This is a genomic window from Bianquea renquensis, from assembly GCF_014384895.1.
Taxonomy (GTDB): Bacteria; Bacillota; Clostridia; order Lachnospirales; family Bianqueaceae; genus Bianquea; species Bianquea renquensis.
Window position 1 is genome coordinate 1 of the sequence record NZ_JACRSQ010000011.1, and the last position, 57,671, is coordinate 57,671.

At 49.3% G+C, this 57,671-nt stretch carries 47 protein-coding genes and 1 riboswitch (1 of these 48 running past the window's edge); of the genes, 39 read left to right on the forward strand and 8 right to left on the reverse strand.

Features of this window, described 5'->3' with window-relative positions; genetic code table 11:
- Positions 1-330 precede the first annotated feature (330 nt).
- The 13 genes from H8730_RS08615 to H8730_RS08670 all read left to right on the forward strand — a co-directional run bounded on the left by H8730_RS08615 (position 331) and on the right by H8730_RS08670 (position 12,672).
- Positions 331-1,335 carry a cysteine peptidase family C39 domain-containing protein gene (locus tag H8730_RS08615; protein WP_177715483.1) on the forward strand — a complete coding sequence of 335 codons (1,005 nt, stop codon included), beginning with the start codon at positions 331-333 and terminating at the stop codon, positions 1,333-1,335.
- A complete protein-coding gene (locus tag H8730_RS17625) occupies positions 1,328-1,453 on the forward strand; it encodes a hypothetical protein (RefSeq protein ID WP_283243920.1) in 126 nt (41 codons plus the stop codon). The genes H8730_RS08615 and H8730_RS17625 overlap by 8 nt, the downstream gene beginning before the upstream one ends.
- Positions 1,454-1,538: 85 nt before the next feature.
- A complete protein-coding gene (locus tag H8730_RS08620; protein ID WP_249289712.1) occupies positions 1,539-1,772 on the forward strand; it encodes a hypothetical protein in 234 nt (77 codons plus the stop codon).
- A gap of 544 nt (positions 1,773-2,316) precedes the next feature.
- Positions 2,317-2,526: riboswitch (cobalamin riboswitch) on the forward strand.
- 174 nt (positions 2,527-2,700) lie between these two features.
- The gene (locus tag H8730_RS08625; protein WP_177715479.1) at positions 2,701-4,353 is read left to right on the forward strand and encodes an ABC transporter substrate-binding protein; all 1,653 of its coding nucleotides are present in this window, start codon (positions 2,701-2,703) and stop codon (positions 4,351-4,353) included.
- An 87-nt stretch (positions 4,354-4,440) separates the two neighbouring features.
- Positions 4,441-5,391, forward strand: a complete 951-nt coding sequence (locus tag H8730_RS08630) for an ABC transporter permease (protein WP_177715477.1) — start codon at positions 4,441-4,443, stop codon at positions 5,389-5,391.
- On the forward strand, positions 5,388-6,215 hold the full coding sequence (locus H8730_RS08635) for an ABC transporter permease (RefSeq protein ID WP_249289713.1): 828 nt from the start codon (positions 5,388-5,390) through the stop codon (positions 6,213-6,215). Before H8730_RS08630 ends, H8730_RS08635 begins: the two co-directional genes overlap by 4 nt.
- Positions 6,216-6,229: 14 nt before the next feature.
- Entirely contained in the window at positions 6,230-7,180 is a 951-nt protein-coding gene (locus H8730_RS08640) for an ABC transporter ATP-binding protein (RefSeq protein ID WP_249289714.1), read from the forward strand.
- Positions 7,167-7,931, forward strand: a complete 765-nt coding sequence (locus H8730_RS08645; RefSeq protein ID WP_177715473.1) for an ATP-binding cassette domain-containing protein — start codon at positions 7,167-7,169, stop codon at positions 7,929-7,931. The genes H8730_RS08640 and H8730_RS08645 overlap by 14 nt, the downstream gene beginning before the upstream one ends.
- Positions 7,932-7,955: 24 nt before the next feature.
- A complete protein-coding gene (locus tag H8730_RS08650) occupies positions 7,956-8,387 on the forward strand; it encodes a hypothetical protein (RefSeq protein WP_177715471.1) in 432 nt (143 codons plus the stop codon).
- Positions 8,377-9,876, forward strand: a complete 1,500-nt coding sequence (locus H8730_RS08655) for a nitrogenase component 1 (protein WP_249289715.1) — start codon at positions 8,377-8,379, stop codon at positions 9,874-9,876. The genes H8730_RS08650 and H8730_RS08655 overlap by 11 nt, the downstream gene beginning before the upstream one ends.
- Positions 9,873-11,057, forward strand: a complete 1,185-nt coding sequence (locus H8730_RS08660; protein WP_249289716.1) for a nitrogenase component 1 — start codon at positions 9,873-9,875, stop codon at positions 11,055-11,057. Before H8730_RS08655 ends, H8730_RS08660 begins: the two co-directional genes overlap by 4 nt.
- Positions 11,054-11,836, forward strand: a complete 783-nt coding sequence (locus tag H8730_RS08665) for a nucleotide-binding protein (RefSeq protein ID WP_249289717.1) — start codon at positions 11,054-11,056, stop codon at positions 11,834-11,836. Before H8730_RS08660 ends, H8730_RS08665 begins: the two co-directional genes overlap by 4 nt.
- The gene (locus tag H8730_RS08670) at positions 11,827-12,672 is read left to right on the forward strand and encodes a radical SAM protein (RefSeq protein WP_249289718.1); all 846 of its coding nucleotides are present in this window, start codon (positions 11,827-11,829) and stop codon (positions 12,670-12,672) included. Before H8730_RS08665 ends, H8730_RS08670 begins: the two co-directional genes overlap by 10 nt.
- Before the next feature lie 1,363 nt (positions 12,673-14,035).
- On the opposite strand, the gene H8730_RS08675 is transcribed toward H8730_RS08670, so the two are convergent.
- A complete protein-coding gene (locus tag H8730_RS08675) occupies positions 14,036-14,626 on the reverse strand; it encodes a TetR/AcrR family transcriptional regulator (protein WP_249289719.1) in 591 nt (196 codons plus the stop codon).
- A 369-nt stretch (positions 14,627-14,995) separates the two neighbouring features.
- On the opposite strand from H8730_RS08675, the gene H8730_RS08680 reads away from it, so the two are divergent.
- Positions 14,996-16,000 (forward strand): NAD-dependent epimerase/dehydratase family protein, encoded by a 1,005-nt coding sequence (locus tag H8730_RS08680; RefSeq protein WP_249289720.1) that lies wholly within the window; start codon positions 14,996-14,998, stop codon positions 15,998-16,000.
- On the opposite strand, the gene H8730_RS08685 is transcribed toward H8730_RS08680, so the two are convergent.
- Positions 15,997-16,863, reverse strand: coding sequence for an EamA family transporter (locus H8730_RS08685; protein WP_249289721.1), 867 nt, complete (start codon positions 16,861-16,863; stop codon positions 15,997-15,999). The two genes, H8730_RS08680 and H8730_RS08685, sit on opposite strands and share 4 nt — an antisense overlap.
- Positions 16,864-17,018: 155 nt before the next feature.
- On the opposite strand from H8730_RS08685, the gene H8730_RS08690 reads away from it, so the two are divergent.
- The 10 genes from H8730_RS08690 (at position 17,019) to H8730_RS08735 (ending at position 27,112) form a co-directional block, all read left to right on the forward strand.
- Entirely contained in the window at positions 17,019-17,333 is a 315-nt protein-coding gene (locus tag H8730_RS08690; RefSeq protein ID WP_249289722.1) for an MGMT family protein, read from the forward strand.
- A gap of 655 nt (positions 17,334-17,988) precedes the next feature.
- A complete protein-coding gene (locus H8730_RS08695) occupies positions 17,989-18,804 on the forward strand; it encodes a hypothetical protein (protein WP_177719789.1) in 816 nt (271 codons plus the stop codon).
- Positions 18,797-19,255, forward strand: coding sequence for a S24/S26 family peptidase (locus H8730_RS08700; RefSeq protein ID WP_177719788.1), 459 nt, complete (start codon positions 18,797-18,799; stop codon positions 19,253-19,255). Before H8730_RS08695 ends, H8730_RS08700 begins: the two co-directional genes overlap by 8 nt.
- A complete protein-coding gene (locus tag H8730_RS08705; RefSeq protein ID WP_249289723.1) occupies positions 19,252-19,515 on the forward strand; it encodes an HPr-rel-A system PqqD family peptide chaperone in 264 nt (87 codons plus the stop codon). Before H8730_RS08700 ends, H8730_RS08705 begins: the two co-directional genes overlap by 4 nt.
- Positions 19,512-20,534, forward strand: a complete 1,023-nt coding sequence (locus tag H8730_RS08710; protein ID WP_177719786.1) for a radical SAM/SPASM domain-containing protein — start codon at positions 19,512-19,514, stop codon at positions 20,532-20,534. Before H8730_RS08705 ends, H8730_RS08710 begins: the two co-directional genes overlap by 4 nt.
- 11 nt (positions 20,535-20,545) lie before the next feature.
- Positions 20,546-21,760, forward strand: a complete 1,215-nt coding sequence (locus H8730_RS08715) for an HAD-IIIC family phosphatase (protein ID WP_177719785.1) — start codon at positions 20,546-20,548, stop codon at positions 21,758-21,760.
- Between the two features lie 195 nt (positions 21,761-21,955).
- Positions 21,956-22,492 (forward strand): RNA polymerase sigma factor, encoded by a 537-nt coding sequence (locus H8730_RS08720; protein ID WP_177719784.1) that lies wholly within the window; start codon positions 21,956-21,958, stop codon positions 22,490-22,492.
- Between the two features lie 100 nt (positions 22,493-22,592).
- Entirely contained in the window at positions 22,593-23,813 is a 1,221-nt protein-coding gene (locus tag H8730_RS08725; RefSeq protein WP_177719783.1) for a radical SAM protein, read from the forward strand.
- 175 nt (positions 23,814-23,988) lie between these two features.
- Entirely contained in the window at positions 23,989-25,245 is a 1,257-nt protein-coding gene (locus tag H8730_RS08730; protein ID WP_177719782.1) for an MFS transporter, read from the forward strand.
- Entirely contained in the window at positions 25,238-27,112 is a 1,875-nt protein-coding gene (locus H8730_RS08735) for a sensor histidine kinase (RefSeq protein ID WP_177719781.1), read from the forward strand. Before H8730_RS08730 ends, H8730_RS08735 begins: the two co-directional genes overlap by 8 nt.
- Positions 27,113-27,266: 154 nt before the next feature.
- Here H8730_RS08735 and H8730_RS08740 read toward each other — a convergent pair whose 3' ends face one another.
- Positions 27,267-28,811 (reverse strand): response regulator transcription factor, encoded by a 1,545-nt coding sequence (locus tag H8730_RS08740; RefSeq protein ID WP_177719672.1) that lies wholly within the window; start codon positions 28,809-28,811, stop codon positions 27,267-27,269.
- A 380-nt stretch (positions 28,812-29,191) separates the two neighbouring features.
- On the opposite strand from H8730_RS08740, the gene H8730_RS08745 reads away from it, so the two are divergent.
- The 5 genes from H8730_RS08745 (at position 29,192) to H8730_RS08765 (ending at position 37,071) form a co-directional block, all read left to right on the forward strand.
- On the forward strand, positions 29,192-30,115 hold the full coding sequence (locus H8730_RS08745; protein ID WP_249289724.1) for an ABC transporter permease: 924 nt from the start codon (positions 29,192-29,194) through the stop codon (positions 30,113-30,115).
- Between the two features lie 27 nt (positions 30,116-30,142).
- Positions 30,143-31,042, forward strand: coding sequence for a carbohydrate ABC transporter permease (locus H8730_RS08750; RefSeq protein ID WP_177719674.1), 900 nt, complete (start codon positions 30,143-30,145; stop codon positions 31,040-31,042).
- A 20-nt stretch (positions 31,043-31,062) separates the two neighbouring features.
- Positions 31,063-33,435 carry a right-handed parallel beta-helix repeat-containing protein gene (locus tag H8730_RS08755; RefSeq protein WP_249289725.1) on the forward strand — a complete coding sequence of 791 codons (2,373 nt, stop codon included), beginning with the start codon at positions 31,063-31,065 and terminating at the stop codon, positions 33,433-33,435.
- A 332-nt stretch (positions 33,436-33,767) separates the two neighbouring features.
- On the forward strand, positions 33,768-35,567 hold the full coding sequence (locus tag H8730_RS08760; RefSeq protein WP_249289726.1) for a type 2 periplasmic-binding domain-containing protein: 1,800 nt from the start codon (positions 33,768-33,770) through the stop codon (positions 35,565-35,567).
- Positions 35,568-35,757: 190 nt separating this feature from the next.
- Positions 35,758-37,071: an aspartate kinase gene (locus H8730_RS08765; protein ID WP_177719677.1), complete on the forward strand. Its 1,314-nt coding sequence runs from the start codon at positions 35,758-35,760 to the stop codon at positions 37,069-37,071.
- A gap of 1,203 nt (positions 37,072-38,274) precedes the next feature.
- On the opposite strand, the gene H8730_RS08770 is transcribed toward H8730_RS08765, so the two are convergent.
- From H8730_RS08770 to H8730_RS08780, 3 genes are all read right to left on the reverse strand, one after another.
- A complete protein-coding gene (locus tag H8730_RS08770; protein ID WP_177717422.1) occupies positions 38,275-40,335 on the reverse strand; it encodes a right-handed parallel beta-helix repeat-containing protein in 2,061 nt (686 codons plus the stop codon).
- Between the two features lie 86 nt (positions 40,336-40,421).
- Positions 40,422-40,934, reverse strand: coding sequence for an RNA polymerase sigma factor (locus H8730_RS08775; RefSeq protein ID WP_177717424.1), 513 nt, complete (start codon positions 40,932-40,934; stop codon positions 40,422-40,424).
- Between the two features lie 267 nt (positions 40,935-41,201).
- Positions 41,202-43,550, reverse strand: a complete 2,349-nt coding sequence (locus H8730_RS08780; RefSeq protein WP_177717854.1) for a glycoside hydrolase family 38 N-terminal domain-containing protein — start codon at positions 43,548-43,550, stop codon at positions 41,202-41,204.
- A gap of 246 nt (positions 43,551-43,796) precedes the next feature.
- Here H8730_RS08780 and H8730_RS08785 point away from each other — a divergent pair, with 246 nt between their 5' ends.
- The 4 genes from H8730_RS08785 (at position 43,797) to H8730_RS08800 (ending at position 48,509) form a co-directional block, all read left to right on the forward strand.
- A complete protein-coding gene (locus H8730_RS08785) occupies positions 43,797-44,450 on the forward strand; it encodes an HAD-IA family hydrolase (protein ID WP_177717856.1) in 654 nt (217 codons plus the stop codon).
- Between the two features lie 2 nt (positions 44,451-44,452).
- On the forward strand, positions 44,453-45,001 hold the full coding sequence (locus H8730_RS08790; RefSeq protein WP_177717858.1) for a prolyl-tRNA synthetase associated domain-containing protein: 549 nt from the start codon (positions 44,453-44,455) through the stop codon (positions 44,999-45,001).
- 135 nt (positions 45,002-45,136) lie between these two features.
- Positions 45,137-47,074, forward strand: coding sequence for an LTA synthase family protein (locus tag H8730_RS08795; RefSeq protein ID WP_177717860.1), 1,938 nt, complete (start codon positions 45,137-45,139; stop codon positions 47,072-47,074).
- Between the two features lie 358 nt (positions 47,075-47,432).
- Positions 47,433-48,509 (forward strand): winged helix-turn-helix domain-containing protein, encoded by a 1,077-nt coding sequence (locus H8730_RS08800; RefSeq protein ID WP_249289727.1) that lies wholly within the window; start codon positions 47,433-47,435, stop codon positions 48,507-48,509.
- Positions 48,510-48,723: 214 nt separating this feature from the next.
- On the opposite strand, the gene H8730_RS08805 is transcribed toward H8730_RS08800, so the two are convergent.
- Positions 48,724-49,809, reverse strand: coding sequence for a uroporphyrinogen decarboxylase/cobalamine-independent methonine synthase family protein (locus H8730_RS08805; RefSeq protein ID WP_177716044.1), 1,086 nt, complete (start codon positions 49,807-49,809; stop codon positions 48,724-48,726).
- A 152-nt stretch (positions 49,810-49,961) separates the two neighbouring features.
- Complete coding sequence (locus tag H8730_RS08810) at positions 49,962-50,870, reverse strand: helix-turn-helix domain-containing protein (RefSeq protein ID WP_177716042.1); 909 nt, start codon at positions 50,868-50,870, stop codon at positions 49,962-49,964.
- 235 nt (positions 50,871-51,105) lie between these two features.
- On the opposite strand from H8730_RS08810, the gene nagA reads away from it, so the two are divergent.
- The 6 genes from nagA to H8730_RS08840 all read left to right on the forward strand — a co-directional run.
- Entirely contained in the window at positions 51,106-52,257 is a 1,152-nt protein-coding gene (gene nagA, locus H8730_RS08815) for an N-acetylglucosamine-6-phosphate deacetylase (RefSeq protein WP_249289728.1), read from the forward strand.
- A gap of 34 nt (positions 52,258-52,291) precedes the next feature.
- Positions 52,292-53,041, forward strand: coding sequence for a glucosamine-6-phosphate deaminase (nagB, locus tag H8730_RS08820; protein ID WP_249289745.1), 750 nt, complete (start codon positions 52,292-52,294; stop codon positions 53,039-53,041).
- 160 nt (positions 53,042-53,201) lie between these two features.
- Complete coding sequence (locus tag H8730_RS08825; RefSeq protein WP_177717456.1) at positions 53,202-54,149, forward strand: YesL family protein; 948 nt, start codon at positions 53,202-53,204, stop codon at positions 54,147-54,149.
- 296 nt (positions 54,150-54,445) lie between these two features.
- Positions 54,446-55,168: a YgjP-like metallopeptidase domain-containing protein gene (locus H8730_RS08830; protein WP_249289729.1), complete on the forward strand. Its 723-nt coding sequence runs from the start codon at positions 54,446-54,448 to the stop codon at positions 55,166-55,168.
- 383 nt (positions 55,169-55,551) lie between these two features.
- Positions 55,552-56,955, forward strand: coding sequence for a C40 family peptidase (locus H8730_RS08835; RefSeq protein ID WP_249289730.1), 1,404 nt, complete (start codon positions 55,552-55,554; stop codon positions 56,953-56,955).
- A 211-nt stretch (positions 56,956-57,166) separates the two neighbouring features.
- Positions 57,167-57,671, forward strand: partial view of a helix-turn-helix transcriptional regulator gene (locus H8730_RS08840; protein ID WP_249289731.1) — the 5' portion only. Its footprint extends 389 nt past the window's final position; only the first 505 of its 894 coding nucleotides appear in the window; it begins with the start codon at positions 57,167-57,169; its stop codon lies off the right edge, out of view.

Sequence of the window (57,671 nt, forward strand, 5' to 3'; positions counted from 1 at the left end):
TTCTCAGGGCAGCGCCCTGAGCCCTCGGAGAGCTTTTCGGAATCAATATCTGCAATTTTCAAGGTTCATTTGAGCCTGTTTTTTTCGGCTCAGTTTTTCATAGATTACTTGACACTACCACTTAATATTACCCTCTTATTGTATCAGGTAAACAAACTGATTGTTTTTTGTTTCTGCCATTTTGGGGGATTCCCTAAACGGTTATCCCGAAGTCAGAATTTTAGGAGTCAAGCGGTGTTAAAATTCCCATTATTTAGGTTCCATATTCCTAGTTTGATCCTTACTTCCATGATATTATGATAGAAAAAAGATATGGAGAGAAGCGTTACAATGAGACGCCAAGTCGAAAATGTTGAGGTATATACTTCACCCAGAATGGACTGTTACCGGTATGCTTTGCTACCCATCATGAAACATTATAATAGAAAAATTGATCCCCTGTATCTGCAAACCTATACGACATTGGACTATGATCATCATACGAACCACCTTATAGCGTCTACCGAAAATGTTTTTGATCTTTCCATGTATATGCAGGACATCGGGTTAACGATTACCTATGCCGCACCTGCTGGGCGTGACAATATTCTTTCCTTGATTCGAAGAACAATCGATAACCAGGATTTAGTGGTGTGTATGATCGATGTCTTTTACTATAGCGGATTTCCAGGAACGTACCATAAGAACCATACAGGTCACGCATTTCCGGTCTTCGGATATGATGATACAAAAGAACAATTTGAGATTATTGATAACAATTATATTGAGAGCTTTGCTCGCTGTAAAAGACAGATATCCTATGAAGACCTCGTGAATGGCGTCACTTCAGTGCTTGATAAACTCCCTGACGCGTCTCCGGTTCATATAATTTCAGAAACACACGACTCCACATGCAGTGTTAAAAAATACGTCTCTTTATACAGTGCTTTTATACACGATTCTCGTTTTCTTCTTTGCTTACAGAATTTTAAGTCTTTTTGCAATTATTTCCGCTTATCTATAAATTCGCCAGACAAGATGCTGCAGGAGTCTGACCGCTATTACATACAGCTTAATCAATTTATTAATTCAAGAATCCTGGAATACTATAGCTTTTCCTCCCTCTTTCAGTCGGTGTCAGCCCTTCAATCCGCTGATGAACAGATCATTGAGTTAGCGAATTTAGTCCGTGCCATTTTTTATAAAACGGCGTATGCAAAGGAGTATAGGCTGCATTCTTGTGAAAAGTGCGCATCTTATCTTGAGCAATTGTACATTCTGGAACAGCAGCACCTGCAAGCGCTGATGGATTGTGTGACGGTACAGAATATAAAACAGGAGGACGACTATGAATAAGTATCTGGATTTAACTCCCTTTTATAATCATATTATTTTTCAGCACGACGACATGGAAACTGCAAGGTTATCCAATAGTAAATGCCAATATGGCGTCAAGGTCGTTTGTGGCAGATAGAATTTGTTTTCTGGGCTTCTGTGAACTTGGCACTGTGTCAGAACGAGTTGTCGTCTATTCGGAGAAAGCCAGGGAGGAGGTCTCGATGCTGTTTAAAACCTTTCATACAGACTCTTTTCAAGGACTTGATACCATCGGAAAAAATGTAGACTGTATTGTGGCGAGTCAGGCAATGGGCGACGATGGACAAAAGCACAATCTCTATTATTGGGAATGCCCCATTACACTGACACATCCCATCGTAAGAATCGAATTGCCAGTCAATTTGTCAATGCATGTGATGTCCATTCTGTTAAAATCCCCTTTGCCCCCCTCCTGAGTATACATCCAGTTGCTAATGTCCGCTTACATCATTTGGCAAGAATCTATAAATCTGTTACAATCCAGGCACTGGTTTCAAGCTCGAATGCAATTCGCCAAAAAAGAGGCAAAACGACTGCTAGTGGAGTCATATTTGACTGATGGATTTGTCAATGAGTATTGCTTTTCTGCCATTTTCAATCAGATGCTTGGCAGGACGCAGATACGGAATTTATGCTAGCCAAAAGGGGGGTGGATCTATAGATAAGGCCTATTTGGGTTGACATAATTTTATAAAGAATGGCAGAATGCTCAATCGATTAACATTTGGCTGCCGTTCACAATATTAGTATTCTGCCAAATCTCATATGGAGGAGGGGGATGGAAACAGTACAGATTGTGGGGGGATCGGAGGGGGAGCATCGTACTCACGGGCCCATAGGACGGCGAACGCCAAGGGACTTCAATTGAGAACTGTGACTTTTTTAGGAATTTTAGGAATTTCTATCACTTTTGGCCGAAATCGGTTGACAAAGGTCAGGGGGGTTTTTATAATAGAGAAAACTGAATAAAACATTTATGGTTGCACCCACTGTAGCATCAGCGCAGCGGACGCATTAAAAGGGAATCCGGTGAGAGTCCGGAACAGCGCACCCTACTGTAAAAGCTACGAAATGCCAGATTATGTCACTGAAGGAAAGATCCTTTGGGAAGATTGGCAGACTAGGTTTGAAGCTTTAAGTCAGGAGACCTGCCATAAAGGATGGAATCGTGTGTTGGTGGGAATATTACGATTATATCTCTGGTTGGGTGAGATAGGCGGGATATTCTACTTTGTCTGGATATCCCGCCTATTTTTATGCAATTGAATGAGCTAGAAGGGTATCCCGCTGGTTTCATAACTGTTTTATTCATACTATACTATACAATTTGGAGGAATATGTAGCATGAAGAAAGTGTCAATTCGGGTATGGAGCCTATTGGTCACAATGTGTGTGCTGGTAACCGCCTTTGTGGGATGCGGAAATGGCGATACCCAGTCCAACAACAGTCAGGAATCGAAACAAGAATCCAGCCAGGAATCGGAAGCCTCCTCGGAGAACAGCGAGGAATCTTCCGGGACAACAAGCAATTTAAATGAAACGCAGGAACTGGTGCTCGGCAGCGTTCGCGATATCATCCCAGGGGATGGCGACGCCTACTATGTCAGTATGAGCGCCGATGTGTGGGAACCATTGACCCGTGACGTGGAAGGCGCGATTGAACCTGGCCTTGCAAAATCTTGGGAGCACAATGAGGAGTGTACCGAGTGGATTTTCCACCTGCGGGATGATGTCTATTTCCACAATGGGGAAAAGTTCAACGCAGATATTGTGATTGCCAATATTGAGCGGTATAAAAAAGGCCCCATGACCTCCACATATGTTTCCATCGACATCGACAAGACCTTTCCGGGCCTGTTGACAACGGAAGCGATGGATGAGTATACAGTGAAGTTCACGTTTTCCGACCCTGTCCCCACTTTGGAGTATATGATGAGCAACTATGGCACCCCCATGTATCATCCCGACTGCTTTGATGCGGAAACCGGTGCGGTCACCTCTTTCGTCATTGGGACAGGCCGGTATATGATTAAAGAGCATGTGCAGGATCAGTACGCAATTTTTGAGAGAAATGATAACTATTATGGCGAGTATATGCCGTATATTAAGACCGTGCGCGTCAAGTGTATTCCGGATGCCGATGCCCGATATGCGGCCATAAAGTCTGGGGAAGTCATGGCGTTGATTGACAACGGCGCGATTTTGACAGCACAGGTGGAGGAGCTCCTCTCGTCGGACGACCGGTTTGATGTCGTCATGACCAAGAGCCATATGACCCATTACCTTAAGGTAAACGGCGAAAAGTTCCCCTTCAATGATGTCCGCATGCGCCAGGCTGTCAGCTACGCGATTGACCGTGAAACGATCAATGAGCAGCTGTGGGGCGGCCTCTGCACACCTGCCTACGGGATTCTGAGCTACCGCACCCCCTTCTACAAGGATATCCAGGGCGAATACAACATGGAAAAGGCAAAGGAACTTGCAGATGAAGTGCTTCAGGGCCAGCGAGTAGCGGTGGATATGATTGTTTCCGAGAGCCGCGCGGCCAGCTATCCCTATAAGGCGGAAGCGGAATACCTACAGTCCGAGCTTGCCAAAATCGGTCTCGATGTCAATATTAAGATTCTGGATGGCACGCTCTACAATGAGGCGAGGAACAACGGCGAGTATAACTGCACTTTGGACGCCCATGGCTTCAACAATGCGGACCCATACTCCAATCTCTTTGGCTATATCGGAACCGAGGGAGGATCCAATGTCAAGTACCATTTTGGGTACAGCAACGCTGAAGTTGACGCCCTGCTTGCGGAGGTCAAGGTCACCGCGGATGAACAGAAGCGCAAAGAGATTTACGACCAGATTCAGGTGATTGCGGCGGAAGAGCTGCCCATGATCCCCATCCTGTACGATGTCAACGTCAATGTACACAACAAAGCCATTACAGGATACAAAACCGTTCCCGGTGTTGAATGGGCCACAATTCAGTGGGCTGAATAAAATAGGAAATAAATCGCATTTTATCTCGATGCAGGGGAGATTTGCTTAAGGCACGCTCCCCTGCATCATGATTTGGAGACATAGCAGATGGGAATTGTAAAATACATCGGAAAACGGGTATTGACGCTGATTCCTGTTCTATTGGGTATTACAATCCTCGCGTTTATTTTAAACTGCATGACGCCAGGAGATCCGGTGGAAATGATTCTCACACGGGACGGGGATGTGATGCCAACGCAGGAACAGATTGATATTGTGACGGAACGGCTAGGACTCAACGACCCCTATCCAATTCAGTACTTAAAATGGCTAAAGAATAGTCTGACCGGAGAATTCGGTCAGTCCTTTGTTACAAATAAAAGCATCTCGTCGGAGATGGTGCGCCGCCTGCCATATACGCTAAAAATTGCGGTGCTAGCTATGGGATTTACAGTGGTGATGGGACTTGGGCTGGGGATCTTGATGGCCGCCTTTCGAGACAGCTGGGTGGATCGGATCCTTCGAAGCTTGACGACCATCATGCTGTCCATACCTGGCTTTTGGCTGGCTATCCTCTTAATTTTTTTGTTCTGTGAAAAGTGGCAGCTGCTGCCTAGCAGCGGGTACAGTGGATTTGCGTCTCTGCTACTCCCCTCCTTTAGCGTTGCCTGTTCAACCATAGGTGTATCCGCGCGTTTGACAAGAACCAGTATACTGGATGAATTGGGCCGGCAGTATATTACCGTGGCCAAGGCCAAGGGCTTAAAAAATAAGGCAGTTGTGATCCGTCACGCGCTGCCGGGAGCACTGATCCCCATTATGACATTCCTGGGTACATATTTTGCTGGGATCCTGGGCGGATCCACAATTTCCGAGATGATTTTTGGTATACCGGGGATCGGAAGTTATGCGCTGGACGCCGTGAAGGCCAAGGATTTTCCGGTTATTCAGGCATATGTTCTATACACAGGATTGGTCTATGTGGCGGCCAACCTTCTCATTGATATCCTGTATATCGTTGTCAATCCCAAAATCAGGGTGGGTGAAAAAGCAGAATGAAAATAAAAGAAATGAAAGTGGGGACCATGATCGCGGTCATTGTTCTGGCGGGAATCATTCTCATGAGCGTGTTTGCTCCACTGATTGCGCCCTATGACCCCCTGGAAGTCAATATCAAAAATTCCCTTCAGCAGCCCTCTGCCCAGCATTGGCTCGGCACGGATGCAATTGGCCGTGACCTCTTGAGCCGTGTGATTTATGGCGGCCGGCAGTCCATCATCCTTGCCGTGGTGGCGACGGCTCTCTCCATGCTGGTTGGGCTGATTATAGGCGTCATCGCCGGATATTTTGGCGGTGTCGTGGATATGGTGATCACATCCTTTTCCAGTATTTTTCAGGGATTGCCAGGAACCAGTATGATGATCGTCGTCGCCGGCATGGTGCCGGGGATCCCCGGCATGATTGTGGCAATTGTGATCACATCCTGGGTGGGATTTTCCCGGATTGTCCGGGGAGAAGTGATGAAAATCAAGCAGGAGAAATTTGTGGAGGGCCTGCGGGGTTTAGGGGCAGGGAACTTGCGGATTGTCCTCCGGCATATTACACCCAATTTGATCAGCAATATCATCATTATTTTTACCACTCGAATTGCAAGGGTGATCCTGTCGGTGGCCTCGTTAAGCTTCCTAGGACTGGGGCTTCAACCACCGACGCCGGACTGGGGTGTTATGATCAACGAAGCCCGGGTTCATTTCCGTTCCAATCCTCTGCTGATCATTGCCCCGGGCGCCTTTATTATCGCGATTTCATTGAGCGTCAACGTTATCGGGGATGCCCTGCGGGATAAGTTGGATGTTCACAAAGACTCCTTGCGAGATTATTGAGGATGGTTTTGACTATGGATTCCAATATTACAATCAACGGATTGACGGTGAAGTTCCGCACAGGGCACGGGATGGTCACAGCGGTGGAAAACGTCAACACGGTCTTTGAAGCGGGCAAGATTACAGGATTGATTGGAGAAAGCGGGAGCGGCAAATCGGTTTTGGGAATGTCCATCCTTCAGCTATTGCCAAACAGCGCCATCATTGAAGGGGAATGCCTATATAAGGGAGATAATCTGCTGCGGGTAAGGCCAGAGACAATTCGCTCCATCCGCGGCAGGGAGATCGCATTAATCCCGCAAAACCCCTCAGAATCTCTCAACTCTGTGCGCCGCATTAAAAGGCAGCTGACGGAGGCGGTCACGACCCATGACAAGAAGAAGAAAGACGAGGCACAGCAGAGAGCGCAGGAACTTTTACAGCGCTTTGGCTTTGCCGATCCAGATGAAATCATGAGACGGTATTCCTTCCAGATGAGCGGAGGAATGAATCAGCGAATTATCTCGGTCCTGGGATTGATGGACAGTCCCAGCTGGATCATTGCAGATGAACCGACAAAAGGTCTCGATTCCATTCTGCGAAAGCAGGTGTACCAGACGCTGAAGGATATTGCACAGCACGACACCGCCAGTATGATCCTCATTACACACGACATTACACTAGCGGAGCGGCTCTGCGACAATATTTTAGTTTTGTATGCAGGGCGAGTATTGGAGCAGGGGCCGACGGCGGAGGTGCTGAGCAACCCTCAGCACCCTTATACCAAGGGGCTAGTTGCCTCCCAGCCGTCTAAGGGGATGCACCCCATCGGCGGGGTAATGCCTGAGCGCGAAGGTCAGATGGCCGGCTGCAATTTCTATCCCCGCTGCCGATGCGCGCTGGACCAATGTGCGGCGGCATGTCCGGCAGAATATCCCTGCAAAAATGGTTCTTTGGCGAGGTGCTTTTTATATGATAGAAGTTAGAGGACTGACCAAGACGTTTACGTCCGGCGTATTTCGAAAGCGGACGGTACGCGCCGTAACAGATGTCTCCTTCTCTATACCCAGAGGAAAAACACTGGGACTTGCGGGGGATAGCGGATGCGGCAAATCCACCATAGCGCGGATGCTTTTAAAACTGACAGAACCGGATTCCGGCGAAATTCTACTGGATGGGGATACCATTACCCACCTGACAGATAAGCAGTTCAAGCCATACCGGCGGAAAATTCAGATTGTCTTTCAGCACCCGGAGAGTTCCCTGGACCCAAGCAAACAGATTTTATACAGCTTAAGGGAGCCGATGATCATTCATGGCCTGTATACGAAAGAGGAGCGTCTAACCAAAATTCAGGAACTGCTTCACCTTGTGGGGGTTAGCGAAAAACTCCTCACCCGATATCCGCATCAGATCAGCGGCGGGGAGGCACAGCGCATTATGATCGCCCGGGCGCTGACGCTGACGCCGGAGATTCTCATTCTGGATGAGCCCACGTCCATGCTGGACGTTTCCATTCAAGCCCACATCATGACGCTTTTGCGCGACCTCCAGGGACGCCTGGGGTTGACCTACCTGTTTATTTCCCACGATGTGGATGTTTTAACCTGGTTTTGCGATGAAATCGCGGTGATGAGCCAAGGCAAGATTGTAGAATCCGGCCCGGCCAGCGAGATTGTCCAGCATCCCCAGGACGCTTACACTAAGCGGTTGATCGATAGTTTTCAGAATTGGTAATGGGAAGTAGAAAGGACGGACAGGATGCGGGAACGAGTTCAGTTTGAAGATTTTAATGAAAAGTGGAAAGCCCATGTGCGGCAGTCGGAGAGCCTGCGGATGCATAACGGAATTGCGCCCCCCTGGTTCCATGAGCTGGAGCAGAGCGGCGCCTCGGTAAGCTGGGAGTGGAAGGATTGTATCTATTTTGTCAACATTCTGTATCAGATGGGGATCGATGCCGACGTAAAAATCTTCCCCTTTACAAAGCAACTGCGCTATGCCAGCAAGGAAGAGCTGCTTGCGCGAGAGTGTGGGAAGCTAAAGGCGGGCCACTATGATCCGAAAGCGGCGGAGGAAATCCTGTTAAAACATTTTCAGCAGAATGATCAGGGGGAATTCACGGCGCAGGCTCATTACAGGAGTGCGCTGGTGATGTGGCAAGCTTGCGGGGAGGAGATAGGCTATGAAGGATAATTTCTATGAAGAACTTTCCATTGCCATGTATCCTTCTTCTCTGCTACATACCTTTGGAGTCAATGGCAAAATCTCGGGAAGTATCGGCGCGGTGGGCGAGATGCAGGACGTCCTGCCCATCATCCATGGCCCCCGGGGTTGCGGATTCCACTACCGGCACTCCGCCAGACGCCGTCACCAACCCTTGTACCGCGTTCTGACAACGAATCTGGAAGAGAGGGATATTATCGGTGGAGGAGAGGAAAAACTGCGCCGGACCGTTGAGGAGGCCTGGCGGCAGTACCATCCCAAGTTGATTATGGTCATCCCCTCCCCCATCAGCGATATTCTAAACGATGACATTCTGACCATTGTACAGGAGATGCGAGGTCAGGGAATCCCAGTGGTGGGAATTCAGTCGGAGCTGTTCTCCCACCGGGATAAAAATTATACCCGAAACCGTCTCAAAAAAATTGCAGAGCAAAAGATTACCGGGGAGAATCGCCTGGAGATGGAAATCAAGGGCTGCGGCTTTGTGGAGGCGCTGTACGCCCTTGTGGGGCAGGTTATGGAAGCGGTTCCTGTGATCCCCCACAGCGTAAATATTGAGACGGTAGGGTGGGGAAGCAATGGCAACCTGGTTCTGCGGGAAATCGAGGCATTTTTAAACCGCTGCGGGATCACGGTGAACACATGGTTTCCAAGCGCCTCCTATGAGGCGATCCGGCGAGCTCCAGCGGCTCAGCTGAACCTGGCAAGGAGGGTGCGCTGGGCCAGGTTGATGAAGGAGCGATTCGGCACAGACTATCTGCACCTAGGCTCAGAAGGGCGTTATTCCGGGTTGGAGGGGATTTGTACCTTTTACCGGGACATAGGCGCTGCCATGGGCCTGGAAGCTAGCATGGAGCCGCTGATTGAAGCGGCGAGGCAAAAGGCCTTAGAGGAAACGGCACAGGCGCGGAAGGAGTTGGCCGGACACCGCTGTCTCCTTGTCAGCCGGAGCATTCAGCAGGCCCCTTTTTTGTTAAAACGGTATGCACAGGACTACGGATTTTCGATCCCCTGTCTCTGCATTATTCTCACGCCGGAGGCTCGCCGCAACCTTTCCATGACTGCGGAAATGGAAGGGAAGCTTTTGGAACGGGTGCAGGAGGCGGTTTCTCTCTATAGCCCGGAGACGGAGATTGTTTTGAATCCATCAGAGGCGGAGTGGAAAGCCCGATTTTCCAAGTTTGACGCCATCCTGGGGACCGGCGATTTTACATTGGAAAACCAAGGCGTGCCGTTGATTTCCGTGCGGAATGAGACCGTATCGCTCTCCTTTGAATCCTACGTGCGGACGGTACTCCGGCTTCGGGAAAGACTTGCCAACTGCCAGGTCAGGGAGGAATTACTTTTGCAGAAAATGCCCTTTGACAGCCGATACTATCCGCTGTACGTAAACGAAACTGGGTTGGCGGCCAAAGAAATGTGGGCGCGGATGTGGCTGCGCCGGAAGGAGGAGTCATGAGAACGCCCAGAGGATGCAAATTATTTGGAGCCCAGCAGGCGCTGGGAGGCATACGGGACGGAATTATCCTGTTTCACTCGGTGATCGGCTGTAATTTCGGGTCCATGTCCTTCCATGTCCCGGCGGATATGCGGGATATCCGCCAGACATGCACGGTTATCAATGACAGCGACATAATCTTCAGCGGAGAAGATTCCCTGCGCAAGGCAATTCACAACGCGCTGGACCTCTTTCATCCATCGGTTTTGTTTGTGGTGAGCGGTTGTGTCAGCGAGATCATCGGGGATGATATTGCCACAGTGGTTTCAGAATTTTCCGGCTCAGTGCCGGTTATCTATGTGGAGGCGGCTGGATTCCGAGGCGACAGCAAGTCGGGATATGAGGCGGCCTGTTGGGCACTGCTCCCTTATTTACAGGGAAACCCTGTGGAAGGAGGGAATGCCGTTAACCTGCTGGGGCTCGGCGGAGATGACTATCGTATCCAAGAGGACGTTGCGGCCTTTCAGCGTCTGCTGGGCGAACAAGTTGCGCTGCACACAGTTCTGTCCCACTGTTCCTGGGAGGAAATGAGGACCGCGCCTCAAGCAAACCTGAATCTTGTGCTGAACGAGCAGGCCCTGCCTCTAGCCAAGGCAATGCAGGAGCGATTCGGGATTCCCTATGAGCCGATCTCGTACCCCTATGGCGTTACGGGGGTAAAAGAGGTGTACTCTGCCCTGGGACGGCATTTGGAAGTGGAGTATCAGACGGAGTGCCAGGAGATTGAGCGGTCAGCTGCGGAAGGGGCTTCCAAGGTGTATCCTTACTTACAAGCGCTGTATGGGATGCCCGCGGCTGTCATCGGGAGCGGCGGTCGTGCAGACGGGATGCGCCGGTTTCTGGAACAGGAATTGGGGATGGAAGTCGTCTGTTTTTGCCGGAGAGAGGAACTTCGCGATCTGGAGGACTTTTTTATGCTGGCCCGGCAATCCGAGGCCGCCTTGCTGTTCGGCTCCTCCTTTGAGTTGGAACTGGCGGAGGAGCTAGGAATTCCTCTAATCCGATATGATTACCCAGTTTTTGATGAAATTTCGCTGACGGGAAACCCCTTTGTGGGTGCGGTGGGGATTTTATCCCTGTTGGAAAGTATCCTCAATTCGGTGATGCAGACACCGAGCTTGAAGGGAGCGCTCTATCAATGAAGAAAATTTGTGTCTATGGAAAAGGCGGTATCGGAAAATCCACCACGGTTTCAAACCTTGCCGCGGCTATGGCAGAGAGCGGACTCAAAGTGGCGGTGGTAGGCTGCGACCCGAAATCTGATTCCACCAGGAATCTCGCAGGCCGCCGGATCCCAACGGTTTTGGATATTCTGAGGGAGGATTCCGGCGGGCAAGTGGCATTCCTGGGATACAGGGATATCCTCTGTATTGAGGCGGGTGGCCCGGAACCGGGCACTGGCTGTGCTGGCCGTGGAATTATTGCTGCCATGCAGGAGATACGCAGCCGCCAGCTTTTGGACCATCGAGATGTTGTGTTGTATGACGTTTTGGGCGATGTGGTCTGTGGGGGATTCAGCATGCCTCTGCGGGAAGGGATTGCCGACGATGTATATCTGGTGACAACCTCGGATTTTATGGCAATCTATGCGGCAAATAATATCTGCCGGGGAATCCGCAAGTATGCCCAGAGCGGAAGTGTGCGGCTGGCGGGTATCATCCACAACGGGCGGAGCAGTGTGGACAATCCTCTAACAGTTGCCGCCTTTGCATCCTGCGTCGGGTCGAATGTAATCGGGTATATCCCCATGACATCGGCTATCGGCCAGGCAGAGTTGAGCCGTAAAACTCTGCTGGAAGCGGAACCTGAGCATCCCGTCAGCGGTCATTTCCGTACACTTGCCAAGGCGATTTTGGAGAATTCGCACAGCTGTATTCCGACCCCTCTGTCAGATGAGGAGGTAGAGTCGCTGTGTCGCTGAGCAAAGAGGATCGGGGGAGTGTTGGGGAACACCCCTGTTTTTCCAGGAAAGCACATTTTCAATATGGGCGGCTCCATCTTCCCGTGGCTCCAGCTTGTAATATCCAGTGTGCCTACTGTGATAGGCGTTCTGACTGCCCTAATGAATCCCGTCCAGGGGTTTCCTCCGCGATTCTCACGCCGGAGCAAGCACTTGAGCGGGTAGAGCAAGCGCTTTCGCAGGAGTCGCAGTTACGAGTGGTCGGCATTGCCGGGCCAGGTGATCCACTGTGCAACCCTGCTGCGATGGAAACGCTGGCGTTGGTCCACAGATCGTTTCCCCATTTGATCCTTTGTTTGAGCACAAATGGGCTGCTCTTGCCAGACAAAATGGAGGAACTGCGGGAATACGGTGTTAAAACGCTGACTGTGACGGTCAATGCCCTGCGCATGGAAACAGCCCGCAAATTGTACAGCAATATCCAATATCATGGCAAAGTTCTGCCCTTCGAGGAGGGAATTCCGCTGCTGTTGGATTCGCAGCGGATGGGAGTCCAAAGGGCGGCGGCAGCTGGAATCGCTGTTAAGATTAACACCGTCTTAGTCCCGGGGATCAACGATCAGGAGACGGAGCCAATCGCACAGGCCGCTCGGAGATGGGGAGCTGTCCTTATGAATCTCATGCCTTTGATACCGCAGGCGGCACTCTCCGATTCCCCAGCGCCCACCCCTAACATGATGCACGAGTATAGAAGCGCTGCGGCAAAAAGCCTGCCGCAGTTCACCCACTGTAAACAATGCCGCGCGGATGCGTGTGGGATACCGGGTCAAGAGCCGGGGCCGCTGCAAAATAGATGATTTGTCTATGAAGCAGCGGCCTTTTTGGTTGGGGCGGAGGAAGGAGGAGCACGCCGCCGTAAAAAAATAGGGGTCATGGAGGTGGAAAGGGGGAAAGCGGCAGAACCGCCGCCAAAAAAGAGAGAGGCAGCGGAGAGGTGTTGGAGTAGAAAAGCAAAAGTATCCGATAAAAAATAGGTGTCGTGGAGGCAGAAAGGAAGAAAACGGCAGAACCGCCGCCAAAAGAGAGAGGCAGCGGAGAGGTGTTGGAGTAGAAAAGCAAAAGTATCCGATAAAAATAGGGGGTCGTGGAGGCAGAAAGGGAGAAAGAGGTAGAACCGCCGCTAAAAAGAGAGAGGCAGCGGAGAGATGTTGGAGTAGAAAACTAAAAGTATCTGCTAAAAATAGGGGATCATTGGGGCAGAAAGGGAGAAAGCGACCGAACCGCCGCCAAAAAAGAGAGAGGCAAGGGAAGAAGCGGAGGGATGTTGGAGTAGAAAAGCAAAAGTATCCGCTAAAAATAGGGGTTGTGGAGGCAGAAAGGGAGAAAGCGACCGAACCGCCGCCAAAAAAGAGAGAGGCAAGGGAAGAAGCGGAGAGGTGTTGGAGTAGAAAACTAAAAGTATCCGCTAAAAATAGGGGATCATTGGGGCAGAAAGAGAGAAAGCGATCGAACCGCCGCTAAAAAAGAGAGAGGCAAGGGAAGAGGGGGAGAGATGTTGGAGTAGAAAAGCAAAAGTATCCGCTAAAAAATAGGGGTCGTGGAGGCGGAAAGGAAGAAAGCGATCGAACCACCGCTAAAAGAGAGAGGCAGCGGAGAGGTGTTGGAGTAGAAAACTAAAAGTATCCGCTAAAAAATAGGGATCATTGGGGCAGAAAGAGAGAAAGCGATCGAACCGCCGCTAAAAAGAGAGAGGCAGCGGAGAGGTGTTGGAGTAGAAAACTAAAAGTATCCGCTAAAAATAGGGGTCGTGGAGGCGGAAAGGAAGAAAGCGATTGAACCGCCGCTAAAAAAGAGAGAGGCAGCGGAGAGATGTTGGAGTAGAAAAGCAAAAGTATCCGCTAAAAAATAGGGGTCGTGGAGGCAGAAAGGAAGAAAGCGATCAAACCACCGCTAAAAGAGAGAGGCGAGGGAGGAAGCGGAGTGACATTGGAGTAAAACAGCAAAAGTAGCCGCTAAAAAAGGGGGGGCATGGAGGTAAAAAAAAGCGACTACTCTTCCATAAGTAGACGCGTAAAAACCGATTCTCTCCGGCAGTCATATAAGGGCATAAGTACATTTTATGGCGACCGGCTATGGGCTTGTTATGATTTGCGGCCTCAACGGCAAGGCTCATGATCTACTAATATTTAAGCAAGCGCAAAGGCAACGAAAACCGTCGCCTCACGGCTTCTTGGACTCCAAAAAGCCCATGCCGTGGAGCATGATATTTTCTGCCATGGCGGCGATCTCCTCCGCGCTGGTGACCATACCCTCCGCCAGCCATTTCTGCAAAAGGCCAATGCACCCAGCGCTGACGAAGGCATAGAAGAATTCAATTTCCTTTGGCGTGGCATCGGTGAAAAATTTGGAGTAGGCCTCCATGCATTTTTCGCGGCCGAGGTTGATAAGTTGAAGGGCGAACGACTTGTCGCCATAGTCCCCGAGCGTTACGGTGCAGAGATCGGCATTGTCCTTCAAGCATCGGAAGATCGCCGCCGTGATTTTAACCGGAGTTAAGTCAGAGCGATTTGGAGCCAGCAATGGTTTGAGCGCTTCTTGAAAATCTTGCAGCATGTCCGATTCTATTTTTTGCAGCAAATCATACATATCGGTATAGTGAGCGTAAAAAGTCCCTCGGTTGATCCCAGCACTTTCGCACAACTCTTTAATTGAAATGGCCTGTATCGGCTTTTGCCGCAGCAGCTCCATCAGAGCCTTTCGGATAAGCATGAGGGTTATCCTAGATCGATGGTCCTGTTCCTTTGATTTCACCGAAATCGTCTCCTTGTATCAAATATGAAAAGCGGGCATGAATTTTTTGTAACATCCCAGTCTTACTGAACAAACTCTGTTGATTCTGTACAGCAATATACGAAATAGCAAGAATTTGTTGATTGAATTCGTTCTCAGTATCCATTATACTATACGTAGGAAGCAAAAACCACAATGGCTTCCATGGTAAGAGAAAATTTAGGACTCCTCGAAGGCAAGATTGAAAGATCATCTGTGTGGCAAGGGCATCAATTGGCTTGTAAAGAAAAGGCGGAAGCGACACAAGGCAGGGCATTCAAGTAAGCAGACACGATCCGATGACAAGTTTTTCAACCAGGCATTTGTGGCGCTCTGGAATGGAGGATTGGAATGAAAGGACTTTATATTGTGACGGGCGCCAATGGGCATCTTGGCGGAACAATCATTCGCATGCTCCGGAAAGAATCTGCGTCGATTCGGGGGCTGATTCTGCCTTCGGAGAAGGCGAAGGGGGATGCCAATATACAATATTTCAAGGGAGATATTCGCAGAATTGACAGCCTGCGGCCTCTGTTTGAGGGAATCCGGGGCCAGGACGTCACAGTTCTTCACACCGCAGGAGTGATCGATATTTCGGAGGACTTGTCTCCTAGAATGTACGATGTCAATGTGAATGGAACGAAAAACATGATTGCTCTCTGCAAAGAATACGGGGTGAAACGGATGCTCTATGTGAGCTCCGTCCATGCGATTCCGGAAGGAGATCGCCTAAAAGTATTGCGGGAAGTCAAACGATTTTCGCCGGACTGGGTCGTCGGCGGCTATGCGAAGACGAAAGCAGAAGCAACACAAGCGGTGTTGGATGCGGTCGGGGAAGGACTGGACGCGGTGGTAGTACATCCGTCTGGCATCCTAGGCCCCTACGACTCTTCGGGCAATTATCTGGTCCAAATGGTGGAGGACTATATTGCGGGTAGATTGCCGGCCTGCGTAAGGGGCGGGTACGATTTCGTCGACGTTCGGGATGTAGCCTACGGATGTATCATGGCAGCAGAGAAGGGCAAAAGCGGTGAATGTTACATCCTGTCCAACCGGCATTATGAGGTTAAGGAGCTTCTCCGGATCGCTCGCGCAGTCGGCGGCGGCCGACGTCTCCCGGTGCTACCCATGTGGATGGCGAAAGGGGCGGCGCCCCTTTTGGGATGGATTTCCCGGTGTAGACAGGAGCGTCCTCTCTATACAAAATATTCCCTGTACACGCTTTCCAGCAATGATCGCTTTTGCCATGATAAAGCGACAATGGATTTAGCGTATCAGCCGCGGGATCTGTATCAGACCATTCGGGATACGATCGCTTGGATTCGAAATCCAAAAGCCGCCATGGCGTTCGCTTAAAAGTTGACGAGCAAAAGCATGGTTCCACCCACCAGGAGGAGAAATCCGATCAAAGCCCTGGTGGGCAATTTTTCTTTCAACACCACGCGGGAGAACACAATTGTGATCACGATGCTGAGCTTATCGATAGGCGCGACGATGCTGGCCTGACCCTTCTGCAGTGCCTGATAGTAAAAAAGCCAGGACAATCCGGTTGCAAAACCGGATAGAACGATGAAGAGGGCGCTTTTGCGGTCAATCTTTTTGATGTCCCGCTGCTTTCCCTGGGCAAAGACAATGGCCCAGGCCAGAATCAAAACAACAACGGTGCGGATGGCAGTTCCAAGGTTGGATTCCACATTTTCAATTCCGATCTTTGCTAAGATGGAGGTCGCGGCGGCGAACACGGCGGACAGCACCGCGTAAATCAGCCATGCCTTACTGGAAGTTTCCCCCATGTCGGATTCTTGTCTCTGGATCATCAGATAGGTGCCAATTGCGATGGCGGCCATGCTCAATACCTTGGATACACTGATGGGCTCATGGAGAAAGAAAATGGCCAGAAGCATGGTCAACAGGACGCTGGATTTGTCAATCGGGACGACCTTGTTGATATTTCCTAGCTGGAGAGCTCTGAAATAACAGATCCAGGAGGCGCCAGTACTCAAACCCGACAGGATTAGGAAGAGCAAACTCTTCGTCTGAATCTCAGGGAGGGTGTTCTGTGAGCCGGCGATGAAGACCATAGCCCAGGCGAAGATGACCACGACGATGGTGCGAAGCGCAGTCGCGAGATGAGAATCTATATTTTGAATTCCGATTTTAGCTAAGATGGCAGTAATTCCCGCAAAAAGCGCGGAGAGAAACGCATAGACAATCCACATGAAGATCACGCGTCCTTTTATCAGTTTGCATATCGTATCTATCATATCGCATTCCGAAGGAGGGTGTCAAGGGGATAGGGCTTGACTTTCGTAGGGAATCTTGTCATAATGGAGAAATGGAAAGGGACAGCACCTGAACTGTAAGGAGAAACGGCATGAAGGATTCTATTTTTCAGATGGTCTATGAACTTGTAAAACAGATTCCCCCGGGCAAAGTGTCAACCTATGGACAGATTGCGTTTTTGCTGGGCAATCCAAGGCTATCACGGGTAGTGGGGTATGCGCTTCACGGAAACCGCGATCCAGAGGTTCCCTGTCATAGGGTCGTCAATCGAAAAGGGGAGCTGGCCAGCGCCTTTCTCGTCAACGGAGTTCAGGAACAGCGTCTTTTGCTGGAAATAGAGGGCGTGCCGTTTACAGGGGAAGGGACAGTCGATCTGTCCAGCTGCCTGTGGGAGGGGCCCGCATGAGACCTACGCCAATAGATCGGCGAATGCTTGAAAAAGAATATGTAAATTTTGGAATGTCTCAATCTTCATGTTCATCTTCATTTTACCGTGACACACCGTTTTTTTAGTTCCTGCAAACTCGTAAACCGTTCTTTTCCATTTATGTTCACTTGTAAAAATTGTAAGCCGTAAATGATGGAAATGTCATACGGTATGTTCACCTCCATGCTGTTGTCAAAAGCGGAGGTTTTTTTAATATCAGGCTCAATAATATCGCCAATCCTGCGATTATCTAAAAAAGATGTGCCAAATGTTAAATGCCCTTTCCCTAAAACGAGAGTAATGGCATTTCGGACGTATTGAAACGGGTATTTTGCATCTGCGTTGTCACGTACAAAATCGGGTCAACATATTCCGCATTAGCTTTTCCATGGGTTTTCATATTTTCCAAAGCTACATCGTATCGTTTCATCGGACCACTCCCTCATGATCTGTAACTATTATACAGCAGGCAGGAAGATGTTTCAACGATAAAATTTGTGACCCATTCAAGCTGTACAGGATATGGATTTTTATGGGAAAATGCTTGACAGATTATGGAAAATTCGGTATATTATATGAGAATATGTGCGAAAAAAGTTGAAATTGCTTGGCAGGAAGGATTGATGTCTCAAGAATGAAGCGATATTTAGACCGGCCCCATATGTGTCCTGTAGTGGAGCTTGATTTGGACGATTCTAATTTAGAATCCATATTGTCGTTACAGTACGGACGCTATCTGCGCAGAGAACCAGGAGACATTCCGGCTGGATTACATATTATAGAAGAGCGCATAGGCGACAGTCAATATGCCATCATGGCATGTGGTGAGACGAAGATTACAGAACATCCGCTCTCTGAGATCGATGACATTCTATACGACCATACCCAAGTTGAAGACCAATTCTTTGGACTCCACGCCGGCGCTGTGGCGAGGGGTGAGAAGGGCTATATTTTTGCGGCGCCGACGACGGCGGGCAAGACGACCCTCACCACGTATCTTGTGCAGCAAGGGTTTTCCTATGTCACCGATGACTGTGTCCTAATCAATATGGACACGTATCAGATCACGCCATATCCGAAGCCAGTTCACCTGCGGGACGGGGGATTTGCGGTTTTGGCTCAGATGGGGTTGGTACCTCCTAAGATTGAGCATTGCTGCCATGAAGAGGTGGAGCGGTATATTTATACACCGGAGGACCAGGCAGCGGGGCAACTAGAGATTGGAGCTCTATTTTTTATTGAGCGGACGGAAAAGATCAATCAGGTTATGCCGTTATCCCCCTTGGATGCGATGCAGATGCTGATGAAAGGCCCCATTGCCCATCGAAAAGTGGACAGCCGGTATCTTAGATTCCTAGCGGAGCTCAGCAAGCGGAGATGCAAGCGGCTTCAATATAGCAGCTTGGAGTATGTCAAAGCATGGATTGAAGAGGATATGGCCCATGGATGAGGAGATTCTTCGTAAAATTCTAATTGCCAGGGCAAAGGCGCAAAATAAGAAAGCTTTTACCGTATCTGTGTCTGGCAGCAGTATGGAGCCGGTTTTATACGAGGGCGAGCATGTGGAGGTCCTCCCCCAAGTGGCATACGAGGTTGGCGATATTCTCGTCTACTATTATAAACAGGAGGGATTGCTGGTCCATCGCCTTTTAAAAATTCAGGACAACCGTTATTTTTGTAAGGGAGATAACGCGCTTCGCCTGGAAGACGTGGAGAGGGAAGCGATTGTCGGGGCAGTGCAACTGGAACAGGACCCCCACCGAACACGAGAGTTTATCGAGATGTCTCTCGATGTGAACGCGGTATTTCGCCAGACAGGCTACAATCGGGCGAGAACGCTGCAAAGTGAAACATATCAACTGTATCATGCAAAATATTTGAGAAAAGAGGAAATGACATGACGGTCATGAAAAACAAAGAGATGGAGTACATTCAGGTGGACGAGAAGAGCCTGGTCATCTATGATCCGGACTCAGGCGACACTCATTTTATCGATGAGGTGGGACAAAGTATTCTAAATCTCATGGAGGAGGAGGTAACAGTCGATGCGCTGGTGGAGACTCTCTCCCAGATGTATGTTTCCGAGGGGGATGAAATCCGGCATGACGTGGAGGCATTTCTGAGAGAACTGATTGAGAAAAAGGTTGTCGTCGCCCTATGAGAATCCGCACTGCCTATATTGAGATCACCAATCAGTGTAATTTTGATTGTGCCACCTGCTATAATCGCTCTGGCCAAAATCTTGAGACGCTTGAACTCTCCCCAACACAGGTAAGGGGGATGGTGGCACGATTGTCGGAGGAATTTGGATGCCAGAGAATCTTATTGGCGGGAGGGGAACCATGCCTGCATTCGCAGTTCCAAGAGATTCTGGAACTGCGGGAAACGTTCCCGGCTATTGAGCTCGGCGTGGTAACCAATGGCAGCATACAAGATGAATGCCTCATCGAGCGCTATCTGCAGGACGAAAAGGTGTCCATTCAGGTGAGTTTGGACGGCTCCTGTGAAGAAGTCAACGCAAGGACGAGGGGCGTTGGAAACTTTAAACCCGCGCAGGACTTTATCCGGAGATTGACGGCGACAGGGCGGAAGCCGCTGGTCAAAATGGTGATCTCCAGGCTCAATTATGATGATGTCGAAGCGTTTTTCCGCATGGTTGTGTCGCTCGGCGCCGTTCCTGAGTATGCATTCATCAACTGCAATGGCAACGCGGTGGAAGAGTGGAACAGCAAGTCCATATCAGCGCAGGAAAAGTTAAAAGTGCTCCGGTTGCTCGATAGGCTCAATCAAGAATTGGGCGTGGAAGCGTTTCTTCCTGTGTGTACCAGCGGTTGCCCATTATCAGAGGCTGACGCCGAGTATTCTGTGGCAATCAAAGTCGACGGAACAATCCAGCCATGTCAGCTTCTGTACCATACGAAATATGCCATCGGAAACATGATGTGGGACACAGAGGACACCCTTAAAGACGGCGCTGAAAGGATCATGCAGCTTGTCATCCAGCGAGAGCATACAGACTACGGCTGCTCCCGCTGTCTACTCCAAAGCGGTTGCAAAAAAGGGTGTATGGCTCTCGCGGATTACCGGGATGGAGATCCCCTTGGCAGCGATGGCGATTGTGAATTTCGGAAAATTCAGTTCCTGGGGTTTGATCTCCCCAGAAGCCATCCAGGGAAATGAGGAGACTGCACATGGATTCAATGAAGATTATGGCCTGTTTAGCGAAGGCGATGGAGACGGATGTGGATACCCTGTTGCAGATGCCGCCGGCGTCGGATTTATCGAAAGCAGGCTTAGAATCGATTAAATTTATACAATTTATTGTATTGCTGGAAGAAGAGATGGGAATCACCGTTCGGGATAGCGATCTGCTGTTGACAAACTTTAATACGCGGGAGAAACTCTTTGCCACATTGTCAAAGTATGAGGGGCAGAATACGGCGCTTAAAAAGTGTTTGGTGGTGGATTGCGATAATGTGCTCTGGCTTGGCGTTGCGGCAGAAGACGGTGTCGATCAGATCCGAATCGAAACGGAGCAGCTGCGGTTCCAAAACTTGCTGGTCGATCTGTATGAGCGGGGCGTGTTGCTATGTCTGTGTAGCAAAAATGAGGACGGCATTCTTCAGCAGGTTTGGGAGGCGCATCCCGATATGCCGTTGAAACGGCGTCACATCATCCGGGAGAAGGTGAATTGGAAGGATAAAGCGGACAACATCCGCGATCTGGCCTGCGAGTTGAATTTGGCGTTGGACAGTTTTGTATTCGTGGATGATCAGGCATATGAGTTGGGACTCATCCAGCTGTATCTGCCACAGGTCGAAATCGTCCAGGCGGATTACAGTCATCCGGAGTTTATTGAGTATGTGGCCAGCTTGTTCACGAACGCGAGGGAAGCCGGAAGCCTCAACAGGACAGAACTGTATCGGCAGCAGAAGGAACGGGAGAGGATGAAGGCTCGATTCTATACGCGGAACGAGTATAATGCGTATCTCCAAACGGAAGTTGACTGCCGTCTGGCCAGGCGGGAGGATTGTGAGAGGCTGTCAGAGCTTTCCATGAGAACCAATCAATTTAACCTAGCGCAGAGCCGCTACACGCCTGAAGATTTGTGCCGACTGCTTGGCGATCCGAAATATCATATTTTTTGCCTGTCCGCCAAAGATCGATTTGGCGATATGGGGATTGTGGCTATGGCCGTTCTCCGGGAAGACACATCCAGCTGTCTTCTGGAAGGGATGATGCTATCCTGCCGGGCATTTGGCCGCGGCTTTGAAACGATTTTGTTGGAGAAAGTAAAGAGGGCGGCGGGGACGAAGGCACTGCAAGGCCGCTATGTTAAAAACGCAAAGAACGCCAGGTACGAAGGGTATTATTCTGATAACGGAATTTCAACAATGCAATCTTGAATATAAAAATATGAGCTCTCCGGCAAATCCGGGGATTTTTTTTACTTATAGGAAAGTCTGCTGTAAGGCGGACCTAGGATGTATAGAATTTACATTGACAGAGAAGCGTTTGTGTTGTAAAATAAATTAAATAAAATATAGAAAAATAATGCGTAAGTAACAAAATGTTAATTACACAACAATGGGGGAGTTTTTATGGAATTGACAGTGTTGGTCAACCAGTCTAGCTTGTTCAAGGAGGTGCTGACAGAGGTTTTTGACGTTTTGTATAGCTACTCCTATGAGAAACTGACGGACAAGGAGAGAGCGCAGTCGGTATTACACGAGGCGATTCTCGCGGCCTACGACAATGCGAAGCCATTTATGGATAATAAACACGTGATGAAAAATTGGATCATCCGCGTGGTGAAAAAATATATTGAGTGTGAGCGAAAGATGCATCCAACCTACAGGAGGACTGGAAATACGGTTATACCCATCTGCCAAGCGACGGCTTTGGCGGAAGATTCTACCTTGCAACCTTTGTTTGAGCAGTATTTGAATAAGATGCTGAAGGATATCATAGGCGCGATGAAGGAGCAGCACCAGATCATACTACAGAAGCATTACATGGAAGATCAGCCGTTAGAGAGAATTGCGGACGAATTTGGAACAAGTATACGGGAGGTTAAAAAACAGGATCAGCTTGCAAAGCTAATTTTTCAGGAAAAACTATTTACATATATTTGGTAATTTTTAACTTATAAACTTGAAATAAAAGGCTCTTGACTGGCGAACGAATGTTTGTTAAAATAGAAACAGATGTTCGTAAAAGCGGGAAGGGAGCCTATGTATGGCAAATATAAAATTTCATTCCGATATGTCGCCGCAGGAACAGTTGACCTTGATGGCAGAAGACGCGCAGTTTGATCTAGCGGATGATTCGGACGAGGGTGCGGGCGTTGTGGGGCTGGGGAAACCTCTCAAGGTTCCAAAAGTTTTTGTTTCCAATGACTGTATTTTCAACTGTGCGTACTGCGGCTGTAGAGCCAGCAATGACCGGCAGCGCTATTGCCATGATCCGCGAAAGTTGGCAAGGCTCAGCGTGGATATAGCGGAAAGCGCAGCGAAGACACCTGGCATTTTTATCACATCCTCCATCGTGCGCAATGCAGATTATACCCAGGAGCTTATTGTGGAAACGTTGCGGGTTATACGGGAGGAATTACAGTATCATGGCTATGTCCATGCGAAGATTATGCCGGGGGCGGATCCTGAGCTCATCTGGAGAGCAGGGCGGTATGCCAATCGATTGAGCGTCAATATTGAGACGGTGCGAAGCGATGGATATGCTAGGATAGCCCGGCAGAAGACAAAGCAAAACATTCTGTCGCCCATGGGTCAGATTGCGGACATGATATGGAGTGAGAAGCAGAATCAAAGCCGATATGGCAGGCGTTTCGCCACATCCCAGACGACGCAGCTGATGGCGGGAAGCTATGGGGAGGACGACCGCACGATTATGAATCTCTCCGAGGCGCTGTACAGAAAATATCGGCTTGCCCGGGTCTATTACACCCCTTTCCAATATGTTCACCCGGCAAAAGGGTATGAGGAACTTCCCTTTACCGACACGCCGAAGTGGAGGGTGCGGCGATTATATCAGGCAGACCGGCTGATGCAGCTTTACGGATTTACACCGGATGAGATAACGCCGCTGGAACAACCAAATCTAGAGGAATCAATCGATCCCAAATGTAGCTGGGCATTGCGGCATTTGGACATGTTTCCGGTGGAGGTCAACACGGCGGACTATGAAACGCTGCTCCGAATTCCGGGCATTGGCCTTACCTACGCCAAGCGAATCCTTCACACCCGCCGGCAATGCACGATTACCCACGCAGTTTTGCGCAAACTAGGTGTATCCCTGGCGAGATCCATATATTTTATCACTTGCAATGGCAAATATGAAGGGGGTCCCTATCTGGATCAGGATGGAAGACTGCGCATGAAAATGATTCAGGTGGAGGGAAAGAAGACGGAGGACGATCTTGCGCGAAATATACAGGTGTGATATAATAGTCGCGGCCGCGGGGAGGGAAGAAAATGGTTTCCCTGACGGCTGTGTGCATCTGTTGAAGCCGCATTTTAACGTTCGGAGGTCATAGTCTTAGGTATGAAACAGCAGACAGAAGCTGCCATCGCATTCAAAAAGAGATCGTTTTGCTTAGGGGTGAGGAGTGTAGACCATGGCAGGGCGTAAAGGGCGCATTCAGCCCAACGTTATTTTGTATCTTGCACGGTACACAATGTTGACATCCATCCTCAATATGGTTCCGCAAGTGGTCATTCAGGACTTTTTAATGCAAAATGGAGCCAGTTTTAGTCAGATCGGAACTCTCGGCACATTTAACAATGTGTTTAGCGCCCTGGGGATGTTTCTTTTTGCCGGGATGGCGGACCGGTTTAAGCAGTTTTCCTCCTTCAAGCGGGCCATTGGAATCGCTATGCTGTCGTATCTGATCAATAATACGGCTTTGATTATTCTATCCTTCTGCACGACTATCTTGGATGCCACCATCCTGTTTTGGATCTATGTTGGCGCCAGCGTTCTACAGTCACTCGCGGTTAGCATATCGGGATTACTGGAGGTGACGACGGTTCTGCGGGTGACAAGCAGTCAGACGAGATTAGGGCGAATCATGGGAATCGGCGGCATCGGGGCCGGATTGGCTGGCATTTTGTGTAGCTGGGCCGTAAAGACGGTCAAAGGTGCCTTTCCCCTGACACAGAGCATTCGCATACTCTGTGCCGCATCCATGGCGCTGACGGTCATAACATCCCTTTTGGGATTTTTCTTTGTGAATGTTCAGGCGCAGGAGGTTAAGAGAAATCAGCCTGTCACAAATCCTTTCAAGGTATTCCGAGAAGTCCAAAAGATGCCGCAATTTTGGAAGCTGCAACCGGCGAATATTTTTCGCGCGTTGCAGTTTATGGCTGTCTACTTTATAGGGATCACGGGATTGCAGCGCTTTCCGGAGGATGTTGGGCTTGTGGGCTCTCTGCCTATTGCGCTGACGGCGGCAAATTTTCTTGGCTGCCTTCTCATCACCTATGTGCACCCGCGCTTGGGCTCAGGAAAAATGTATGGGATCGGGGCGAGCTTCGCCGCCGTTGGTTTTTTGATTGCCCTTGTGAGCAGACAGTCCACTGTATTTTTGGCGGGATATTTTGTTCTGTATCTCGGACAGGCTTTAATTGATTTCTGCTTTCCCCTCGGTATCTACGATATGGTGGAGGCGGAGAAAGTGGGACAGTTTTCGGCGGCGCGAAGTCTGCTTTATACAGTGGCGGTGGCGGTGTTTGTGTATTTAGGAGGCTTTCTATTGGATATTGTGAGCGATTCTTTCCTGTATTGTATTGGCATCAGCGCCGCGCTGTTGAGCGGTGGACTCTATTTGTGGTGTTACCGCAGATGTGGAGGCGAAAAGAGTAGTCATGCGTAGAACAGTGAGGGGTCATAGGACGAAGACGGTCTATCTGAACCGGCTGAATCGGCTGAATGCCACTATCTATGTGATTGTAATTTTATTTCTTGGCATGTTAGTCGTATACTATTCGGCGGCGCTGGAGAAAAATAAGCTGACGCAGACGAACCGCGATGCCACCAATGAAATTATGCAGTATTTTCAAAATAAGGACACGAATTTTTACTCTGTCTATATGCCTATGTTTAAGGATAAAAAGAATGGGTACGAAGCAGCCTTATTAGAATTTTTTCTTGGGGAGTATCAGGGCAACCCGGATACGAACCAGTCTGCGGAGGATGTGCTCTTGGCTAACAGCGACACGGATGTGATATTGGACATGATCGAGAGCGTTATGGCCCAGGACTCTGACATTCAATGGGTCTTCTTTCACCGCAATCTGGATGAGGATGTAGGCTATCTAGGAAATGTATCGAGCTCCACCAAACGGCTGGAGAGTGTTTCAGACTTTCCTTTTCTTTCAGAAGTCATGGAGAAAACCGGGATTCACAAGATATTGGGCAGCCGTTATGTGGCCACGGAAAATGATAAGAGCGCAACCCGATGTTTTGCTATTACAGGGGGAGTCTTTTATCAGAGGCAATGCGTTGGGTCCATGACGGTCGGCTATTCGACTGCGGCGTTTGACACAATCTACCGAAAATATGATTTTAATGAGGAGAGCATCCTGCCAACGATTCTCATCGCCACCACGGAGGGGAGTGTTATTTACGACTCTTCCGGGCAGAACTACGGCAGTATGTTGGATATCCAGTCTTTTGACAATAGCCAGGAGGGGACCATGGAGGTCAACGGCGTGAAACAATTTGTCGAGGTACAGAAGCTTCCGGAGAAGGGGGCAATTGTCATCTGCACGGTTCCCTGGAATGCACTGAATCTTCTGTCGCATAAGAACACGCCGCTTATCATCGGCGTCACGGTGTTCTTTGCGGTGCTAGCGGCGTCTCTATATGAGCTATCGGGTCATCTCTCGTCACGGCGCGTCAACGTGATTCTAGACAGTCTGGAGGAGATTGGAAAGGACAATCTGTCGTATCGCGTACCGGTAATCAATGAGCAGGACGAGTTTGGCGTTATCGCCAGCACAATCAATCGCATGACGGACCAATTGCAGGAGTACGTCAACAAAGTGTATATCTATTCCATTAAACAAAAGAATGCGGAGCTGGGTGAGCTGCAAGCTAAGTTTAATCCTCATTTTTTGTATAACACACTGGAGGTGATTCGGGCACAGCTCCAGGAGAAAGGTGACGTGGAGACAGCCGATATGGTGTTGCTGCTATCCCGGATTTTTCGAAATTTTATCAATAAAAAGCCTTTTGTCACGATTCAGGAGGAGATTTCTCTCTGTGATGTGTACTTGGAGCTGTTTCGCCTGCGGTATCGGGATACCATCCAGATTGAATTCGATATCGATACAGAGGTCCTCCGGTATGGAATCATTCGCAATCTGTTACAGCCCGTCATTGAGAATTATTTTGTCCATGGCTTTGTAGCAGGCAGCGCACAGAATTGTATCACCATCACCGGGGCGCTGGAAGGGCAGGATTACATCATCCTCACAGTGGAGGATAATGGGACAGGCATAGAGGAAAGCCGGCTGAAAGAGATTGAGAAAGAATTGGGAGAGCCCTCGGCCGACGGCGATAAAGACGGGGAAGGAGGCTATGGCCTAAAAAATCTCCATGATCGGATTCACGTTTTCTATGGAGAGAAATGTGGGGTCACGATTACCAGTGACACTGGGAAAGGAACGAAAATCGCGCTTCGAATCTGCCAGATGACCGTGGAAGAGCATGAGCAGCAAATGCGAATGAATCAATAAAAAGACGAAAAATGACAACAGTTCCGTGCTGACGGGAGGTCTGAGAAATAGCCCATGACGGCGCAGGCGCAGGGGATAAAAAGCTCCCCTGCGCCTTTTTTCGATTGGGAGAGTCCGCCGGAAGGCGGACCTAATGGGAAGAACCGAAGGTACTTTACACCCCTTTCTTCGCCTGGCGAAATTTAGCGGGTGAGATCCCATTATATTTTTTAAATATCTGATTAAAATAGGTCACGTCTGAATATCCAACTTTTGAGGCGATCTCGCTCATGGTGCGATCCGTTGACAGAAGGAGCCGTTCCGCCTCCTGAATGCGGATCTGATTTAAATAATCAGAAAAATAGAGGTTCGTCTCCTGCTTAAATAGATATCCCAAATACGAAGGATTGACAGAAAAGTGGGCGGCGATTTTTTTAATCGACATGGCTTCGCAATAGTGAACTTTCACATACTGCAAGACACGGCTCACAATAGGACTCACCGGCAACGAATCTCTGCGAATCAGGTGGCGCGCGTCCAAAACTATGCCATTGAGCCATTGGGACAGTTCCGCCTGGGAGCCAAGTGAGTTTAGACGAGCAAACATATTTTTCAAAGAATCCGGCAGGCTGCCTTTCTGTAGATGAACTTTTTCGATCTGCCTGGCAAATTGCAGCAGAAATTCTGTAAGCAAGGCGCGTACGGTTGGGAGGGACGCGTCGGTCTCCTGGCCAATGGACTCAACAAAAGCGGTTGTCTTAGCAAGGGCATCCTCATCCCGTTCCAGTGTCAATAGTTCCTCAATGTTAATCTGTGCTGAAACATTGTAGCCGTCGCGGTTGCTGCGAATTTCTTCCGCATTCAATAGACTGTTTGATTCGAACAACATAGAGTAGGTAATAATCTCAAGGGCGGATTGATAACTAAAAGGCAGATTGGCACTGCCGAGGGCTTCCGTCCCAATGACAGCGATGAATAGGGACGGCGTCTGAGACATCTGCATGGATGGAGACAGGAGGGATTTGATATCGGAGGGAGATGCGGTTCGCCCCCCGATAATAAAAACTTGCCAGCCGGAGGGATTGGAGAAGCGGTAGCATTCATAGTTTGAGGATAACAGTCCATAGCATACATCCAACAGCTGTTCATACGCGGGGTCAGCGGAAAGTGGTTTTACGATTAGCGTATTGTAGCACCGTTTATAGAGATTGATACCGCCATCGCTGGCTAATTTTGCGCGATCGCTCAGTTCCTGACCGGACAAGTCGCCGGTGGCCCAGCGGTAGAGCACATTTTCCTTAAATATCGATTCATTGCTTTTGAGAAAGGTATCCAGCTCGCGGCTATGATTGATGTTGTCCAGCGCTTTCCGGACGGTAGCCGTCAGCTCTGCCGTGTTAATTGGTTTGAGTAAAAAGTTTTCGGCTCCGAGGCGCAGGGCCTCCAACACATAGTCAAACTCATCGTAGGCTGTCAAGATCACACAGCTCATATGGGGATAGAGAGTGCGCACCTTCTTCAAAAGCGTCAGTCCATCCATTTCAGGCATTCGTATATCGGTAACACAGAGGTCAAATTGTTTGGAGCCCATAAGTTCCAAGGCTTGCGCCGCACTTTGTACGGCGATGATATCTTCAAATCCATATTCATTCCAGGGAATCGCCTTTTTTAAGCCCTCCAGAATGACAGGTTCATCATCGATCAAGATCACGCTGTACATGAATAACCTCCTGTCAGATTGAGTATGGCATCATTATACACGGCATCACTTGCCTTAGCAAGTAAAATTTCTGAAATTTTGCAGATGGGACAGGAGAACTGGCGGTGTCGGGGGCTTTGTGCGAATTCCTGAGGACATTTTTTGGAACGGCAAAACCATTGAACAATATTCCTATAAACCGTCACAGAAATTGCATAAAAACAGTGCCGAATTCCTTGCTCAAATAAGAAATTTATAGAAATTCGACAAGGTAACATGAAATTTTATAAGTTCCTAGAATTATTACTCTGGTCACAATTTTGCATTGCTGATACAATATTGACATAAGGAGTATCGCCGTGAGCGGTACCTGATAAAACATGAAAAGGAGTCGAGATTGTATGGCGGTAAAACGAATTGACCAAAAGCGTAGAGAATCCTACAAGCTTTTTTTGTTTATTCTTCCATGCCTAATTTTTATCTTTATTTTTAGTTATCTGCCGTTGCGGGGTTGGATTTATGCCTTTACCAACTATAAACCAGGGTATCAGTGGAAGGATATGGATTGGGTCGGATTTAGCAATTTTACGAAACTATTCGGAAATGCGGTCATGCGCCAAACGATGTTTCAAGTAATCGGAAACACACTGTATTATGCGATTCTTGGCGTTATCCTATCTCCAGTCCCAATGTTTTTCGCCATATTCTTAAATGAAATGAGCTCCAGCAAATGCCGGAAAATCGTACAGACCTTGACGACGCTGCCGCATTTTATCAGCTGGGTCATTATGTACTCTTTAGTATTTTTTATGCTGTCCCCCAACGGATTTGTCAATACACTGTTGATGAATTTAGGACTGATCAGTGAGCCGACGGATGTCCTGGCATCGGGAGATCATGTTATGTTGACGCAGCGTCTGTATCAGCTTTGGAAAGAGACTGGATGGAACGCCATCGTGTATTTGGCCGCCATTGCCGGAATTGACCAGGAACAGTATGAGGCGGCGATGATCGACGGCGCGAATCGCTTTCAAAAGATCTGGTATATCACCGTTCCCAGTTTGTCCAGTACATATTTCGTACTTTTGGTCATGAGCTTCGGCAATTTCCTAAACACGGGATTCGACCAGTTTTACGTGTTCCAGAATGCCTTCAACAAAGAACAGATTCAGGTTTTGGATTTGTACGTATATAACCTCGGTATCGGTAGCGGACAGACTTCCATGGCGACGGCCGTAGGTATGGCCAAATCGATTATCGCCCTCGTCTTATTTACTTTGGCGAATCTGCTGTCCAAGAAGGTCCGCGGAACTAGCGTATTTTAAGAGAATATCGGAAGGAGGAAAGCGGCTATGCGCTCACATCATAAAGGAAAAATCAAATCATCCGCCGGCGATCATGTATTTCAGATCCTTAACTATACATTTTTCATACTCTTTACGTTAATCTGTGTGTATCCATTCTATTATCTATTTATCAATACCATCAGCGACAACTCGCTGGTTAATGCGGGGAAGATCATGTTCTATCCCAAGGGAATCCATTTTCGCAACTACATCGATGTCATGAAACTGGAGAATCTGGGGACAGCGGCATTTAACTCCGTGGCCCGCACGGTTTTAGGCACGGCTCTGAGTTCTATCGTCTGCTCCTATCTGGCCTATTTTTTCACAAAACAAAATCTGTGGATGCGAAAGCTCTGGTATCGCTTTACAGTCGCAACCATGTACTTTAGCGCCGGTCTGATTCCGACGTATTTGAACTTGCGAATGCTAGGCTTTATGAATAATTTTCTTGTCTATATCATTCCCGGTATGATTTCCGTGTACAACATGGTGTTAATTAAGACCTACATCGAATCGCTCCCCGCGGAGCTGGAAGAATCGGCAGAAATCGATGGCGCTGGATATATACGCCGGTTTGTGTCCATCGTTTTGCCTCTCAGTGTTCCCATCATCGCAACGGTCTCGCTCTTTACAGCGGTTAGCCAGTGGAATTCGTTTATGGACTGCCTGCTATACATTACGAAGCCGCAACTGTATACACTGCAATATATCCTGCAGATGTACTTCCGTCAGGCGCAGCAGTTGGCGCAGCAACTCGAGATGGGCGGTGACTCCGCGTTCCAGGCAACGCCAAAGGGGATTCAGATGACGATCACCATGGTGATCACCATCCCCATCATCTGCGTGTATCCTTTTGTGCAGCGGTATTTTGTCAAAGGAATCATGGTGGGCGCGATCAAGGGGTAACCGGATTAAGGGGGAGGATTATGAAAGAATTCAGGCTTACACCGGAGGATGGAATCGACGGCTTGCGGCAGGCTTTGTCGGAGTTGAATGGGCAGGGAGCGGAGATTCTCCTCACAAAAGGGATCTATTACGTTGAAGACAGCATTGCCATTGGCAAAGATCAATCCCATGTAACCATCCGGGGAGAGGAGGGAACACGGATTGTCGGCGGGCGAAAGCTATCCGGCTGGCACAAGGTTGAAAGGCTGGAGGTTCTGGAGCGCCTTGACGAGACGGCGCGAGACAAAGTGTATGTCTGCGATCTTGCCGCCAATGGTGTCAAAGACCCTGGACATTTTTCCAGGCGTGGGTTCGGCGGCGATTCGGAACCGGCCCACGGGGAGTTGTACCTTGATGGCGAGCCCATGTTTGTGGCCCAGTACCCGAAGAGGGGGACGTATCTCCCGATTTCCGGGTATGAGAGGGAGATCATCAATGAGTGTGAGGAGGCTATCGGCGATCCAGAGTATGGCTTTTACTATGACGACCCGAGGCCAAGACGCTGGAAATCCTATGACAATCTATGGGTCCATGGATATTGGTGCTGGGACTGGGCCAATTCCTATGAGCATGTCACCCAGCTGGATGCAGAGAAAGGCATTGTCAAATTGAAGGAGATTCCGAAAGGAAAAGTTCGGGGGTTCAAACCAAATCAACGGTTTTATTTCCTTAACATCCTGGAGGAGGTCAACCAGCTCGGCGATTATTATGTTGATACCGAAGCCATGCTGCTATATTTTTATCCCGAAGCGCTGGGGGACGAATCGGAGCTGCTGTTTTCTACCTTGGATACACCTATGTTTTCCCTGTCAGAGTGTGAGGGGGTAGTCATCCGGGATCTCCAGCTGGAGTGTATGCGGGAGCGAGCCCTGTATGCTGTGGATTCCTCCAATATCCGGGTCACGGACTGCTGCCTGAGAGGGATCGGCAATACGGCCCTGGACATGGAAGGCGGTGAAAACAATACCATCTGCGGCTGTACAATCTACAACTGTGGCGACGGCGGCATCCGAATCGTTGGCGGAGACAGAATGACCTTGACTCCTGCGGGGTCACGAGTCACCAACAATCATATTTACAAGGTGGCTCTCTGGAGCCGGTGCTATAAACCGGCCATCAGCCCCAATGGCGTTGGAATTGACATTACGCATAATTTAATCCACGATTGTCCCCATATTGCCATTCTGTACAGCGGCAATGATATGCGCATCGAGGATAATGAGATTTATAGCGTGTGCCTTGAAACCGGAGATGCGGGGGCGATTTATTCCGGCCGTGACGTGACATTTCGCGGGAATCATGTCAGTCATAATTACATTCACCACCTGGGCGGCGTCGGCATGGGAACCATGGGAATCTATAACGACGATGTGTTGAGTGGTACGATCATGGAAGACAACTTCTTTTATGAGGTGGGCCGCGCAGTTATGCTTGGAGGCGGCGTGGATTATGTAGTTCGCAACAATGTATTTGTGAAGTGCTATCCCGCCATTGCCATGGACAGCCGGGCGGCTCACACGGAGTTCTTCTGGACACCGTGCTATGAGGAGCAGCGAGGGAAACTCTATGATGGAGTACAATCGTTTCTTCATGCCAATGACCCAGCGGTGACGCTTGATTGCACAAAGAGCCCATATATCGACCGCTATCCTGAGATTCAGCACTTGGTGGATATTTACGAGAGCGGCGAGGAGCTCACAGCTTCGGCGGAATTTTCCCGAAACGTTTTCTGTACCAAGCCGATGTTTCGATATTCCTACAACCGCAGAGACGCCGGGTTTGAGCATATGATGGATTGCGGAGAGCCAACAGAGCTGAGCCAGGATGAGTTAAGTGTTCTATTTGACATGCGCCATATCGTTCGTCCTACATGGTCTGCGGGAAAGGGCGATTGGCGATTCGCGAAAAATTACATGGCGTTCCCCAGCGATTTTGTCGATGCGGAGTGGGGGATCATCGGGATCCGACCGGATTCCAAAGCTATGGAAACGGGATACCAGCCGGTGGAATTTGACTCCATTGGACTGGTGGAGGAAGAGCGCAAAGTGGCGACGCCAAAGGTGTGGTCTTGCCTTCTGTATCCGTATCGAAGCGAAACGAGAAAATTAACCCTAGGTCTTTGGAATGCGGGGGATGAGGCGGTTCAAGTGGAAATGCATCTGACCAGCAGCAATCCCAACGTGAATCTCTATGACAGAACAGTTTTGGCAACACTCCAGGCTGGGGAGAAAACGTTTCTCGAGGTGGGAGACCTAGGGGAGGAAGAGATCTTCTGCGTCGAAGCGCGAAGCGCGACTCCGGGAGTTCGACCGGCTCGGGCGGAAAATATTATGGGCAATTGGAATCGCTTTTAGTCAAATATCATAAAATTCTGATAGTTTAAAGAAAAAATTACCTATTGAGGATGTGATTGTGAAAAAGGTCAATATTATATGGAATATTTACAGTTATATCGATGATATTTCCGAGTAATTCAACATCGTGTAGAAAAAATTTTAAAATATTTGCATAGAAATATAGAATAATCAAAAGAACCTAGAATTATTACTCTGGAGTTTTTTTGCAGGCAATGGTACAATTATGACCATAAGGGTATGCAGTTTTCCCATGTATCTTGTTGATGACATAGGTTTAGGAACACAGATGTCATCTGAGATAAAAAAATAGAATAGGAGGAAACAAATTTATGAAGAACAGTAGTAAAAGACTGCTCGTTGCTTTCTTGGCAATTTGCATGGTTGGCTCTGCGTTTACGGGCTGTAAGAAAGACGACAACAGCAGCAGTGAAGCTGATTCGTCCAACGTGTCGTCTCAACCGGCAGACAATTCCACGGATTCCAGCAGCGCTGGGTCTGATGAAAGTCAGGATTTTTATGATCAGCCTAGCTACTCCGGCGACACCGTAAAGCTACAATTTTACATCGACAACCAGAATCCTTTTGGGGACTGGAGAAAAGAATTCATAAAGGATAAAACCGGCGTGGAGCTGGAGATTGTCGTGGCGGATTCGGAGAAGACCAACGCCATGCTGTCGGCCGGAAATCTTCCGGATATTGGAAACTATGCGGTCAGCGGGGATTTATCGCAGGCCATCAAGGCTGGATACCTTGTGGACATGAGCGACAAGCTGGACAAACTTCCCAATGTTGTGAAAAATGCGCCCAATGCGATTCAATATGCCATGGATGAGAAGAGCGATGGGACTGGCAAACTCTATGGAATTCCGAGATCGGTTGGTTTGGCTGACATTTATGCCGTCGACACGACCACCTATGCCATGAATATCCGCTGGGATATTTACAGAGAAGCTGGGTTCCCTGAGGTCACGTCCTTCGACACCATGCTGGATGCACTGAAGAAGATGCAGGATGTACACCCCACGGCGGAAGACGGAACCAAAATGTACGCCTTTGAGCTGTCTCCGGAAAGCGATAAAGCGACCAATTCCAATCCCTGGAGCGCGGCCTTCAGACTGTATGGTATGTCTGGTTTCCAGGATGTGCGTGGATTCCTTGTCTATGATATTCAGAATGATGAATTGAAGCCGATTCTGGACGAGGACAGCCAGTTCATGAATGCTGTCCGCTGGTTCTGGAAAGCCAATCAGCTCGGCCTGATCTCACCTGAGTCCAAGACGCAGAAGAATGGAGACGTTAGCTCCAAATTGTTGGCTGGCTACACGCTGACGGCTACGCCTGGCAGTTATTACCGCGGTTATAACACCGACGAACGGATCAATGCCGAGGAACCGATTGGAATTTACCCCATCTCCTTTGAAGGAATGTGCCCGACCGTACCAGGAGAATCCTTAACGGGTGACCAGAGCTGGATGTATTCCATCAGCGAGGCGACAAAGGATGTGGACGCTTGCCTGCGGGTGATCGACTTGTTCTACAATGAGGACGCCTGCCTGACCCTGTACAACAGCCCCAAAGGAGAGCTGTGGGACATCGTGGACGGCGAAGTTGTGGCGACCGACGATTACACGGACTTCTATAACAACAGCACATATACGCTGAAGAACGGCGAAGTTCTGGAAACTGGTAAATTCTTCTTTGCCTTTGGTCTGCACACCGACTGGGAGCATACCGTATACGGAAAGACCATGCGCCAGTCCGAGTGGCCGGAAGCTACCGAGCTGATGACAGCGAAAAATGGCCTGATCGACCTGTGGGCAGAGCACAATCCGGGTTACAGCGTACCTTCTGAGCGGTACAGAGCAGAAAATACTCTTGTCTTCCGTCCAGCTGCGCTTAGCTTCACAAGAAACTATGACGATGATATCGCCATCACCGCCGCTGCGGTTGGCGAGCAGATTATCACGTACGCATGGAACATGATCTACGCCTCTACTGAGGAAGAGCTGAACAGCTTGTACAATGAATTGGTTGACAAGTGCAATCAGCTTGGCATCGAAGAGTGTGTGAAATGGGGCCAGGAGATGTGGGCTGACGCAGAAGCACTGGCTGAGAAATACTCCCAGTGAGAAGTTTAATCCTTTGAGCAGTAAGAAATATTGAAGGATGGGGCTGCCACACTAGCGATTCAAACTCGTTAGTGTGGCAGCTTTTCATGTTTTCCTGCCAGACGGAAAAAATCACAGACAGATATTGAAAGAAACGGCATTCTGTGGTATGATAACAAGACGGTAATTTTGAGAAGGGATGGAGTCCATATTGAAAAAGGTAGTGAAATTTGGCGGCAGTTCTTTGGCGGACGCCCAACAGTTTCGAAAAGTAAAATCCATCATGACGGAGGACGCGGCCCGACTTTTTTTAATTCCCTCGGCGCCGGGAAAACGCTATGACGACGATACAAAGGTCACGGATATGTTGTATTCCTGCTGCGAGACCATCCGCTCAGGCGGTGACGCGGAGGCGGCATTCTATCCAATTGCACTTCGCTATGAGGATATCATTGCAGATTTGGGGCTCTCTCTATCGCTCCAGGACGAATTCGACCGGATCATTATGAATCTGCAGAAAGGCGCGGGAAAGGATTACGCGGCGAGCAGAGGCGAATATCTGAACGGAATCGTGCTGGCCGATTATCTGGGTTGGCAGTTTGTCGACGCGGCCTCCGTGGTATTTTTCCTGGAGGACGGGAGCTATGATGATGAGAAGACGTGCGAGGCGCTGCGGGAGATGCTGAGAGACCGAGACCATGTCGTGATTCCTGGATTTTACGGGAGCCTTCCCGATGGAAGGGTTACGACCTTTTCCCGAGGCGGCAGTGATATTACGGGATCCATTGTGGCCAAAGCGATCCAGGCGGATCTGTATGAGAATTGGACGGACGTGTCGGGCTTTTTGGTGGCGGATCCCCACGTCGTGAAAAATCCAGAGGTGATCCCGATGATTACCTACCGAGAGCTGCGGGAACTTTCCTACATGGGGGCCACGGTGCTCCATGAGGATGCAATCTTCCCGGTCCGGAGCGCAAAGATTCCCATCAACATTCGCAATACTAATAACCCAAAGGCAGAAGGAACCATGATCGTCGCCCAGGCGGATGACGGCAATTCTCCTAATGTTATTACGGGTATCGCCGGAAAGCGGGGATTTTCGGGGATTGCGATAGAAAAGGACATGATGAACAGCGAGCTGGGATTCGGGCGCAAAGTTTTACAGATCTTCGAGGAAAATGGCATCTCCTTTGAGCATCTGCCCTCCGGCATCGATACGATGACGGTCATCGTGGAGACGGCAGATCTGGAAGGCAAGAGGGAGATTCTTCAAGAGCAGATCGCATCTGCATTGCAGCCGGACCATCTGGAGATTGAGGATGGGCTGGCGATGCTGGCAGTCGTCGGCCGAGGGATGCGCAAGATGCGGGGGACGGCGGCCAGGGTGTGTGCGGCGCTGGCTCACGCCAATATCAATATTCGGATGATCGATCAAGGGTCCAGCGAGCTGAATATAATCGTCGGGATCGACGAAGGGGACCTGGATAAGGCGATCAACGTTATTTACGATATGTTTATGCTGTAGCAGGCGCTGGGATGAATGGAGTGTGCATAGGTGTTATCTCCCTTTATGATAGACAGGTAGCGATTATAAGGGGAGTTTTTTGTTGTCGAAAAGGCGTTCATAGGAAGTTGACCGCCTCGGCTGCCTTTACTATCTCCATTCGATTGGCAAAATTCAGTGGATCGACACAAATTCAAAACCTGGAAGAGTCTTGCAAGCGGTGCAAGTTTTTAAGCCTCCCTATACTAGAGCTCTTTGCCCTTCTTTTGAATAAGATTGCCATACTTGAATCCGACGAGGGAAGGGTTGGCAAAATTTAGCGGCGGAAAGAGGCGAAACATGCTAGGGCCGCTAAAGCAGAGAGAGGTGTCCAATATTTTAGCGGCAGGAGAAATATGAGGCGGGCTTGGTTGAGGGAGGGGAGCCAAAATTTAGCGGCGAAGGGAACCGAAAACATGGCAGAGCTGCAAAAGAAGAGAGAACTGTCCGATATTTTAGCGGCAGGAGAAATATGAGGCAGGCGTGGACGAGGGAAGGTTGGCAAAATTTAGCGGCAGAAAGAGCCGAAAACATGGCAGAGCCGCAAAAGCAGAGAGAGCCATCCAATATTTAACGGCAGGGAAAATATGAGGCAGGCTTGGACGAGGGAAGGGTTGGCAAAATTTAGCGGTGTAAAGAGCCGAAAACATGCCAGGGTCGCAAAAGAAGAGAGAGCCATCCAATATTTAACGGCAGAAAAAACATAAGGCGAGCCTGAACGAGGAAAGGCCTTACAAAATTTAGCGGCGAAGGGAGGCAAAAACATGGCAGAGCCGCAAAAGAAGAGAGAGCCATCCAATATTTAACGGCAGAAAAAATATGAGGCGGGCTTGGACGAGGGAGGGGAGCCCAAATTTAGCGGCGAAGGGAGGCAAAAACATGGCAGAGCCGCAAAAGAAGAGAGAGCCATCCAATATTTAACGGCAGAAAAAACATAAGGCGAGCCCGGACGAGGGAGGGGAGCCAAAATTTAGCGGCGGAAAGAGCCAAAAACATGCTAGGGCCGCAAAAGAAGAGAGAGCCATCCAATATTTAACGGCAGAAAAAACATAAGGCGGGCGCGAACGAGGAAGGGCCTGCCAGAATTTAGCGGCGGAAAGATCCGTTTTCCTCGCAAAGGCCACCTGTCGGCTTTTTCCTCTCCCCAATCAAAAAAGAGCCGCTGCTAGTTTGCAGCGGCCCAGCTTAGTCCCGCGGCCGCGGACCCACATCCGACATGTCGATGGGTTTAAAGCCAATGGCATAGGCAGGGGAGTCTTCTTTCAAGTCAAACTGATTGTGAAAGAGATCTCGGATTCCCGGGTCCGCGAAGACAGAATGGGAATCTTGGCCGAGAGCTTTCCAGCCTTCCAGATCTGCCTCTGCCGCCTCGGGATCCCCTGTGGTCCAGAAGAGATTCAGGTCACTGATGATATTGCCTGCCGCCGCCACCTCGTCCATGGCAGGGATGAAATATCCAGTGCCCTCTGTAATAATAATATTGCGCTCACAGATTACGGACATGTGGTCCTCTTTTCGGGTGATGCGCAGCTGCCCTTCCCGACCGCAGGCAAAGATGTTGTTTCGGATGGTATTTTCCCGGCCGTAATGCTGGTGGAAAGGCTGACTGCTCATATTATAGCAGATGTTGTTTTGCGCAATGATGTGAGAACTACCTTCATCGAAATAGATCCCCCACCCGCCATAGTTATTCTTTTCCACATTGTAAATGAGGTTGCCGTTGATCTCCGTCCCAGGCTGAACACCGAGAGTGTAGATCCCGCCCATATCGCTCATGACACCTTTTCCCAGGTCGTGGATCAAATTTTTCTCAATCTTGTTGTTCTTGGACACGTTCTCCGCATATCCCCAGATCCAGCCACAGGAGATGCCGGTATAGGTCATGTCATGGATATGATTGTGGCTGATGGTGTTGTCGCAGGAGTGAATGGACAGAATGCCGGTGGCGCCGTGATAGACGTGAGTTAAATCGTAGATGTGATTATCGGTGATTTGGTTCGCGCCATTTCGGCGGCAGAGAGAGCCTCTTGCAGTGGATCCGCCCAGCTTGATTCCGCCAGCACCGGTATCATAAATGTCATTGTAAGCCAGGGTATTGCCGAAGCAGCCCTCGCCAAGTTCGATTCCATACCAGCCGATATGTTTGATGGTACAGTCCGTCACGCTGCAATGCTTCGCTCCTTCAAAGTAAAGGACGCCGGGAACGTGGAGGGCTCCCTGTGGGGTGCCGGCGATGGGCTGAGTGGCCGTGCCGAAAGTCCGCATCTGTGCACCATCGTGAAAGAGGCCAAAAGAGTAGCCATTCACTTCCGAAGTCTCGACAATCAGAGGAAAGCGGCAGTCACTGTTGGCAAAAGTCAGTCCCTCAAAGTGAAGGTTTTCCACATAGTCACCACTTTCGGGCAGACCGGTCACGGTGATAAACTGAGCAGTGACCGGTGCAGTGATCACCGTATTGTCCATGGTCTCTCCGGGCAGAGGGATGTAGTACAGCTTACCCGCCACCTTATCCAAATACCACTGCCCGGGTTCTGTCAGCGCCTCAAACACATTGTCCAGATAGTATTTTGCCAGGCGGCCGGTAAAATCATCCGTCAGGACAAACACACTGCGGCATGTGGATTTTACAGTCCGTGTCGCGGTGTTAACCCATTGGATGGGCATGCGCTCATCGATCCAATAGTGATCGACTACGATGTCCACATCCTGAATATTGTGATACTCCTGAATGTCGTCATTTTGATATTGGAACGTGTCGGTTCCATGAAATAGCTGACGCTCCCCGATATCCGCCTGATCAATCCAAAAGTAATCATCTTTGGGAAGGCGAGGGCGGTCCCGGCGGGTATCGTTAACGTAGAGCTGCGTAAAGGACCATTTGCCATCCCGCACAGCGGGAAGATCCTTTGTCCATGCCGTCACGCCGTTGACCGTCTCAACTGTGAAATCCGTAAGCCGGACACCTCCATTGAATACAGGCGTTTCCTCACCATAAGCCTTATAGGTTGTCGGAAAGGAATCCAGCTGGGTGAAGGAAATGGGCTCCGTTATAGGATACTCCCCTCCCCGAATGTGTACAGTCACGTCTTTATATAGACGACCCGCCGCGCGCAGCGCCCGAATGGCATCTCTAGCCCTTTGAACTGTCTGAAAAGGACCATCGTTCCCGTCTGTGGAGGGGGAGGCGAGGAGTCCACTCCACTTGTCATTCCCGCTGGGAGAGACATAAAAATTCCACTGTTGCATCAATCCAACCTCCGATTAGAGATAAAGTATGTTTCAAGAGCCATTTTAGCAGAGATATGGAGAAAAGTAAATAGATGGTGGAGACCTTACTCTGTTTTCTTCAGCCAACGAAGAAGAAATGCCTTCCCCTTCGTATGCCAGGTGAGAATTGTGTTGAGATTGGCATCCATGACGGAGGCGATTTCGCGAAAGGGCATACTTCGAAAGTAATGGAGATACACAACCCGGGCATATCGGTGATCCATAGCTTTAAAAGCGGCATTGAGCTTTTGCAGCCGTTCCTTCTGAACCAGTTGATCCTCGGAAGAGATCCAAGGGCAGAGCGGTAGCTCGTGTAGGTGAATAATCTCTTTGCTTTCCTGGAAATATTGGCGTGTTAAAAAACGAATCCGATTCTGTAAGATATTTAAAATCCATCCCTGAATGGCCGGCAGATCACACCGGTCTGAGTTCCAGTTTTGATATGCGTAGACAATTGCATCGTGAACGGCATCCTGGGTGAGGGACGGATCTGGAAGTTGTTTCGCAGCATAGTCTAAAAGGCTTGTATAGATTTCCGCCAATGCAGCGCTGAAATCTTCTCGAGTTAGTTCTGCCATGATCACGCTCCCCCCGGTTGTTCTTTGCGGACAAGATACCGTGGCCTCCGGCTCGGTATAACGTCCCCAAAGTTGCACACGACCGCCAAATGTATTTCTTCGTTAGTATATCACAAAAAAGCTAATAAAGCAAAGATATTAACAAAATGATTATAATATATGCGAAGCGTTGAGCAAAATTTTATTTGAATAAGCAATAAAATTGCCCTAGAAACATGTCCAGGGCAAGCTTTCCCCATAGGAAAGTCCGCCGTGAGGCGGACGTAATTATAGTTCCAGCATGGATGTCTCGCGAACAGTATCGCCGGAAAAGCGCAAGGTTTTGATTTCAAAGGGGGAGAGGGTGATGGAGGCGGAGGCGCAGTCTTTTGGGGCCACAGTCAAAGAGGCATCTGTTCCGCGAGTCTCCCATAGGCGGAGGATTAGATCAGAGCTTCCATCTTCAGCCATCTTCACGGCGGAGACGAGAGCGGCATCGCCTTCGAGCCGCAGCCAGCTTTCCTCCGCCCCGCGCGAACCTTCGTGAAACGCTTCATCGACGACGATGGGGGGCATTGCCTCCGCCGCCGCGGCTGCTGGGCCGGAATGCCAAGTTCCCATGTATAACCGGATGTCACCCTCTGTAATCCCTTGGTCTGTATAGTCATACCGCTGGTTCGGGTCTAAGTCCCCCATGCGGAGGTCTCCTGCGATGGGGCTCCGGAGGATGGACAAGCGGACTGTCTGATTTTCCGCGTCTGTATCATAGGCGAAAACGCTTTCCGACACCACCATGTAATGGGAGGTGGTTAGCCATTCATTGAGCGGATATTCTCGCCCATCAAAGGACCTGGATGATTGACCGTAGGGAAGCCCTACCAGAAAAGCCGGATCGTCACAAGGAGGAAGACAGAATTTGAGAGCAGTCTGGGATTCATTCCAGTTGACTCGGAAATGGCAGTCCATGTAAGGCTGATTTGCGTAGAGGGAATAGGTCAGCTCCAGAAGAGAGTTGCGGAATGTATAGGAGACCTGTATGCGGGACAGAATGTCGCCCTGTTCTAGGACATGGGAGGAGACAAAGTGGAAATCCTCCAGCGCGGCTTCATAGCCATCGACATTAAAGGCCCACGTATCGCCAGCATCTGATAGAGCGAGGGGAGTCAGCAGCGAGGATAGCTGGAAGCGCTCATCCCTGTAGGAGGCAGCCCCAGTTTCCGGGTTGATGGAGATGGAAGAACAGCCACAGGAGATAGAATTTGAGGTGGGATCAGGGCGCGGGGTTGGATCGCCTTGAATTTGCCGGAGACCGAAAACCTTGTATCCCAAAGACGGAAGATCAGCGTGAAAGGCTATGCGCGACCGAAAGGCTGGAATATTGGAACGCTCCTTGATAATTTGACACGGATACGTCCGGCCCGCTTCGTCGAATACCTCCAGAGCACCGCTATACCAATCCAGCTCCCATACCCACTGAACCTCTGCCTCGATAGGCCCGGAATAGGGGGCGGCGTGAAGGTTAAAGACAACGAGGTTCCAAAGGGAACTGAGCATTTGCATATCCTTTGTCAGGTATTGTAGGCTCTTGTGAAGGATCTCCTCCCCTGTGACTAAGGCACGGCCCTGCAGATTCCGCGCGTGGAAGTAGGCCTGAGGGATGCAGGCTCCGCCGATGATATCATGAAATTGTGAGAAAAGAATATCTTCCCAGCTTTTTGTCAGAGGAGCGAGGGGGTACTCCTTGCCTTGGCTGCTGGCCATCCAGGCGGCCCGCTCAGCCTGCAACAGCATGTATTCACCTTGGCGGCCATGCTGCTTGACCGAGTGGTTGTTGATGAATACGCCAAAGTTGCGCGTTATCAGGTCGTCGGTGACAATCGGTAGCGCATCGGCCGTCTGCGCGCTGAAAAAATCTTCCGTGCCGCCGAAACGAACGTGATAGGGCAGAGTGGCATCGGCGGACAGGGAGGCGAGCTGGGCGATTGCCTTTTTCGTTGGGGCACCGCCATGGTTCGTAATCCCATAGACAAGCATCAGATCATGGGGCGAGGAGCCGATGGCCTCCGAAAAGAACTGAATGGATGTCTGAATATCGGGCGCATGGCCCTCCTGTATCCGATATGCCAGCACCTGGCTGCCGTCAGAGGATTGCCAGCGGAACAGTGGCCCAGGCAATTCCTGTTCTGTAGGATCAGGGCGTGAGAAAGCATAATAGCGAATCCCACATTTGTGTAGAATCTGCGGCAGAGAAGACGGATGGCCGAAGCTATCGCTGTTGAACACGGTGACAGCTCGTTTGCCAAAGGTGGCAAGAAGATAGTTCTGCCCATATAAGCCGTGACGCACATAGCTTTCCCCCAACCCGGCGTTGCAGTCCGGCTGCAAATACCAGCCCTCCGATAGCTCCCATCGCCCTTCCGCCACGCGGGCGCGGATGGATTCAAACATGGCGGGGTCCACCTCTCGAATCCACTCAAAGACGGGTGGACAGCAAAAGGAGTATGTAAAATCAGGATTTTCTGTCATTCGCGCTAAAGCGGAGGCAAAGGTGGAGCGAATTCCAGCCATGGCCTCATCCCAGGTCCATAGCCATACAGGGTCGAAGTGCGTATTGCCGATGGCAAAGATCGTGTTCATAGTGAGTCCTCCAATTAATGTTGTTGATGCCAGTATTGTAGCATGATCACAAGGAAAAAGCAAATCATAACCAAAAAAAGTGTAATGCGTTGGGGAAAGCGCTCATGGATCGCCCAGAATTCATAAAAATTTGTCCATTCTACAGATTGCCATTTTACTAAAAATCAGTACAATAATATAGAAGAAAAAAGTTTGCCTCCATTAGGCGGAAATTCCTACAATGAAAAAGAAGGCAGGGAAATCAGAGTGGTTAAAGCTGTAATTTTTGATATGGACGGCTTGATGTTGGATACGGAGCGCGTGGCGGCTGACGCATGGCGCTATGCGGGGAAAGTCAAGGGGATTGCCGGCATTGATTCTTTTATTACGGCTTCCTATGGACGGACGGCAAAGGACTGCGAGGTCATGTTTCAGGAGATGTTTCCCCAGGCTTCCTACACGGAGTGTTGGGAGCTCATGCATGAGCATCGCTTGGCAGTCATGCGGGAAGAGGGGATTCCTGTCAAGCCTGGATTGCGAGAGCTCATGGCATACCTCCACGGGAAGCGCTGTCCCATGGTTTTGGGCACGTCTACAAGCGAGGCGATTGCGCGGCCAATGCTGGAATCAGTAGGAGTGTATGCATATTTCAGTGGGGCGGTATTTGGAAATATGGTCAAGAATGGAAAACCGGCCCCCGATATTTATCTGTTGGCCGCTGACGTTATAGGCGTTGCGCCGGAGGATTGTGTTGTGCTGGAGGATTCATTTAATGGAATTCGGGCCGCACACGCAGCGGGAATGCAGCCTGTCATGGTGCCGGATATCCAACAGCCCAATGACGAAATCCGTGCCCTGTATAAAGGCATCTGTGAATCGCTGTTCGACGTCTGTACGCTGTTACAATCCTGGGGGGTATAGGTATGACCGGGCCATATGAGAATCTGGTTCTTCGCCACGGCCGGCCGGAGGACTCGCGGCTGCCCAAGGAAATGGCAGTCTACGATCTGCTTGACTCTTTGGGGGTGTCCTATGATCGAGTGGACCATGAACCCATGGCCACCATGGAGGATTGCCGCGCCATTGATCAGATTTTGGATATTGAAATCTGCAAGAATTTGTTTTTGTGCAATCGCCAGGAGACACAGTTCTATCTTTTGATGATGCCGGGAAGCAAACTATTTCGAACGAAAGTGCTGTCCGCCGCACTGGGCAGCAGCCGGCTATCCTTCGCCCCACCTTCGCGGATGGAAGAGCTATTAAATCTGACCCCTGGCTCTGTGAGCGTATTGGGGCTCATGAACGATACGCAGGGGCGGGTGAAATTTTTGATGGATGTGGAAGCGGCGAAGCCGGACTATATCGGATGCCATCCCTGCATGAATACCTCCAGCTTGAAGATTGCGACGGCAGATTTACTTGAGAAGATTCTGCCGGCCATGCATCATGATGTGACCTTCGTTGAGCTGTAACTGAAAGAAAATTGTAAGAAAAAAAGCGTTACGATTTCAAGAGATCAGTTGTATAATAGGCATGAAAAACGTATACGTTTATAGAAATAAAATAGTATCGGGTGTGGAGTTGCGATAGCATAAGGAGTGTAAAAAATGAAAGGTAAAACCTTTACCATACTTATAGGGGCCCTCCTCGTATGTATGTTTATCTTTAAATTTATTGTGTTCTATACGACGGCGGGGATTTCCATGATCAGTTTTAGCTTCCCATTCAGTTTACTTTTCTTCGGAATGGTTATGTATCTGATCTTTTCCAACCGCCGTTGGTCCATAAGGAAAAAGTGGGGCTGGTATTTAGCGTGGAATGTGTTGGTATCGGCGTTGATGTTCATCGATCTGTACTATAACAGCTATTTCGACCAGTTTCCAGTTATCGCCCTGCTAGGACAGCTCAGCATGCTGGATCATCTTCAAAAGACCATGGCGAAAATGTTTAACATAGCCTTTGTCGTGATCCTGATGGATCTTCCTGTTTTAGTTGTCTTGACAGTCAAGAAAGTCCCTTTTTCCATTCCAAAATGTGTGGTCGCCAGGGTTGGAACTGTGGCAATCATGGCGGTGTATCTGCTCACAGTAGTGCTGCCCACAACGCCGGTGGACATGGTGACAGCTCTCCAGAGAAGTGAGATCTTCTCGTTTCATGGGCATGATGTGCGGAATTTTCTGACAGGCTATAATTCAGTCCAGGCGCTGGAGGCATTGGCGGAAAATGGGGATACGAAGGAGTCCATGTCGGAGGTCTCCAAGTCTCAGTATCACGGATTGGCGAAGGGGCGGAATCTTATTGTCGTCCAGCTGGAATCCTTTCAAAATTTTCTTATCGGTGCGTCCTATGAGGGACAGGTGATTACGCCGAATCTAAATCGGCTACTGCAGGAGGACACTCTATATTTTGATCACTATTACCAGCAGATAGGGAAGGGGAGCACCTCGGACGCAGAGTTTGCAAGCCAGAACTCTTTTCTTCCGGTTATGTATGGTCAATCCTACACCAGATTCATGGATAATGCCTTCTATGGGCTGCCATGGATCATGCGGGAAAATGGGTATAGTGCCACGGCCTTCCACGGATACGTCGGTGAGTTCTGGAACCGGGATGAGGCATATCCACAGCAAGGCTTTGAAGATTTCTACAGTGCGGAAGATTTTGTTGTAAACGACGACAATACCGTGGGCTGGGGACTCGGCGATGAAAGCTTTTTTAGGCAGAGTGTGTCGGTTATGAAGTCGCTTCCAAAGCCTTTTTATTCCTTCCTTATCACGCTGACCAGCCATAATCCTTACGACATAACGGACCGGTATGAGGGAATTCAGCTGAGGCCGGAACAGGAAGACACCTTGTTTGGAAACTATCTCAATGCCGTTCACTATACTGACGCCGCCATTGGGACGTTTCTATCGCAGCTGAAACAAGAAGGATTGTATGACAATAGCATCATCGTGTTTTACGGCGATCATTTCGGCCTGAAAGCTACGGATGAAGAGAATCAGGAGCAGATGAGCGCATTTTTAGGACACACCTACGATTACGATGAGATGTTCAACATTCCGTTGATTGTACACATTCCCGGTTCGGGTGTTTCGGAGACCATCAGCACGGCCGGCGGACAGATTGATTTTATGCCAACCATCGTGGATCTTATGGGATACAATGACAGTGTCCGCGTCGCCCTCGGCAAGAATATTCTGACGCAGGAGGAGGGTTTTGTCGTATCGCAGGCCTATATGCTCAAAGGCTCTTTCATCACTGACGACATAGCGTTTGAGATTTCAAAGGATGGGATTTTTGAGCACAGCCGCGCGTGGGATCTTCACACGAGGGAGGCGATTGAGGACATCGAGCCTTTCCGCGAGCAGTACGAGAAGGCGCTACAGTTTGTGGATTTGTCTACGGCGATGCTAGAGCAGAATTATATGCAGTTTACCTGCAATGTTCCCGTGGAGCGGCTGCCTGTCAACGGCGTGCGGGGGTTGATGGAGCGCGCCGGGTCTTCGGGCTCCGATTTGGGAGACTATGAGGACTTACCGTAGTCGCTGCGCCTGAGATAAAATTAAGAAGACCCAATCTGTGTTGTAGAGTGCGCGGTTCGATAAATCGATCCGTTTTTCCGGTCAATACAAAGGATGCTGGCGGGACAGAGTTTGGGGCAATCCCCCTTGATGTATTACGATTTTGTGCTACAATCCGGACCATAGAGTGTTGCACTCTGTGAAAGGATTAAAGAAGCCGTACGAGATAGATTCATACGGCTTTTTTTATATAGGAAGTCCGCCGTGAGGCGGACGTAATTTTTGGCTCCCATTTTGTTGGAAAATATGTAAATCCTCTTGAATTGTTCACATTTTTGTGGTAATCTTACTATACATTATGTGGATTGGGGTGAACATATTGTTAATAAATCAATCCGTTGGTATTTTGGACGACATGATAAGTTACAATGTAATCTATTTCGACAGAAAGGCTGTGGAGCGCAATTATTTGGACCATGGTATCGAGATTGACACAGCATTCTCCTACTATGACGAGCTGAGAAGATCAAAAAATAAGTTGGATCCCCCTGATTGTCTCTATCCTTTTTTCCATCTGTATAATGAACGGGCTTGCGTCTTTTCAGAATACTTTCAAATCAATTATAATTTTTGTGAAGATGCGATTGATTCATTTTTGTATAAAGTAAAACATTCTGGAACATTTAAAGATTTTGTATTATCGTATTATTTAACCGATTTCAACGATAAAGTATCAATTGATGAGATTGATCGGCGGGATGGCGAAAGTATCGCTCACGCCTTAGCTTTGCTGAGCAGACGCGTCGATGTTGAACATTTCACTTTTATGTTTTACCATTTTTCATCTCTCGTCGATACCCTGATCACCTATCTCAATCAGTTGCGTGTCCAGATTGAATCGTTTCATGAGAGACATAAAAAGGACACCGATCGGGTGATTCAAGAATTCATATCGGAGGACAATCAAGCGATGGTCAGGCGATTTCGATCCGATTGTATGAGCGATCTCGGTAAATTTGAAAAGCAAACCTATTCTGTCTGCTATCTTAACAAATTTATCATTATGCGTACCTATGCTTCTAACTTAAATCGATATGGATTCTTATTAGGATGTAATTGTTGTTCGATTCTGCTACGGCCTGTTGATTACCGTTTTATGTCTGCGACGTCCGCTCTAATCACCCTTGGCCATGCAATAAAACTAGAGATTCTGAATGAATTGCAAATTCGGGAAATGACCATCTCGCAATTGGGGAGAAAGCTTAATCTCGCGCGCACATCGATTTCGAGGTATGTGGAAGACCTTGTATCGGAGCTCGTCATTATTAAAGCGGCGAAAAATGGGCCTGAAATTTACTATCGGATAAATCCAACGTATTTACATAGGGCGAAGTTTCTAATCAATGAGTATCTGGATAAACTAATTGTTGAAACCAGTCGCAGAGACAGTACGTAACGTTAAACCCGGAGACCATAAAAAAACGGCACCACAGAGATTGATTTTACCGAAGGAGTAACGGCTAAGAAAATTATAAGGACATCAGATACTGTTTCGACTGCGCAACGGGGTAAAAAATCAAAACAGAGAGCCGGCCTCTTTTCGAAGTGAGTCACTCTCTGTTTCCGTTTCATGGCTTTTGGGGCGCTCCCATATCTTTCGAATACGAATTCTAGAGGCGGCAGTACCGCCGAATCCGGTCCTGAATCTCGGGGGTTAATTCCGTACAGCCGCTGGCAAAATATAAGTTCTCATCGCTTCCAAGGGCATCCACCACAAAATCAAACGCCTCGTAGATGCCGCTGACAATATGTGCCTTCTTTCCGGCTCCCACAATCTTGCGGTACACGTCCAGCCAATGTTCTGGAGTTGGTTGTCCCGCGCCGGGCTGCCACTGGATCATGCGGAGCTCCGGTATCTCCAAGAGTGCGTCCAGATGGGGAAGGGCGTTGACGCCATCCAGATGATAGGTAGGGTATGCAAGCTTTTTAGCAGACGCGGCCAGCTCGTCAACACCGAATTCTCGAAACATATCGGGACTGATCATAAAGGAAAAATCAGATTGTAGGATATAGCCAGGGCCCGGATAGTAGAGCATGTCCCAGTCGGTATAGCCGGGATTGATGGGTTGCAACACTTCGTTGATCGCAGTAAAGATCTGAAACCAGGCTGTATGGATTTCCTGAACGATCCGTTTAACTTCATCAGGCTCGTCGATGAGGTCGTAGAGCAGCTCTTCGCTGCCGCGCAGGGAAGCCAGTATATCCAAGGTACCGCCCAGATCCGTCATGCCGATCAGAACATTGCCCTGCCATTTTTTGATGCCAGCCCAGCACAAATCCTTAATGCGGGATAGCCAGCGGTTGTGGGGGTCAAACTCTACGTGGATATCGTGGATAGACTCGGTGCCATCCTTTGGATAAAACCATACAGCCCCCGACGAGTTATCAAGCTTACCGCCCACCATGGCCGCCACGATTCCGGGGCCAAAAGCGGAAAGGGAGACAACGGGATACGCGTCACCGTGGTAGAGATTGCCGGAGAGCTGCCAATCAATCTTGTCAATCACTTCCTCAGGCGTCCAAGAAAAATCGGCGCACGTGGCTTGAGAAAGGACCGGGACGTGAGGATGCGGGTCGGGTCCTGTCCCGATTCTCTGTGTGACCTGAAATATTGGCCGCTTCAAGGAGCCGTCCCACCACTTCGTATAGGTTTCCCGCACCTGTGCCCAACGGTCCGGGTTAAACTGAATCGCCATGTATATAGCCTCCTCCTAGTCAATCAAGCAATGGACATCCCTGCGTTCTCGTGTGTTCGGCCGCAGTGCAGTGGAGCTTTGGCCCTATTCATTGCTTATGGGGATATTGTACCACGGCCCGGCGGATTCGAACATATGCATTTCGCGCCGGATCATACAGATTTCAGCACATCCCTTTGCTGAGTGGCAGCGATGGAATCCCGAAAATGTTTGGGCGATAGCCGGTAATACGATTTAAATAGATTGCTAAAATGGTACGGCGAAGAGAAGCCAAGGGTATCAGAAATTTCGTTTATGGAGAGGGATGTCGTCTTCAACAGTTGCTCCGCGTATTTGATTTTCACAAGGCGTATAAAGGAGGCGGGGGGCGTGTGAAGGACGCGGGAGAAGGTTTTGCTCAGGTAGGATTCACTGATATGGAATCGAGTACAGAGCTGTCCTACTGAATGGATGGAGGTGATATTGTCGTAGACGTATTGCATACAGGCATCCACCAGAGCATGCCCCTGGTCATGAGGAAAATCAGGAAGAACCACGTCCTCCTGATGCAGGTGGCGTAACAGGAGGACAAAGAGCTGTTCCATAAGTCCGTGAATCATGAGAAATCGGCCTGACTGATGGTTGCAGTCAGCCTGTTCCATGGCTGTATAGATTGAGAGAAGATCCGGCTGAATGCCAAGGTTGGTGCGATAGGAGCCGCTGGGCGCAAGGAGGCGTACCAACTCTTGCTGCCGGTAGAGCTGAGGAAAATCAAAATGCAGCCAATAATTATCATGAGGATCGTCGGGCGGTGTGGAGATGCTGTGAGGCACATAGGACGGAATCAACAGTAGGTCGCCTGCGTGACATTCATAGAGGACAGAATCAATGGTCACGAGACCGCAGCCGCCTGCATAATAGATCAGCTCCATATCGCCAATAATTCGTTCTCGGCATGTTGCGGCCGGATTGTTCAGCTGATGGCCAAAAGCCTTAGGAATCAATTGAAAGGATTCTATGTAGCGGCTTACCATATCCTTTTCGATCGAGCAGTGAACAACATAGAGATCAGATGGCTGCACAGAAAGACCTCCCTCCAAAAGTAAATAAATCGGCCAAAGGATTGGCTCCAATACTCGCTTTCGCCAGTATTATATCATAGTTTTCAGTTTTTGGAGATGAATTTTTGTGGTTTGGCTAAAATTTCTGCGTCAATAAAAGCATAGACAGACAGTTGCTTTTTCAGAGGCCTGGAAGTATAATAATAGATAGTGTCGCCTGCTAGGAGGATGCGAATCAAGAAAGGAGAGGACAAGGATGAAATGTATCATCAACGGCAAACTTATTTTGCCTGACAGGATTGTGGAAAATCGGGCGATTCTCTTTCGGGATCACATAGAGGCAATACCTGAAACACGAAATATTCCCAGCAGCGGCCTCGAGATTTATGACGCGCGAGGCAAGTACGTCGCGCCGGGGCTTGTGGATGTCCACTGTCACGGCGGTGTGGGGGAGGACACGTCGGATGCGAATCCGGACGGCATTCGAAAAATGAGTCGGGCGCTCATTGAAAATGGAGTTACATCTTGGCTTCCTACGACTATGACGCTTCCGCTGGAGGAACTGGACGCCATATTTGCGACGCTTCGAGAAGCGCGAAAAGAAAGTCGCCATAAAAACACTTGGCACGGCGCAGAGATCTTGGGAGCCAATATGGAAGGACCCTTTATCAATCCCAAGAAAAAGGGCGCCCACAAGGAGGAATATATTATTCCGCCATCGGCCGCATATGTAAAAAAGCATCAGGATATCATCCGCCTGTTGACCATTGCACCGGAGGTAGAAGGCGGAATGGAGTTTATCGATGAAATTCACCGGGATACAGATATCGCTCTGTCCATGGGACATTCTGCCGCGAGCTACGAGGAGGCCATGGAAGCGATTCAGAGAGGCGTGACCCATGCGACGCACTTGTTCAACGCCATGACAGGAGTGTTGCACCGGGAGCCAGGCATGGTGGGGGCCGCCCTATCCTCGAAGGTCAACTGTGAGCTTATCGCGGATACCTTTCATATTCATCCTGGACTCTTCCAGATGGTGGCCAAGGCAAAGGGCAAGCATCTGATTCTGATTACGGACTGTATGCGGGCTGGTGGGTTGCCGGACGGTCAGTACGACCTTGGCGGGCAGATGGCCACGGTCTCGGGAATCCAGTGCCGGCTCGAGGATGGGACCATTGCCGGAAGCGTGCTGCGGCTTAACAAGGCGGTGGAAAATGTCATGCGTTACACGGATTTGCCCATATGGGAGATTGTGGCGGCCGCCAGTTTGAACCCGGCCACAGCCATCGGAGAGGACAAGAGAAAAGGGTCCCTGGAGGTAGGAAAAGACGCCGATATCATTATCGCAGACGAGAATTTTACAATACAGAAGACATTTGTGGGAGGAAATTGTGAGTATGCAAAGTGATGCCATCCGTTTTACAAATCAAAAAAACCATAATATTCATCTATATGTGTGCCGGGATTATGATACGATCAGCAAAAAGGCGGCGGGGCTTGTGGGTGGAATGGTCAGCGTAAAGCCGAACTGTATTCTGGGCCTAGCCACAGGATCATCGCCCATCGGCATGTATGAGAGGCTCGCGGAGATGTACAGGGATGGAATAACGGACTTTTCAAAGGTCACAACATTCAATCTGGATGAGTACTGCGCCCTGTCGGAGGAGAACGATCAGAGCTATCACTATTTTATGAGGGAGCATCTGTTTCGGCACATCAACGTGCCGGATGAGAATATTCACATTCCAAGCGGATGCACTCAGGATATGGAAATGGAATGCCAGCAGTATGATGCGGCGATTGCTGCGGCTGGAGGCATTGATATTCAGGTGCTGGGAATCGGTTCCAACGGCCACATTGGATTCAATGAGCCGGCGGATGCGTTCATAGGGCCTACCCATCTGGTGAATTTAAAGGAGAGCACCATTAAGGCCAACGCGCGATTCTTCCAATCAGAGGCGGATGTTCCGAGACGGGCGATCAGCATGGGAATCGGTTCCATCATGGCCGCCAAAAAGATCTTGCTTATAGCCCACGGCGCGAACAAGGCGAAGGCGATCACAGCGACGCTGGAAGGCCCCATCACGCCAGAAGTTCCGGCCTCCATTCTGCAATTACATCCCGATGTGGTGATGATGATCGACCAGGAGGCTGCGGCGGGGCTATCCGAGTATCAGCCAGAGGGAAGATAAAAGTTTAATGTTTGTTTACAATTAAAAGGTTTTGGAGCCTTGTAAGTTTATGTGGGATACTGTATAATAAGATTATATTTTTAGCGGTTCCTTTTGGGAAGTTTGCGGAAGCATACGTGAAATCGGCGTATAATCTTTTTTTCTGTTTGGAGGCATACCTATGGCAGGTTTTTTTAGCTTAGACGGACCTTTCGTCAAATATGGAACATTAGTATTTGATATGATATATCTGAATGTGCTGTGGCTGTTTATGGGTGGGCCGCTGATTATCCTGCTCCTTATGTCTACCGGACTTCTGGGAGTGATCCCGCCAGCCGTGGGAATGGTTCTGCTCTTTCTCATCATGCTCCACTCTGGCGTCGCGACTACGGCGCTGAGCTACACGCTGGGTAAGAAGCAGAGAGGCACGGAATCCTATACCTTCCGGGATTTTTGGCATGGCTACAAAACCAATTATAAGCAGGCGATCATTGTATCCCTGATCCTGTCACTGTTGTTTTGCCTGCTAGGCTGGAACTTATACCTGCTCACTGTCAACGCCGGGACGTTTGGCAAGATGGTCTATGTCTTGCTTCCGCTACAGCTGTTTGTTGCGCTGGAGCTTCTTTTTGTCAGCATCTATATCTATCCGCTTTTGGCACGCTTTGAGATGAAGACGAAGGATCTCTTCCGGTATTCCTTTTTCATGGCCAATAAACATCTCCTGACGACGATCCTGTGTACCGCCCTGCTTGTTGGAGCGTTCGCTCTGTGTCTCCTGGTCAACCTGCTGTTTGCCTTCGTGGTGGTCAGCGTCTACATTTATATATCGGTGGCGCTGCTGGAACGAGTCTTTAAGAATTACATGCCGTCGGAGGATGATGCGCTGGAGGAAGAGGAGATCGAGGGCTTCAACCTTGATGCAGAGAGGCAGGCTATTATCGACCAGTATCTGGGAAAAGGAAAGTTCAATCCCGATATCGATGGCAGCGAGGAGGAATATCGCATCGTCAAAGTTAACGAGGACGGCCAGGAGGAAGTGGAGGAAGACGAGTACAAGGTCGTGCTGGTAAACGACGACGGCGCGGGGACAGGGGTGGAGGATCCTGACGAGAATAAGTCGTCGTAACGCAATATGTAGTGATAAATCTTCCATTTATGTCAAAATGCGGAAATTGGTTATCAAAATTTTCCAAAACGTATTGACTTTGAAACCGATTGATGCTACAATACATAATGTCTTCTATCATTTATTGATGATAGAATTTGCTCACCTCGTTTTAATAAGAATCCCCGTTTTCTTATTAAACAGCTTTTGGCCGGTTGTGAAAACAGCCGGTATTTTTTTATCTTGCGGGACACTCTTTGCTGCGAGGTGGACTGGATTCCGGAGAGGGGAAGAATGTATCGATTGGAGGGGTTCACGTGGAGAGAAAGGAAAGTGGAGCAGTGGGGGGAATTCTTTATACGGTATATCGAAGCAACCGCAAAACCTGTGTCGTCCGCGTTACGGCCGAAGGACGGGTAGAAGTGAAGGCGCCTCTGCGGATGAGTCGACAGGCGATTCAAGCTTTTGTGGATTCTAAAATTGCGTGGATTGAAAGGCATCTTGTAGAAATTGATGCAATAAATAGGCAGTGCGAAAGAATCGGGTGGGAAGAGGGACAAGTCCTGCCGCTTCTAGGAAGGAACCGGGTGGTCCATACTGCCGCCGTGGGGAATCCCATCGTTACGGATACAGAAGTTTTGCTCCCTTCGTCTCATGCCGGAAGCCGAGGGGCGTTGCTTGAGCGCCTGTACCGTCAGGAGGCGCGGGAGTACTTGACGCTGAGGACAGCTGAGAAAGCGAAAGAGGAGGGCTTTGTGTACAGGCAGGTAAAGATTAATGGCGCGCATGGCCGCTGGGGATCGTGCAGTGCGGGAGGCAATTTGAATTTTAGTTGGCTGCTGATCCTTGTGGCACCGGATCTTATCGATTACGTTATTCTCCATGAGCTGTGTCATACGATTCATATGAATCATTCGCAGAGCTTCTGGCGGGAAGTGGGGAGACGCATGCCGGATTACGGGCTGCGCCGGGAGCAGTTGCGGCAGGAACAGATCAAAACGATGTATTTGTATAAATTGGTGCAAAATGACAAAGGCTAAATCCGAAATCCGATCATTTTAGCAAATCACTGTGTTGAAATATTTCTGTAACAAATCAGGACAGGGCTTTGCAAAATCCGGCGTTATGCAGGGATCCTTTCGAGAAAATTTTAATTTTTGAGACTGAAATCCGGCGTAAATATTACAATGCTGTTACGCAACTTGACAAAATTGTTAATTTACCCTATAATGTGTCATAGAAAAACGTTCACGGGCTGATATAGATTTCTTGCGCCAAAGGGGATTGCTTTTACAGCAAATGGTACAAGAGCGCCTGTGAAGCGCACAGTACAGAGTGAAGAGAATAAACGCAGCGATACAGAAGACACAAATTAGCAATTCAATATAGCATATACATAGGACTGTCTGAAAGGAGAATCGTTTTGCGAAAGGTATCCAAGAAAAAGAAAGTACTAGTGAGAGTGACAGGGGTCGTCGGGACCTTTTTGATATTTATGAATGTTAACGCCATGCCTATGGCGACGGTAAGCGGTGATGTTGTCAACGTCAGGACAGGTGCTTCTATGGACGCGGAGGTTGTCGCGCAGGTTCAGAAGGGCCAGCAATTTGAAGTTGCCGGTATGCAGGATGGATGGTATGAGATAAAGAGCCAGGAGATTGAGAATCTGATCGCGGAGGAAGAGGATGCCAAGAGGGCGGCGCAGCTGTCGGCGGATCCGCTGACGGCCGCAGCGACCACATCCACGTTTTATGTCTCCAGCGATTATTTAGAATTACAGCTTTCGGATCTGAGCGTTGGCGGAGGCCTGAATTTGCGGTTGGCCCCGACGACAGAGAGCCGGATCATTAAGCAGTTTTACGATGGGGACAGTGTTAAGCTGTTGTACCGTTATGATGAAAATTGGCTATATGTTGAATATGATGGAACCTTCCGCGGCTACGTGGCAAAAGAGTACGTGGATCTTTCCTCTATCGACGATTCCACGCTGGATATCGTCGATGAGATCAACCGGAACCGGTTTGTGGCCGTGGTAAAGGATGACTGTACGAGTTTGAATCTTCGCGCTGACGCCAGCACGGAGGCGGAATCGGTGGGATCAGCCGGGCCGGGTGCGACGCTGGAGGTGCTGGATTACCAGGAGGGTGCTGAGTGGATCAAGGTTAAAAAAGATGATAGTGCCGCCTATGTCAATGCTCAGTATGTGAATCTCGACCGCGCGTTAACCGCGGAGGTCGATGAGGACGGCTATATCAAGTCCGTCCGAGAGGCGCTGGAGGCGCAGCGCCGAGAGCAAGAGGCTGCGGCGGAGAGAGCGCGACAGGCTCGAAATCAATCCACATCCTCCTCGTCCTCGAAATCCAGCAGTTCCTCTTCAAGTTCCAGTTCCAGCAGTTCGAGTAGTGCCAGCAGTAGTTCGTCCAGCAGCTCGTCACAGGGAACTGTCAGTGCCAGCCGGAGTGCTCTTGTGAATTACGCAGTGTCGTGGGTTGGCGTTTGCCCCTATGTCTACGGCGGAAACAATCTGTCAGCCGGCGGTGGCGTTGATTGCAGCGGATTTACGCAACAGGTATTCAAACACTTTGGAATTTCCCTTAACCGTTCCTCCAGGGCCCAGTATAACAATGGAACTCGCATCAGCAAGTCGGAGCTTCGCCCGGGAGATCTGGTATTCTTCGGCAAGAGCGGCATCAGCCATGTTGCCATCTATATCGGCAATGGACAGATCGTACACGCCAGCACAGCTAAGACGGGAATCAAGATCAGCAGTCTGGATCAGCATTCTCAGTATAATCCGTATATTGGGGCGGTCAGAGTTTTAGATTGAGAATGAAGTTAGCGAAGAGCCGTATCGTCATGGAGGACGATGCGGCTTTTTTTCTTTAGGAGAGGCCGCTAAACTTTTTTATCCTAGAGAAGTGCGATCTGGGTGTGGCCTGGTTGGAATTTGGTGGCCGGCGGCGATTGCAATCTTGAAAAGCGGTGGAAAGTGCGCTATAATCGATTCCATCAGAATCCATCGAAGGAGGGGACAGACCATGGAGTCAGGGGCGCGGGAGATGGACTCGGCGGAAATAGAGGCTGAGCAGCTACTGTTTCAGGACAGAACCATCGTGGACTATTCTAGGAGAGCGGGGGCCTACACCATGCAGGACCACCATTTTCACGATATGTATGAGATCTACTTTCTCTTGACAGGTAGCCGCTACTACTTTATACAAGACAATACCTATTACATTCGGGCGGGCGATCTGGTGCTGATTGATAAACATCAGATTCATCGCACATTGGAGACCCTGGAGAATACCCATGAGCGCATCCTGTTCTATATAGATGAGACCATGATCCAGGACGCGGACGGCAGCTGGAGCCAAGTGCTGCGGGAGCTTTTTGCGAAGGGCAGTGTCGTTCTCGCATTTGACGAAGCGCAACAGCACTATGTTCGGTCTCTGGCGGAGAGGATTCTTGCAGAAATGCGGCAAAGGGCCCCCGGCTACCGGCTTGTGGTCAAAACACTCATCGCGGAGATCCTGATTTTTGCCC

Bases quoted from the DNA above. Each gene is read 5' to 3' on its own strand.
- H8730_RS08630 (WP_177715477.1), top strand. From the start codon at position 4,441: ATGGGAATTGTAAAATACATCGGAAAACGGGTATTGACGCTGATTCCT.
- H8730_RS08760 (WP_249289726.1), top strand. From the start codon at position 33,768: ATGAAGAACAGTAGTAAAAGACTGCTCGTTGCTTTCTTGGCAATTTGC.
- H8730_RS08710 (WP_177719786.1), top strand. From the start codon at position 19,512: ATGAGAATCCGCACTGCCTATATTGAGATCACCAATCAGTGTAATTTT.
- H8730_RS08635 (WP_249289713.1), top strand. From the start codon at position 5,388: ATGAAAATAAAAGAAATGAAAGTGGGGACCATGATCGCGGTCATTGTT.
- H8730_RS08645 (WP_177715473.1), top strand. From the start codon at position 7,167: ATGATAGAAGTTAGAGGACTGACCAAGACGTTTACGTCCGGCGTATTT.
- H8730_RS08680 (WP_249289720.1), top strand. From the start codon at position 14,996: ATGAAAGGACTTTATATTGTGACGGGCGCCAATGGGCATCTTGGCGGA.
- H8730_RS08745 (WP_249289724.1), top strand. From the start codon at position 29,192: ATGGCGGTAAAACGAATTGACCAAAAGCGTAGAGAATCCTACAAGCTT.
- H8730_RS08735 (WP_177719781.1), top strand. From the start codon at position 25,238: ATGCGTAGAACAGTGAGGGGTCATAGGACGAAGACGGTCTATCTGAAC.
- H8730_RS08750 (WP_177719674.1), top strand. From the start codon at position 30,143: ATGCGCTCACATCATAAAGGAAAAATCAAATCATCCGCCGGCGATCAT.
- H8730_RS08740 (WP_177719672.1), bottom strand. From the start codon at position 28,811: ATGTACAGCGTGATCTTGATCGATGATGAACCTGTCATTCTGGAGGGC.
- H8730_RS08770 (WP_177717422.1), bottom strand. From the start codon at position 40,335: ATGCAACAGTGGAATTTTTATGTCTCTCCCAGCGGGAATGACAAGTGG.
- H8730_RS08690 (WP_249289722.1), top strand. From the start codon at position 17,019: ATGAAGGATTCTATTTTTCAGATGGTCTATGAACTTGTAAAACAGATT.
- H8730_RS08730 (WP_177719782.1), top strand. From the start codon at position 23,989: ATGGCAGGGCGTAAAGGGCGCATTCAGCCCAACGTTATTTTGTATCTT.
- H8730_RS08665 (WP_249289717.1), top strand. From the start codon at position 11,054: ATGAAGAAAATTTGTGTCTATGGAAAAGGCGGTATCGGAAAATCCACC.
- H8730_RS08655 (WP_249289715.1), top strand. From the start codon at position 8,377: ATGAAGGATAATTTCTATGAAGAACTTTCCATTGCCATGTATCCTTCT.
- H8730_RS08825 (WP_177717456.1), top strand. From the start codon at position 53,202: ATGGCAGGTTTTTTTAGCTTAGACGGACCTTTCGTCAAATATGGAACA.
- H8730_RS08695 (WP_177719789.1), top strand. From the start codon at position 17,989: ATGAAGCGATATTTAGACCGGCCCCATATGTGTCCTGTAGTGGAGCTT.
- H8730_RS08720 (WP_177719784.1), top strand. From the start codon at position 21,956: ATGGAATTGACAGTGTTGGTCAACCAGTCTAGCTTGTTCAAGGAGGTG.
- H8730_RS08640 (WP_249289714.1), top strand. From the start codon at position 6,230: ATGGATTCCAATATTACAATCAACGGATTGACGGTGAAGTTCCGCACA.
- H8730_RS08660 (WP_249289716.1), top strand. From the start codon at position 9,873: ATGAGAACGCCCAGAGGATGCAAATTATTTGGAGCCCAGCAGGCGCTG.
- H8730_RS08725 (WP_177719783.1), top strand. From the start codon at position 22,593: ATGGCAAATATAAAATTTCATTCCGATATGTCGCCGCAGGAACAGTTG.
- H8730_RS08705 (WP_249289723.1), top strand. From the start codon at position 19,252: ATGACGGTCATGAAAAACAAAGAGATGGAGTACATTCAGGTGGACGAG.
- H8730_RS08775 (WP_177717424.1), bottom strand. From the start codon at position 40,934: ATGGCAGAACTAACTCGAGAAGATTTCAGCGCTGCATTGGCGGAAATC.
- H8730_RS08755 (WP_249289725.1), top strand. From the start codon at position 31,063: ATGAAAGAATTCAGGCTTACACCGGAGGATGGAATCGACGGCTTGCGG.
- H8730_RS08715 (WP_177719785.1), top strand. From the start codon at position 20,546: ATGGATTCAATGAAGATTATGGCCTGTTTAGCGAAGGCGATGGAGACG.
- H8730_RS08780 (WP_177717854.1), bottom strand. From the start codon at position 43,550: ATGAACACGATCTTTGCCATCGGCAATACGCACTTCGACCCTGTATGG.
- H8730_RS08620 (WP_249289712.1), top strand. From the start codon at position 1,539: ATGCTGTTTAAAACCTTTCATACAGACTCTTTTCAAGGACTTGATACC.
- H8730_RS08650 (WP_177715471.1), top strand. From the start codon at position 7,956: ATGCGGGAACGAGTTCAGTTTGAAGATTTTAATGAAAAGTGGAAAGCC.
- H8730_RS08615 (WP_177715483.1), top strand. From the start codon at position 331: ATGAGACGCCAAGTCGAAAATGTTGAGGTATATACTTCACCCAGAATG.
- H8730_RS08700 (WP_177719788.1), top strand. From the start codon at position 18,797: ATGGATGAGGAGATTCTTCGTAAAATTCTAATTGCCAGGGCAAAGGCG.
- nagA (WP_249289728.1), top strand. From the start codon at position 51,106: ATGAAATGTATCATCAACGGCAAACTTATTTTGCCTGACAGGATTGTG.
- H8730_RS08685 (WP_249289721.1), bottom strand. From the start codon at position 16,863: ATGTGGATTGTCTATGCGTTTCTCTCCGCGCTTTTTGCGGGAATTACT.
- H8730_RS08805 (WP_177716044.1), bottom strand. From the start codon at position 49,809: ATGGCGATTCAGTTTAACCCGGACCGTTGGGCACAGGTGCGGGAAACC.
- H8730_RS08790 (WP_177717858.1), top strand. From the start codon at position 44,453: ATGACCGGGCCATATGAGAATCTGGTTCTTCGCCACGGCCGGCCGGAG.
- H8730_RS17625 (WP_283243920.1), top strand. From the start codon at position 1,328: ATGAATAAGTATCTGGATTTAACTCCCTTTTATAATCATATTATTTTT.
- H8730_RS08795 (WP_177717860.1), top strand. From the start codon at position 45,137: ATGAAAGGTAAAACCTTTACCATACTTATAGGGGCCCTCCTCGTATGT.
- H8730_RS08625 (WP_177715479.1), top strand. From the start codon at position 2,701: ATGAAGAAAGTGTCAATTCGGGTATGGAGCCTATTGGTCACAATGTGT.